Here is a 57,671-nt window from a genome sequence, read left to right as displayed (position 1 = left end):
AAGGACGGATTTTGGTCGATCGACTCGGGGCGATCGATACTGTGGCAAAATTAGAAAACGGCAACTTAGAAGCATTGCTAGAAACCAACGGAGTTACCGTCAGCAATCTAGAACAAACCCTCAAACAAACAGGTTTGCTGACAACCAATTTACCGCCAGAAATTGCCGGAACCCTCGATGGCAAAATCAGAATTTTGGGAACTGTAGATAATTTAACCGCCAACGGCATCACAGCCAACGGCGACGGACAAATTCGACTCGCCAACGGTGGCGGAGTTGTCAACGCCAAAGCTAGCGCGCAATCGGGGAATTGGCGCGCATCAATCCAGGGCGATCAAATTGCCTTAAGTAGCTTCCAGAAAGCCTTTGAAGCCCAGCGCCAAAGCTTGCAAGGCAGCGGCTTAGTCTCCCAAGCCCAAAATCTCCCCTTACTGCGGGGACTGTTTAACGGCAATGTCGATTTATCCGGCCCGATTGGGGCGGGCACGGGGGCACCGCCCCTACAAAGTGTTCGCGCCGGCGGCAGTTTCCGCATCTCGGAATTACCGTTTTTGAAACAACCTTTGGAGGCAATATTTAATTGGGATGGGAAGCGGATAGAAGTAGAAAAAGCTGCAACTCCCGGTTTGACAGCTAGCGGATTTGTCGGCGTTGAGTTGGCTGGTAAAGGATTACCCTCGATTTCCAATCTAGATTTGGATGTAAAACTCTCCAACTTTAACCTGGAAGCCTTACCAGCAGAACAGTTGGCATTTTTGAGACCCATGGGTCTCAAAAATGATTCAGAGAAAAATCAGCCTATTCGCGGCAATGTCGATTTTACGGGCCGCCTCACCGGAACCCTTGCAGCCTTGAGTTTAGCGGGCGACGTGGAAGTGCGGAATTTAGCAGTAAATCAAGTCGCTTTCGACTCGGTACTGGCGGGGAAAGTGACGGCGAGTTCCGATAAAAGTGTTGATTTGCGTTTAGCCGGCGCCAGCGACAAAATCGAAGTCGCGTTAAATTCGTCTTTTCTGCCGACATCTTTCTTAGTCAAACGTGGGGACTCCGCAGCCAGCGGCCAAACTGAGGGCGAAACTTTGCGAGTAAATTTCAGCGATTTTCCCCTGGCTGCTTTGAATCTCTCACCAGGAAAAGAGGCTGGTTTGGGGCCGATAACTGGTACGGTTTCAGGACAAGTCAACGTGCCCGGTTGGAAGATGCCGTTAAATCCGCAGACTTTGCCAGCCAACGGACAAATTACGATCGCCCAACCAGTGATCGGCTACATTAAAGGTGACAGTTTCCAAGCCGAATTCAGCTATGCTAACGGCAGCGCCAGTCTGACCAACGGCATCTTCCGTCAAGGTACCGGTCAATACTTAATTTCCGGCAACGTCAAAGCGGGCGCCAACCCCGAATTTGCCGGGAAAGTGAACATCCAGCAAGGGAATTTGCAGCAAGTTTTAGCTGCTTTGCAATATTTCAATTTAGGCGATTTCGCCCGCGGGCTGAAACCTCCGGTTTATGCGAACGCCGCCTCCGTGCAAACTGTCGGAGTCGGAGAACCGGAAGCGCCGTTAATCGAACAGTTGCGCCGCTTGGCAGAAATTGAAGCGATTTTGCAGCAGCAGCAAGCCATCAAATCAGCGGAAAAACTGCCCGCACTATCTCAATTGCAGGGGACTTTTGGTGGAGAAATTGCGGTGGCCGGTTCTTTGCGGACGGGCGTGCAAGCTCAATTTAACGTCAAAGGCGATAATTGGCAGTGGGGCAAATATGTCGCCGAACAGTTTAGCCTTGAAGGGAGTTTTCAGGACGGGATTTTAACTATTTTACCTCTAGAAATTCGATCGGGCAAAAGTGCGATCGGCTTTTCGGGACAACTCGGACAAAAAGCTCAATCCGGGCAGTTGCGGATCGAAAATTTACCCGTGGAAGAGTTGGCAAAACTGGTAGAATTGCCCTTTGTGGACGTAACCGGAAACTTAAATTTGCGGGCGAACTTGGCCGGCAGTTTGGAAAACCCGCAAGCCACCGGCGAGTTGAGTTTGCTGGAGGGGACGCTAAACGGAGAACCGATTAAAAAAGCCGACAGCAGTTTCAGTTACAGCAACGCCCGCCTGAATTTTGGCGGCAGCGCTTTGGTAACTCAAACCGAACCGATTGAAGTGCAGGGAAGTTTGCCTTTTGGGTTGCCGTTTGCTGCTGTCAAACCTGACAGCAATCAAATTGATTTCAGGGCAAATTTGCAAAATGAAGGTTTGGCAATTATTAATGTCTTGACTCCGCAAGTTGCTTGGGTCAGCGGCAAGGGACAGGTGCAAATTCGCGTGGGAGGGACGCTGCAACAGCCTGTAGCGCAAGGAATTGCCAATTTTGAAAATGCAACCGTCCGGGCGAGAACCTTCCCAGAACCGATTACAGGGCTGACTGGGGCGGTGCGCTTTGAGGGCGATCGAATTCGGGTAGAAGGAATTCGGGGACAGTTGAGTAAGGGAGAAGTTGTGGCGCAGGGCGTGATTCCCCTATCTGTACCCTTTGCTGCGGGCGATGTCGATGCAGCGAATCCTTTGACGGTGAATCTCGACAAGTTGGCATTGAATCTAAAAGGATTGTACCGCGGCGGCGCAGTCGGTCAAGTTCAGGCAGCGGGCACGGCTTTGCGGCCGCAGTTGAGCGGTAAAATTGAACTCTATGACGGCGAAGTATTTCTACCAAGTGCCAGCGGCGGCGCAACTCGGTTAGCTTCTTCCCCAAACCCGACTCCTGCGACTGAAGCTTCCCCTAACCCGAACCCTGGGGATTCTCCTGCGACATCTTCCCCTAACCCTTCGCCTTCCTTTGAAGTGGGATTAAACGATTTGCAACTGAATTTGGGCCGGGGCGTGCGAGTAACGAGTCCACCGATATTAGATTTTAAGGCGACTGGGGCTTTAACGGTGAATGGCAGTTTAGACGATATTCGCCCTGCGGGTACGATTCGGTTGACTTCCGGCGCGGTGAATTTGTTTACCACGCAGTTTAAGTTAGATAAGGGATACCCGCAAACTGCTACCTTTGTACCAACACAAGGACTCGATCCGACATTGGATGTGAGATTGGCAACTTCGGTACAGGAAGTAACGCGCTTCCGCGCTCCGGGAACGTCTGTTGCTTCGGAAATAGCCGACGAACCGACTAATTTTGGCAGCGTGCGAAGCGTGCGGATTCAAGCGTTAGTCAGGGGTAAAGCTTCTGGGTTGGCGGAAAATCTGGAGTTGAGGAGCTCTCCAAGCCGATCGTCCACAGAGATTGTAGCGCTATTAGGGGGCAGTTTCGTACAGACTTTAGGACAGGGAGACAGTACGCTGGCGATCGCCAATTTAGCAGGTGCAGGTTTATTTAACAACCTGCAATCAGTGATTACCAATGCGACGGGATTGAGCGAATTTAGGTTATTTCCGACTCGAATTAGGGGCAATGAAGTACAAGCAGGGCGATCGGGTTCGGGGGCCGGAGGCGGTGCAGGTTCCCTCGGTATAGGTTTAGAAGTTGGTGCCGATATCACGCGCAATCTTTCAGCATCAATTATTCGAGTTTTGTCAGCAAATCAGCCCACAGAATTTAATTTGCGGTATCGTTTAAGCGACAAAATTTTGTTGAGAGGTTCGACCAATTTACAAGGAGAAAATCGCGTTACAGCCGAATATGAATTGAGGTTTTAGTCAGTTGTCAGTTGTCAGTTGTCAGTTGGTAGGGGCGGTGCCCCTGTGCCCGCCCTCTCAGTTGTCAGTTGTCAGTTGTCAGTTGTCAGTTGTCAGTTGTCATTCGTTTGTAGATGTGCACTGTGCTTAGTGTTGAGTTTTACACCCAATTCCCTGTTTGGCCAATTCCCTGTTTAGCCAATGCCCAATTCCCTGTTTAGCCAATGCCCAATTCCCAATTCCCAATTCCCAATTCCCAATTAATTTGCTATAATATAAATAGCACAACCAAAACGGTAGTGCTAGCCCCCCACACAAGGTAATAGGAGTTAAGTCAAATGGCAAACAAACTCCAAGTCAAAACACAGTCGATCGGCTACAGCGATTTATACTGGAACCGATTTAGTCCGAGAGTTGCGACTATCAGCAGCATCCGCAACGCCAACCACTGGGACGGCGGATTCATCACCTACATTGCATATCCGACAAAAGTAGAAGCCACAGCAGCAATGAAACATTTGCTCCTGCATCAAAAAGCTGCCGATGTCGATATGCGAAAAGCCAAGCGGATGAAAGCTAAAGGCATTCGGTGGGAGCTAAAAATTCGGGGTTTAGCTTTTAATGAAGTGTTGAAACTGGCAACAATGGACATATCTGGAAAGCTAGTTATGTCACCTGTAACAACTACTCAAGCCACAGGCTGATCGCGCATCTATCTAGGTTAAATTTGGCAGAAAGATGTGCCGGACACGGCATTGCCGTGTCCTAAAAATATCGCGTACAATCTATATTGCAATACGGTTCACTTAACGTTTTTTGTCATTGCGAGCTTAAGAGCGAAGCAATCGCAGAGACTATGACACTTCTCGGTTAAGTCAGGTGCGCGCCGAGCAATTATCTTCTTAAGTGAACCGTATTGATCTATATTGAATAACGTCGCAATTTATGCGTTAGCGATTTGCGGTTGCGCCCGCCAGCAAAACTTGCAGCAACGCCAGCTTAATTATCTGCGGCCACTTCTTTCTGTACGAGCATCCAACCTAACAGTGCTAACATCAAACCGAGTGCGAGAAATCCTAAATCCCAAGCTAACTCGTTAATACCTGGTTTGACGTGGTGAATTCCCAAAAGTTGATGGTCAATAATCCCTTCTACAAAGTCAAACAATCCCGCACCAATTAATATTGAACCTAAAAAAGTTTGAGTTGACAGAGGAACATCTTTCTGTTTGACAGCACGCCACAAACAGAAGATTCCCGCGATTGTTACCAACCAATCAGCAGCGTGAAACAATCCATCTCCGAGGGTGTTCAATTCTAAACCGATCACGGTAGTATCGGTTTAGACGCTGCTAAACATATGGTGCCACTGAAGTAGTTGGTGCAGCACAATTCCATCAAAAAACCCGGATTGACCGATACCGAGGAGAATTCCTGCGATAATTAGAGGTCGGCGGTTGTTAGCTGCGGTGGTTGGTTGGTTTGTACGATCGCTCAATGGGACACCTCAGATGTTTGAACTGCCAATCGTGGGGCTGTGAAGGGATTTGCCCGTACATTTTTTAGTTTGGCTGGAGACGAAGGGCGATCGCATCATCCGCGAGAGAGATTTATGGATGCTGTTAATTATTAATTCCAACTACCAACCTAGTTAATAATGTAATTTACTGCTTACCCCTTACTCAAAGCCGCGAGTGAACGATTGTTGAGTCTGAGTCAGGTAAAAATGCAGGTAATTGCTGGCTGAATGAGAAAAATAATGTACTTGGCTTTTGAGATTTAAAAAATCCCAAAAGCCTTTCCACGTAATTATTTGAATGAGCGCCACTCACAGGTTGCGATTAACCTTGCAAAACCTCAATTAAAGCATCACTCATTGCCCGACAACCAACGAGTTTCATGCCTTCCGACATGATATCACCAGTGCGATAACCTCGATTCAAAACTTCCACAACTGCTTGCTCAATTTTATTAGCAGCTTCCGGCTGATTGAAGGCGTAGCGCAACATCATTGCCGCGCTTAAAACTTGGGCGATGGGATTAGCTTTATCTTGTCCGGCGATGTCCGGCGCCGAACCGTGTACTGGTTCAAAAACTCCTGGGCCACTAGCACCCAAACTTGCAGAAGGCAGCATCCCGATACTACCAGTTAGCATCGCCGCCGCATCAGAAAGAATATCGCCGAATAAATTGCCCGTCACAATTGTATCGAACTGTTTCGGCCAGCGAATTAACTGCATGGCCGCGTTGTCAACATAAAGGTGAGAAAGTTCTACATCAGGGTATTCTGAAGAAAGCGCAATAATGCGATCGCGCCACAGTTGCGAAACATCCAAAACATTAGCCTTATCAACCGAACACAGCTTTTTTCCGCGCTTCCGGGCCGTCTCAAAAGCCACGCGCCCGATGCGGTCAATTTCCGACTCGGTGTAAGCCATCGTATTCACACCGCGTTTTTCGCCAGTTTCCGTCTCAAAAATCCCTTTCGGTTTGCCGAAATAAATGCCGCCAGTGAGTTCGCGAATCACCATAATATCCACACCTTCGACAACTTCTCGTTTCAAACTAGAAGCATCGACTAATTGCGGTAAAATAGTTGCAGGACGCAAATTTGCAAACAATCCCAATCCGGCGCGCAGTCCTAATAAACCAGTTTCTGGGCGCTGTTCGCGGGGCAAATTATCCCACTTGTAACCACCGATAGCTGCTAACAATATAGCATCGCTGTTGCGACATTTTTCGAGAGTTTCTTCTGGCAGCGGATTGCCTGTAGCGTCAATAGCAGCGCCGCCCATTAAAGCTTCTTGAAATTCAAAGCCAATGTCCAATTGTTTGCCAACAAGTTTCAGGACATCTACCGCCACAGCGATAATTTCAGGGCCGATGCCGTCTCCCGGTAAAAGAGTGATGCGGTAGTTTTGAGTCATATCGATTTAGCAGTTTTGATTTGAGATTGGTGATGGGGAATTTTTTGTGCAAAGTAGGTAGAAGTATATTGTCGGTCGCCCTACGTATTAGTGGCGTTTACTTACGTCAATCAGCGTTAACTTAAGCTCAAACTGATTTTAAATCAAATTCATCTTTGAGTTGAGACTGATGATTTACGCCCATCTACTAAGCTGAGAAATTCTTGCCAGCCTACAATTGTATCAGCACAAGCAAACTAATAACTCAAGATCGTACCCTCAAAGTATGTGTTTAGTTTCATTCCTCAACCCAACCTACGACGACATCTTCTTCTTCTCTTCCTTCGCGTCCTTAGCGTCTTCGCGGTTCAATCATTTCCGATTCAGAAAGCCAGTTTCTCAGTGTGATATTATTTTAGATCGCACTGGGGCGCTGAGATTGAAATAAGATAACAAAAGTTCGATCGCACGCACGTACAAAAAATCGGCAAGGAGTCGCACCAGTGACAGACGGCGAAGGGATACCAACACCAGCACAGATTGACAATCGCGACTATTCATGGGCTTTTTGGCCCGTAGTCCCAATCTATCCATACAGCAGGCGGCGCACCATCCGCAAGGAAATAGTCAAAGACAAAATCTGGACTTTTGACCAACTGCAAGGCATTTTTTACGTAATCGTGCCGGTGCGGATGACAGTAATCAAACTCGAACCCGCAGGCCTTCTCGTCTACGCCCCCGTCGCGCCAACTCCCGAGTGCATCCGCTTGGTAAACGAGTTAGTCGCAGAACACGGCGAAGTTAAGTATATCTTGCTGACAACGGTTTCCGGCATCGAGCACAAGGTTTTTGTTGGCCCGTTTGCGAGGTGTTTTCCCGAAGCGCAGGTATTTGTCGCCCCCAAACAGTGGAGTTTCCCGCTCAATTTGCCGCTGAGTTGGCTGGGTTTACCTGCCAAACGCACGTCTGTACTGCCCTCTGATAGCAGCAACACGCCCTTAGCAGATGAATTTGACTGGGCAATTCTCGGCCCGATCGACCTCGGTTTAGGCCACTTCGCGGAAGTTGCGTTATTTCACAGGGAATCGCGCACGCTCATGCTAACAGATTCCATAGTTTCCATTCCCGAAAACCCGCCCGCGATCGTCCAACTCGACTCGTACCCGCTGCTGTTTCACGCCAAAGACAGCGCCTCGGAGGTAGTTGCAGACACCCACGAAAATCGGCGCAAGGGGTGGCAGAGAATCGCCTTATTTGCCATGTACTTTAGCCCTAGTGTGCTGGAAGTGCCGCCGTGGTCGGGGGTGTTCTCTAGCGCTATCAGAGCGCCAGAACGCTCTAGAAAAGCTTATTTTGGGTTGTATCCGTTCCAGTGGAAAATTGATTGGGTGCGATCGTTCGAGGCTTTGCGCGGAGGAGGGCGGTTGTTGGTGGCGCCGGTGTTGCAGGCTTTGATTCTCAACCGCGCGCCCCGGGAGACTCTCGATTGGGCGGATCGAGTCGCGAGTTGGGATTTTGACAGGATTGTACCTTGTCATTTCGAGAGTGCGATCGACTGCAAGCCGCATGAATTTCGGCAAGCATTCTCGTTTCTGGAAAAACAATCGGCTGTTAATTCTTTACCCGAAGATGATTTTAAATTGCTGAGGCAGATTGATGCAGGTTTGAATAAAACTGGTTTGGTTCCGCCTGCAAAAGAGAAAGTTTAATCCATCCTGGACGCACTCCGTTAAAGAACCCGGGTTTTTGCACCGAATCTTTGGGTAACAATGAAGTATTTTCGTAAAAAACTAGGTTTCTGGGTCTCAATGCGTCAGGACTGTTAATCTGAAATCTTGCACCATTCTCAACACAGCAGATGCCGCTTTTATACAGTACGAACGATCGCTCTCGTGTCAGTTTAGGAAGTAAAAAAATAAGAAAAATAGATAATAAAATTGCTTTCCTTCGGATCGCTTCGCTAACGTTCTTCGCCATGACATTGTACTGAACCGTATTGAATTATGGACAGCCCGGACGATCGCAGCGAACTCACAAAAAACCCGGGGGAAATTTCCTCATCCCCCGCCGCTAGATGCGGCTGGTTATGCGTGAATACGCGATTGCTCAGATTGTCAAGAGCGATCGAACAGATGTCAAAAATAGACTCTGCAATTGCTTTCATAAAAAATGGCTGAGGAAGAGCGTTCCTCTCTTGCCACCAAAAGACACGAACCCAAGCATATTGGGTTATGTTAGTCAACTTTATTTTTAAGTGTTTCGCACAGGCTAGCATCTCAAACACAACAATATCAGTACCTCTTTGGAAAGATGCAATTGCGCTGCTGCCTGCTTAGGATTGTAAGAGTTGAAAGCTTATACTCCACAGATTTTCTGGTAGAAAGTTAAACAGGAGTTTGGAGGTTGTCAGTAACTCAGCCCTTTAGGGACTGAGCTTGTAAGAGAAATCGAGCAAGCTGTACTGACCAGACCCCTCGATCGCGAGGAGCCGTTATTTAGGTCACGACACCGGAAAATGCGACGCCAGTTTTTCGCTCTGTCATCTGCAATTAAACAGTTTTAAAGTCACTGAAACAGTGTTGCAGGTGTAACAAGCTTTTATAACCAGGTCGAGGCAAACATTACCCCGCAAGGGAGAAAGGAGACCACAATATCTCCATTGGAGGGGCAACCATACCCCTCCAACCCCGCAAGGGGGTTCACGGGGACTAAAGTCCCCCGGGTCGTTTCCCTAGGAAGGACTAAAGTCGCCGAGTTTCCCACTTACCGTATTTCTTTTTATGAACAGTTCGCTAACCCGGCCCTTGGCTGTCGTGACTGGTGCCTCTAACGGCATCGGCTACGAACTCGCCAAACAGTTCGCCCAAAACAATTTTGACCTGCTAGTCACGGCGACCGGCCCGAGCATCAACGAAGCCGCTCAAGCCTTTGAAAAGCTGGGCGCACGGGTGGAGACGGTGCAGGCAGACCTTGCTACCTACGAAGGTGTAGAGACTCTCTACGACAAGATTAAGGCGACTGGCCGATCGGTAGATGCGATCGCGATTAACGCTGGTGTCGGTGTCGGCGGGGACTTTGCAAGCGAAACAGACTTGAAGGATGAACTCAATCTGATCAACCTCAACGTCGTTTCCTCCGTCCATCTTGCCAAACGCGTAGTCAAGGATATGGTCGATCGCGATCGGGGCAGAATCCTGTTCACCTCGTCGATTGCAGCCTTGATGCCGGGGACGTTTGAGGCTGTCTACGCAGCATCGAAGGCGTTTATCCAATCCTTCTCCGAGGCGCTGCGTAACGAGTTGAAGGACACGGGGGTTACTGTCACCGCGCTGATGCCGGGGCCAACTGACACCAACTTCTTCCACCGGGCCCAAATGGACGATACCAAGGTGGGCGCTGACGAGAAAGACGATGCGGCCCAAGTTGCGAAGCAGGGCTTTGAAGCTTTGATGGCAGGTAAAGACCACGTTATTGCAGGTTCGCTCAAAACTAAGATTATGGGCGCAGCCAGCAAAATTTTGCCCGATACTCTCAAGGCACAATTGCACCGCCAACTGACTGAACCGGGTTCGGCTCAGAAATAGATATTTCTCATAATTCTTGTGGTGCAGGTATTCGGCTTGCTCCCATAACTACGCTTGGGTTAACGCTTTTTTTGTCCTAGAGCGTTTTGTCTCCCTGACTCTTTTATCCCTAGCGTATTGACTTATATCTTGTTTGCTCGATCGACTGCAATCAAGAGATTTCTTGCAAAAATAGCTGGGAACGGGCCGAAGATCCCGTTCCACAAAAATTATTTTTTCTTCTGTGGAACGGGATCTTCGGCCCGTTCCAAAAGAGCGAAAGGACTTTTTTTGCAAGAGATATTTGGTAGCGAGTGCGATCGGCTTTGGGAAATTTTGCGGACTAAAGTCCTCACTACAAGCCTGAAATTTTGCGGACTAAAGTCCTCACTACAAGCCTGAAATTTTGCGGACTAAAGTCCTCACTACAAGCCTGACGTTTTGCGGACTAAAGTCCTCACTACAAACCTGAAATTTTGCGGACTAAAGTCCTCACTACAAACCTGTTTTGTGGTGGTAGTTTGCAAAAATGATCTAACTGATTTGTAAAGACAACAACACCATCTTACTACCCAAAAAATTATGACTGACCATACTCCCGTTAACGACCAAAGCAAACAAAACGATCTCGATGGGGATCGTAAAGAAGCAGGCGAAACTCTTACCACAAATCAAGGTGTGGGTGTCACAAATACCAATGATTCCCTACACGCTGGTTCCCGCGGCCCGACTTTGCTCGAAGACTTTCACCTGCGCGAAAAAATGGCGCACTTCGATCGCGAACGCATTCCCGAACGTGTCGTGCACGCGCGCGGTTCTGGGGCCCACGGCTATTTTCAACCCTATGAATCCCTGGCAGAATTAACCAAAGCCAAATTCCTGCAAGATCCGGCGGTGAAAACTCCGGTATTTGTCCGATTTTCCACTGTGACAGGGTTTCGCGGTTCTGCCGATACAGTCCGCGACGCGCGCGGCTTTTCCGTCAAGTTCTACACCCAAGAAGGTAACTATGACTTGGTAGGAAATAATATTCCTGTCTTCTTTATTCAAGACGGAATTAAGTTTCCCGATCTCGTTCATGCGATCAAGCCGGAACCTCACAATGAAATGCCCCAAGCTGCGGCCGCCCATGACAACTTCTGGGATTTTATTTCATTGATGCCAGAATCGATGCACATGATTATGTGGGTATTGAGCGATCGCGCTGTACCGAGAAGCTTCCGCATGATGGAAGGCTTTGGCGTGCATACTTTCCGCTTTGTCAACGCCGAAGGCAAATCTCGCTTTGTCAAGTTCCACTGGAAGCCGATTTTGGGCGTGCATTCTCTGGTGTGGGATGAAGCACAAAAACTCGCCGGCAAAGATCCAGATTTTAGCCGCCGCGATTTGTGGGAGGCGATCGAAAAGGGCGATTATCCAGAGTTTGAGTTGGGCGTGCAGATTGTTGAGGAAGAAGACGAATTTAAGTTTGACTTTGACTTGCTCGATCCCACTAAGCTGATTCCTGAAGAAGAAGTTCCCGTGCGGGCGATCGGCAAAATGGTACTCAATCGCAACCCCGACAACTTCTTCGCAGAAACCGAGCAAGTTGCTTTCCAACCCAGCAACGTAGTTTCTGGTATTGACTTTACCAACGATCCAGTCTTGCAAAGTCGATTGTTTTCCTATCCCGACACGCAAATGCACCGTTTGGGAAGTCCCAACTTTACGGAATTGCCGATTAACCGTCCCGTCTGTCCCGTGAACAACAATCAGCGCGACGGCGTAATGCAATCGAACATTTACACCTCGAAAGTCAACTATGCTCCCAATTCGCTGGGCGGCGGTTGTCCGATGATGTCGCCGGAAACAATGGGTGGATTCGTGCATTATGCAGAACGAGTCGAAGGCCACAAAATTCGCGAGCGCAGCAACAGTTTTCAAGACCATTTCAGTCAAGCAACGCTGTTTCTCAACAGTATGTCTGAGGTAGAAAGAGAGCATATTGTCAAAGCAGCTCACTTTGAATTAGGCAAAGTTCAAAGTAAGGAAGTCAAAGAGCGAGTTTTGGGATTGTTCAACCACATCGACCACGAATTTGCCAAGCAAGTTGCGGCCGGATTGGGACTACCTGAACCGGAAAAAGAAGTGATTCCCAATCACGGCAAAAGTTCGCCGGCTCTTAGCATCGACAAGATGCCCAAAACATCCATTAAATCCCGTCAAGTTGCAATTTTAGCAGCCGATGGCGTCAACGGCGACGAGGTAATGGCGGTGAAGGAAGCGCTAGCCGCATCTGGCGCCCACGCGAAAATTGTCTCGAAGCACGGCGGCAAAGTTAAAACAGCTAACGGTCAAGAAATTGATGCTGAAATGACGTTTCTGACTGGTGCTTCGGTGATGTTTGATGCGATTTACGTTCCCGGCGGCAAGCAAAGCATTAATACCTTGAAAGAAGAAGGCTCGGCGATTAATTTCGTCACGGAAGCCTTTAAGCACTGCAAGGCGATCGCTGCTTCTGGTGAAGGCATCCATCTGTTGTCAAGTGCCGATTTAAAGGGAGTTAATCTCTCGGTAAATGGCAAGGTGGCAGCCGATCGAGGCGTGGTAATTTGTCCTAGCGGTGGCGATTTAGGGCAGTTTTCTCAGGCTTTTATTGATGCGATCATGCAGCACCGTCACTGGATGCGGACTGAGAAGGAAATGGTTCCTGCGTAAGGAATCATGTCCGAATAGAAAAACCTGAAATCATCAGATAGGTTCGTAGTGAGGACTTTAGTCCTATTCTTGGAGGCGGACTAAAGTCCTCACTACGAACCTTGAATTAGATAGGTTGGTAGTGAGGACTTTAGTCCTATTCTTGGAGGCGGACTAAAGTCCTCACTACCAACCTTTTTTATTGCTAATTGAGGTGAAATAATGCAAAAGAATGGTTGTTTTGAGTGAGACGCAATTCTTGAATTTGCGTAATACCTTAGGCAAATTCGTTAAAGAGAACTTTGGGTATTTTTTTCTCTAATACTTAGTGGATTATAGTGTTTTCAAACAAGGAGAGATGATTTGTGGGTATCAGCAGGCGCGAGTTTTTAAAGGTAACTTCTGCTTCGGGTTTAGTTGCAGCAGGATTGGCGGCTTCCGAAGGCTTTTTGAAACCGGTGTTAGCTGAAAGTGAAGTTGCTCAAGCTCCGACTGCGATCGGCAATTTCTCGGCGCACGGCGGATATTCGCTCTAAATCGTTGAGAAAGCTGCTAGTTTGTACTTTGAGGTTCGTGGTTGTTTCTGATGGTTTACTTTGGCTGCAAAAACAAGTAATTCGCTCAGGATTTATGCAAAAAGTTGTTGTTTCCAATATTTATAGCTATCTGGTGCGGGCTGTGCGTCTTAGATATAGCAGTTAGAGCGAAATATGAGGTATGTTTGGGGTAATCGGTAATCACCCAAAAGCTTGGTTCGTTGGGCTTCTGATGTCGTGCCAGTTACCAATTACCAATTACCAATTACCAGCCTTCGGCTTCGCTCTTCGGCTGAAATTACCAATTACCAGACATACCTCATATTTCTGAGATATTACAATAACTTACAGTTTTATCAACAAATCACTCTTCTTCTAAAAATATTTTGTAAGCAATCAAAGCAATCCCTCCCACTATCAACGCTGTTCCCAGCCAATATGCGAAGCGAACTAGAACTATAACAGCAATAATAATGCCGAAAAATTGAGCTGCGCCTAATATTTTTCGGCGCCACTGTAGGAGTTTGTTGTTAGTTTGAATGTCGGCTGTACTGTCCTGGCTGATTAGCTCTGCTGGCACTGAACGTTCGATTTCTGCTGCTAGTTCCGCCAGCAGAATTTCTTGTTGATGCTTCCGCAGTTCTTGTTTTTTGTGCCGCACTTCTCGGGCGTTTTTGTCAGGAAAATCCATAAATCTTACCCTGTTTTCCAGGGAAAAAGTCTCTGATTTATTGTCAATGTTCTGCCGGGATAATTTTTCTATAACTTTAACTCACATTTTCAGCGGTGTCGAGAGGTGTTAAGAAAAGTTAAAAAGGGCGATTCACGAGTAGGGATAGCTAGGCTTCACGAGGTTTTAAGCCGATCGCCCTCTTGGTGAGTAGCTAGCTACAAATAACCGTTACTGTGTCGCGCAGTCTCAAGTTGCGATCGCCCTCTTGGATTGTTTAACTTGACTGCGTTGTATTCTTTGCGGACATACCGATCTATGTTTCAGTGGATATACTGAGAGGATCGCTTGCCCGGAAGTATCAGTATCCTTCTGGGCCGATGGTAGTGCGATCGCACTCAGCCTCCGACAAATCAACCAAGCGCGATCGAAATAAGTTGCAGCCAGCTAACTGAGCTTTGGTTAACTTTGCTTTCTCCAAATTAGTCCGGCTCAAATCAGCATATCTCAAATCGGCATTCGTCAAATCGGCATTGTACAAATCCGCACCTTGTAAATTCGCTTTCTGCAAATTAGCACCTTGCAAATTGGCATGGCGCAAATTAGCTCTTGATAAATTGGCTTTCTCCAAGTTAGCTTCCGACAAATTGGCTTGATAAAGTTGAATATCGCCCAACTCAGCATCCTGCAACTGAGTTTTGTAAAGATTGGCTTGAGTTAGATTTCCGTAGGGCAAATAAGTTCGCCTCATCACGCTACCAGAAAGGTTTATTTCTGCCAAATCTGCTTGAAATAAATTATTTTCACTTAAGTCAACTGCCTCAAAATTTCGCTCACCATCAGAATACTGAGCGAGCAATTGCTCAGCGCTTAGCTTTTGCATTTTCATCTTTTTCTTACGTCAGCTATTGCAGTCAATTTATAACGATAATTAATGCTTATTATTTTGCGTATTTATACTTAGGCTTCCTAGTATGTTAAGCTTGTGTAACAACGATCGCATTTTTTCTAAGATTTTTTTTATATTTGTAAATTTCTGCCTTGCTCGACCAGTAAGCCGTCAGGAATGTCAAGATCGATAAACAAACCAAAGCCGAGCCTCTACTCAAATATGCCAGAACTTCCCATCTCCATTGCCGAACACTACCACGAACGGACGAAATACGATCCCGAAACCCTTGCTGCCAAAAGCAGACAGCTAGATTGGACAGAGCAACCCGTTCCGTTCAAAGAATATAAAATTGGCGCGTATTTTGACCTCAAGCCTTATCTAAAAGACCCCTCTGACGATCCAAATGCCTCGGATGATGCGGCTTGGTGGCACCGCTTGTCTAGCTTGTTGCTGTGCAGCTACGGCTTGACGGCGAAAGTGCAGACGGTAGACGACAGCTACCTGTATTTGCGATCGGCACCCTCGGCGGGCGGGCTCTACCCAGCAGAGGTTTATTTAATCTCTCGCGGTACGCCCTATTTGCCTGCCGGACTCTACAACTATCAGTGCCGAACTCATTCGCTGGTTCATTTTTGGGATAGCGAGGTTTGGGCTGCGTTGCAAACCGCTTGTTTCGGCTCGCCAGTGCTAGAAAATACCCAATTGGCGATCGCCGTTACTACTGTTTTCTTCCGTTCTTCTTGGCGTTACGAAGACCGAGCTTACCGGCGAATTTTTCTCGACACGGGTCATTTATTGAGCAACATCGAGTTAGCTTGCGCCATCAACGATTACCGACCTCACCTGATTGGAGGATTCGCAGACGCAGCGATCAATCAATTACTATACATCGACTCGGAGCAAGAAGGAGCGATTTGTGTAATTGCTTTAGCCGACTTGCTAGATATCGACCAAAACTTGCCAAAATTTAAAACAGCTCTGCCCGGAAACACCACCACAGATTATCCGCGAATTTCCGAAGGTGAACTCTTAGGCTATCTCCACAAAGCGACCCAGTTACAATCAGACCCTACCGGAGTAGATGGCTGGAAGCTTGATGAAAGTGAAGGCGATTTAGAGGATAAATATAACTTTCCATTTTGTACTAAAGTTTCGACGGTCACACCTTCGATTCCTTGGGGAGTAAACCTGGAGACTTTAGAAGATACCATGCTCAAAAGACGTTCTACTCGTGCTTATACAGGTGCTTCTTTGAGCTTGGGCGAACTGCTAGCTGTGCTAGATTTTACTTACCAAACGCAGCACTATATCGACCAAGGATTAGACAGTTCTCCCGACTATTTCGATCTAAGTTTGATTGAGACTTTTATTGCTGTTTCGGGAGTGAATGGGTTAGAAGAAGGTTGTTATTATTACGCTCCAAAAGCTCAAGAATTGCGGCAAATTCGGTTTAAAAATTTCCGCAGGGAGCTGCACTATTTGTGTTTGGGGCAAGATTTGGGTAGAGATGCGGGGGTGTTGTTGTTTCACACGGCGGATTTGAGAAGAGCTGTAGTAAAATATGGCGATCGCGCTTATAGATATTTGCACATGGACGCGGGTCATTTGGGCCAGCGGTTGAACTTAGCAGCGATTCAACTGCGTTTGGGTGTCAGCGGTATTGCGGGCTTTTTTGACGATCGCGTGAATGACGTTCTCGGTATTCCTGCGGGGGAAGCTGTGCTTTATATTACAACGCTGGGAAGACCGCGAGCGTGAATTTTAGTGCGATCGTTTCAGCAGCAGAAGTTATCCTAAACAAACCAACTCTGCTCGTGAAGTCGCTGCCACGCTTTGCGAATGTGTTGAGGCTTAAATAGTTCGCTTTTGCGAATGTTCCATTCGCGTACAAGTTCGATCGCTCTTTCGGAATCCTCAGCAGTCTCCCGATTTTCCGAAACAACCCAGTGAACAGTTGCCAACAATTCCATCCCATAAGGAGTTTCAAAACCATTAATTAAAGCGCTAACACGCTCTAGTCTAACACTAGCATCAGCAGCATTATCTAAAAATTCCCGTGCAGCTATCTTACCTTCAGACAATACATAAAGTTGTGCCTCTCGGCTTCGATCTCCGTAACCTCTAATATAATGTCCTTCCAGCTTCTGCAAAACATGATTGAGATTATTTGCATAGGGCCCGTACTTTTCTTTTACATAATGTAATCTTAGCGGTTCACCTGCTACCTGAAGAAAATAAGCTAACTTTTGAATTTCCAGCATCGTCAACCGATAGCCAGGAATTCCGTACAATTCCAGCAAACTAATAAATAAGGCACGAGCGCGAGTGATTTGGGGTTTTTCGGTAGAAACCAACATCGAATCGGCTTGGGGAGCAGCCTGCGGTTCAAACAGCAAAACTTGCACATTTGGTATTTCCGCAAAAGCTGATTCAATTAGCGGTTTGACTGTCTTCCAAGACAAACCACCATTCCCACAACCCAGCGGAGGAACGGCAATAGAAGTAATACCTAATTCCTTGACTTCGTGAATCAAAGCTGTTAGTCCAGTTTGAATATCTTCGATTTTTGATTTGCCTCTCCAGTGGCGTTTCGTCGGAAAATTAATAATATATCGAGGATTAAATAAATTGCCCGAAGATACTACAAACATTCGGCCCGGCTGCACTTCACCAGCGCGGCAAGCCTTGGAATATTGGCGGAAGTTTTCCGGATATGCCTGCTTGAACTGCAAGGCAATTCCTTTGCCCATAACTCCCACACAATTAACTGTGTTGACTAGGGCTTCTGCATCTGCTTCTAAAAGGTTGCCTTCTTTGATTTTAATCACTTTTTTGCTACTTTTTATTTTAATAATACCAATTATTACGCACTATTACGGGTGGTTTGTGTGTAAAATTTTGTAAAACATTCTCTACTTGTGCTTTGATTGTCGAATCGATCACCCCAATTTCTTCGATTAACTCCCATTCCAGAAAGTTGTGAACTAAAAACTCGGCTTGACGCCTGCGCTTTCTATCGTTGTCTTCGTTTGTGTCTTGCCAGTAACGGTCTTTCATAATATGCCAGTCGAGCTGCTCTAAATCGTGGATATCGTCAAAAAACTCGGTGAATGTCATGATTGCATGACCGTCAGTGAAAACAAAATCTAAACCCCTAAACTCTATTTCAATTGCATCAGAAACGAGGTGAATAATTGCTGCTTGACCTTGAGTGTAGCTGGTTACATTGCCTTTATTAATCGTATATAACATCGGAGAACGCGGTGCAAAATAAAATGGAATATAATCGTGTAGTACGCCGCCTCTACCGCAGGGAACGCGGATTCTAGCACGACGATCTTGGATGTTCTCGTAGGCGATATTAGTGTACTGAGTGCCTGCCATACGCATTGCGTTGTATGCTAACAATCCACCTTCAGAAATAATAGATTCTAGATTGTGAATGTGAGTGATGTGGTAGATTGGTAATTGCACTGATCTATTTGTTGTTGTTTTTCAGGTTGAACTCATAATTGTAATATCCCTTTGGCAGTTAAGGAGACATAATTTTTTACCATCCCTATTTCCCAATGCAAAATCTGCTAAATATTCGATCTAGGACTGATTCTGTTACTTCTTCGCCCGTAACTTCTCCTAATGCTTGAATGGCGCCGCGCAAATCTATTGTCCAAAAATCTAAAGGCAATTTATTGCTAATAGTTTCTTGGCACTCTTCCAGGGAAATTTTAGCTCTGGTTAAGGCTGCTGCTTGCCGCTGGTTGATTGCTAAGTCTGAGTTTGCTGCTTGCAAATTTCCGCCGCTGACGGTATCTAAGATGGCAGTTTCTAAGTCTTCTATGCCTCGTTCTAGGGCTGCTGCTGCGGTAAGAGTCGGGTGAATTGCCGACGAAAAAGGTAATTCGGGGATGGTGTTTACTAGGTCGATTTTGTTGATGATTACAATCAGCGGGCGGTGTTTTACTTGCTCGTAAATTTCGGAATCTCCCTCTGTCCAGCCAGAGGCTGCGTCAATTGTCAATAATACTAAATCGGCTTGTTTTGCTGCGGCGCGCGATCGCTCCACGCCGATTTTTTCCACCTTGTCTTCGGTTTCCCGAATCCCCGCAGTATCGAGCACCTGCACCGGAATGCCGCCCACAACTAGCTGCGACTCTACCACATCTCGCGTCGTTCCCGGCAAATCTGTGACGATCGCCCGATCGCTCTTACTCCACGCATTCAACAAACTCGACTTTCCCACATTCGGGCGCCCGACAATCGCCACTTTCAAACCGCTTCGCAACAATTCACCGCGATCAGCCGTTGCCAAAATCCTTGACAATTCGTTCAAAATATGCTTTATTTCCAAACAAGTTTGAGCTTCATCTAAAGGCGGCAAATCTTCCTCAAAATCAATTCTCGCCTCAATTTCTGCCAGCACGTCCAAACAAGTTGCTCTCAATTGGCGAATGGGCTGGGCTAATTTTCCCTGCAAACCGGCCAAAGCACTTTGTGCAGCAGCGGGCGATTGAGCTCCGACTAAATCAGAAATACTTTCAGCTTGAGTTAAATCGAGCCTTCCATTCAAAAAAGCCCTGAGCGAAAACTCTCCCGGCTGGGCTAATCTCGCGCCGTTTTCCAAACACAACTGCAACACTTGCTGCACCACCACAATCCCGCCGTGACAGTGAAATTCCACCACATCTTCGCGGGTGAAAGAACGCGGCGCTTTCATGATTAACAGCAAAGCTTCATCGACCATTTCTTGAGTTTTGGGGTGGCGGATGTTACCGTAAAGAATGCGGTGAGACTCCCAAATTTGCCGTCCTGGGGCGCGAAACAGGGTGGCGGCAATTTTTAAGGCGGCATCGCCGGAAAGTCGCACAATGCCGACGCTGCCTTGTTGCGGAACTATGGCGGTGGCGATCGCTGCGATCGTTCCTCCTTTGGTTAGTGATTCAGACATTTTTCTTGTTCACACATTTAATATTGACCTCAATCTCCTGTTTTTGAAGATATGGAAATTGCCGATCGCTCTTCTCGGGTATAAATCTCTGGTTTGTGATTAAAAACATCAAATATTCCCGCTTTTTTGGTCTAACTTCCCGAGTTGCTGAGTCGAAGGGCAAGAGATATTTTATAATAATTTTCCTACCTTGGCTGATGGCTCGTCGGCTGCCAGAGACAAGATGATTTGAATTAAGGATGCAATTAGTTATACGTTGGTTTGACTCACCTGTGACCTGGTTGTTAAATTATACATATCTCATTGACAGGATAAACAAGTGGAGCAATTTTTTTCTCAAATTTTATGAAAGCGCGATCGCCCCGGGAGCTGCGATCGCCAATCCGTTAGGGAAGCTTGCAGCATGGGTAGGCCCCGAAAACCCGAGTCAGTTGATTTGAGATTAAAGACTTGAACAAACAGAAATTTAGTTGCGACGCCGTGAATCTCGGGCTGGAAGGAGATGCTAAAATTTTTGGCGGATGGCGGCGAGCCTCCCACAGCAAGTATCCGTTTTGGGCGGGAGTCACAACTTGGGGGAACTTAAATTGCTCAGCCAAAGGTGAGAGCCTGTCCAGATTTTATGCGATAATCGAACATTAACAGGGTAGAGGGCAGAGTATGATTGGTCAACTTCTAGACAGACGTTACCGCATCATTAAAGTCACAGACTCGAGTGAGGTGGGAAAAACTTATATAGCAGCAGATACTCACCGTCCCGGGTATCCGCAATGCACGGTTAGAGAAATGCGACTACCCGGCACAAGTTCGCAAACTCCCGAATTAGTCAAAATTATATTTCAAAGAAATGCAGAAATAATAGAAAAATTGGGAAAACACGACAAAATACCCGAATTATTGGCGTATTTTGAGGAAAATCAAAGTTTATACTTAATTGAAGAATTTATTGTCGGTCAACCTTTAAGCGAAGAACTGATACCCGGTGAACCTTGGGCAGAAGACCAAGTAATTGCTCTGCTATCATCCATACTAGAAGTTTTGGTGTTCATCCACTCCAACGGCTTCATTCACCGCAGAATTCAACCAGATAGAGTGATCCGGCGAGAGTCAGACGGCAAATTTGTGTTGGTTGACTTTAGCTTAGATAAAGAAATTAACCCGGAACTCGTTAACAGTCATTTGTTAGCGCCAACCTCACCGAACTCTGTTACATCGCCTTTGGGAAAAAAACAGGAGTTGGCGGGCCAGGAATTATACCTGCCGATCGAGCAATCGCAAGGCAACCCTTGTTACAATAGCGACATCTACGCTCTAGGTAAGATAGCCCAGCTAGCCGTGACGGGACTCTCGCCCCAGGAACTGAGTGCGTTAAATAACAAAGGCGAAATTCCGTGGCGAACTCGGGCGACTTGTTCGGCGGCCCTAGCAGATACGATCGCTCGCATGGTGTACTCCGACAGCGAGGAACGCTATCAGGAAGCCGCCGAAGTTTTGGCAGACCTCGAACAAATCGCCATAAAATGGGAGGCTGGGCGAACGCCAGCCACTATCATCAGGAAGCCTGCGAGTCAAAGGCCCAAACAGCGCCCAGCGAGACTGTGGCTGTTCGCTGCAATACCCGCCGCTGGGATCTTGACAGCAATCATAATTTACTTTTGGCACAGTCAAAGTCCTGCCAGGGCAAAAGAATTGCTCGCCCAAGGCTCGGCGAAAGCGCAGCAAGGTGATAAAACAGGCGCGATCGCCGATTATACCCAAGCGATCGCCCTGAATGCTAGCGATGCCGAAACTTTCTACAAGCGAGCTAACGTTCGCTACGACACCGGCGCGATCGAGCCAGCAATACAAGATTACACCGAAGCAATAAAAGTCAATCCCAGCCACACCAAAGCCATCTACAACCGAGGTTTGGCCCACCGCGAACTCGGCGACAAGCGGGGTGCTGTGGAAGATTTTACCCAAGTATTGCGGCTGAATCCTAGTGACGGTGAAGCATATTACCAGCGGGGTTTAGCCTATTACGATTTGGGAGACTTTCGCACCGCAATTGAAGACTACACTCAAGCAATTCGGCTCAATCCCAACGATGCTACAGCCTACAGCAATCGCGGTTTAGCTCGATCGGCCTCGGGGGACAAAACCGGAGCCATGGCAGATTTTACCCAAGCAATTCAAATTAGCCCCAAACAAGCTGGCGTATACTACAGTCGCGGTCGATCGCGCTTTAATCTGGCAGATTATCAAGGAGCGATGGAAGATTACAGTAGGGCGATCGAATTGGAACCAAACCAAGCTGATGCTTATACCAATCGGTGCAGCGCTTACTTAAATTTGGCAAGCTACGACAAAGCCATCGAAGATTGCACCAAAGCAATTAGCCTCGCTCCCAAAGATGAAGCAGCTTACAACAACCGCTGCATTGCTCATCTAAATTTAAAACAATTTCAAAAGGCCAGCGAAGATTGCAGCGTGACGATCGGACTCAACAGCAACAATCCCAAAGCATACAGCAATCGAGGATTAGCTCGCGAGGCTTCGGGAGACAAACTCGGGGCTGTGGAAGATTTTACGCAAGCAATTAGGCTCAATCCCAGCGATGCGGTAGCTTACAGCAATCGCGGTACTATTTATTCAGAAATGAAAAATTACCCTTTAGCAGTTGAGGATTTCGCTCAGTCGCTGCGGCTCAACCCCAACAATGCTACCGCTTTTTACAGCCGAGGTCTCGTCCGCCGCCAACTCAAAGATCGGGCTGGCGCGATCGAAGATTTTCAGAAATCTGCAACCCTGTTTCTAGAACAAGGAAGAGCCGATGGCTTCCAAAACGCACAAGCACAAATTAATCAGCTTAAATAAACGATCACCCATCAGTCATCAGTCACTATAAAAAATGCCAAATCAAGACGGAAAAAGGAAACAGCCAAAATCAGCAATTTCCAACTTACAATTTCCAATTTCAATTACAAATTACAAATTCCCAATTATCGATATGAACATGGTTGGTCAACTTTTAGACAGGCGTTATCGCGTAGTGCAAATTCTCAGTTCGGGAGCTTTCGGACAAACTTATTTAGCTGTAGATACTCGTCGGCCAGGCCACCCTCAATGTGTAGTAAAACAACTCCGCCCTCCCAGCAACACTTCCACAGTTCTCAAAACAGCTTACCGCTTATTTAAACAAGAAGCAGAAATATTAGAAAAATTAGGAAAACACGATCAAATTCCATTTTTACTCGCTTATTTTGAAGAAAACAATCAATTCTACCTCGTCGAAGAGTTTGTTCCCGGACACGCCCTCAATAGGGAAATTGTGGCCGGTCAACCTTGGCGGGAAGAACGAGTGCTGGATTTGTTAGAAGAAGTGTTAAAACTTCTCGCCTTCGTACACTCTCAGGGAGTCATTCACCGCGATGTTAATCCCTCCAACTTAATCCGCCGCAAACCAGACGGCAAATTAGTTTTAATTGACTTCGGCTCAGTTAAAGAAGTTGCCAATCACGTCAGCGACTACGATACAGAGTTTCCGCGCACGATCGCAACTGGCACTCCGGCTTATATGCCGATCGAACAATTTCAAGGGAACCCGCAATTTAGCAGCGATATCTATGCGGTGGGAATGATGGCCATCCAAGCAATCACGGGTTTACCCGGAACCGATTTACCAAAATTGCAAGATCCCAGTCCTTCTCATACCGGGGAAATTGTTTGGCGCAACCGAACTCAATGTTCTCCGGTACTGGCAAATATAATTGACAAAATGGTGTGTCACCAATTTGGCAAACGCTATCAATCTGCTGATGAAGTTTTGGCCGCTCTCAGCAAGCTGAGGCATCGGCTAGAGCCGGGGAATACGGCTCAAAAGAAAAGTAGTTCTGCGAGCTTATTGTCTGCTGATAGTTATTTGTCACGTTTGGGAACGCGCTTTTGGTGGCTGATTTTGGCTAGCTGCGGCGCCATCGCCCTGGTATTTCTGTTTACCTATTGCAGCCGCCCGAATCCGATTAAAGCTCAGGAATATTACGAACAAGGACTAGCAAAGTCTCGCAATAAAGATGCGGCGGCAGCTTTGCAGGCTTTTAATAAGTCTATTCAATTAAATCCTAACAATGCTGAAAGTTTTTATCAACGGGGTAATGCTAATTATGATTTACAAAAATATCAAGAAGCAATTGCCGATTATTCTCAGACGATAGCTCTGAATCCTAACTATTTTAAGGCTTATTTTAACCGGGGGCTAGCCCGTCATGACTTTAACGACAAGCGCGGAGCGATTGAGGATTTTAGTCAGGTTTTGAAGCTCCAGCCCAACGATGTTGATGCCTATTATGAAAGAGGAGTTTCTTATTTAGAAATCCAAGATTACAAGGCGGCAATTGGGGATTTTACCGAAGTAATTCGGTTGCAGCCAAACCTGGGTAAAGCTTATAGTTCGCGGGGGTTGGCTCGGGCTGGGAGCAGCGATTTGCAGGGCGCGATTGGAGATTATACTGAGGCAATTAAGCTCGATGCTAAGGATGCTAAAGCTTTCTACAGTCGGGGGAGAGCGCGCTTTCACCTAGGAGATTATCAGGGAGCTTTGGCAGATTATTCTCAAGTAATTGCGATCGACCCCAAGAGTGGAGATGCTTACGCTAATCGTTGCAGCACGCAGTTGAATTTGGCAGCGTATCAAGCGGCAATTGACGATTGCAGTCAGGCAATTTCGCTGAGCGATCGAGATGCGGTTGCTTACAACAATCGCTGCATAGCTTATTTAAACTTAAAGGATTATCCAAAAGCAATTGCCGATTGTACTCAAGCGGTGACAATAAATCCCAATGATTATAATGCTTTGAGCAATCGTGGTTTGGCTCGCAACGCAGCGGGAGACAACCAAGGGGCGATCGCAGATTTTACCGCAGCAATCGCGCTCAATCCCAACGATGCGGAAGCCTACGCCAATCGGGCGAAGGTTTACCAGCAGTTAAATAATTCCAATAGTGCGATCGCCGATTACGTGCAAGCCATTCGGATCAATCCAAATTATGCTGCTGCTTACTACGGTAGAGCAATGGTGCGCCGCTCCTTGGGAGACAAAGCAGGAGCAATTAGCGACTTAGAAAAAGCGGGCAAAATCTTTCTCGATCAAGGACTTACTGGCGGTTACAAAGACGCACAATTTGAAATTGACAAACTCAAATAATCATCACCCTGGTTCGTAGTGAGGACTTTAGTCCGCTCTTTCCAGAGGACTAAAGTCCTCACTACAAACCTTTTTCATAGGCTCGTAGTGAGGACTTTAGTCCGCTCTTTCCAGAGGACTAAAGTCCTCACTACAAACCTTTTTCATAGGCTCGTAGTGAGGACTTTAGTCCGCTCTTTCCAGAGGACTAAAGTCCTCACTACAAACCTTTTTCATAGGCTTTCATAGGCTCGTAGTGAGGACTTTAGTCCGCTCTTTCCAGAGGACTAAAGTCCTCACTACAAACCTTTTTCATAGGCTCGTAGTGAGGACTTTAGTCCGCTCTTTCCAGAGGACTAAAGTCCTCACTACAAACCTTTTTGATTAGTGTATATCAACCCTCTGGATTTTGAATTCGCTCAACCAAATCATAAAAAGGTTGCCAATTATCCTCAAGAGCAATGGGTTCCCAAACAGCCTCAATCGTCGGCCTCAACAGCGATTGTTCAGGATTATGCTTGCACAATATCTGAGTCATCTTGTCCATATCATCCGCCGACAAAGTTTGCAAAACGTGACAATAAAACTGCGCCCAAGGTGCTAGCAATTCCGTTGATTCCGCTTCGCTAAAAATTTGATTGACATCATCTCGCCAACTGCGATGGAACTGTCTCCGCAACTCCCAAAAGAAATCGTGATAACCAACTTGAGACTCCGCCAGCATCTTAATTGTCAGCTTCAAAAGCTCATCACCATCCGCCTCAGGCAAATCCTCAAAGCCCAATCTACGCAGCATCAACTGGCGGTAAGCAGCATTATAATACTCACCAAACTTAGCCAAAGCAGCATCCATATCAGCTTGAGGAATAGCGGCTGCTAGCGGTTGCTGAAGCTTCTCCAAATTCCCGTGACAAATAAACGGTTGATTCCCGTAACAATAAAGACCGTAATAGTCAAAATAAGCCGCTGTAAATTTCGGGTCATAAGTTGGAATAAACGCAAAAGGCCCGTAATCAAAACTTTCACCAGTAATCGACATATTATCAGTATTCAGCACAGCGTGGCAAAAACCTGCCGCCATCCACTGAGCGACCAATTCAGCTACACGCTTGACTAAATCCGCATAAAAAAGCGCATACTTTTCCGCAGGCGAAACACCAGAATTGCTAGATTCTAAATGAATCTCAGGATAATAATATTCAATTACAAAATCTAAAAGTTTTTTAATTAAATCCGGGCGGCGGATATAATTTAGTCTTTCAAAAGTGCCAAATCGGATGTGAGAGTGGCTAAAACGCACCATCACAGACGATCGCGTCGGAGAAGGTTCATCGCCTCGCCACAAAGCATCCCCAGTTTCAACTAAACTAAAACAGCGAGATGTCCGAACTCCCAATCGGTGCAAAGCTTCGGCGGCCAAAACTTCGCGAACTCCCCCTTTGAGAGTGAGTCTACCATCAGCGCTGCGCGAGTAGGGAGTGCGACCGGAACCTTTAGTACCGAAATCGTAAAGTCTGCCATCAGTACCGCGAACTTGACCGTACAAAAAGCCTCTACCGTCGCCTAAATTCGGGTTATATTCGTTGAATTGATAGCCGTGATAGCGGAGTGCGAGAAAGGGACGCACGCAGTGAAATTTGCCGAATGCTTGGATGAAATCTTCGTCGGTTACTTGTGCGGGATCTAAACCCAAGGTGGGCAATAATTGGTCGTTGCGGAAGCGGAGGATGTGCTGCGGAAAGTCGGCCGCCGGGACTTCATCGAAGTAGTCGCCGCCGAGGGATTCGAGGGCGGGCTCGTAGTTGAGGGAAAGTAAAGGATTGGACATTTGTCTATTTTATGTTGAAATTGTTGAAATGGGCGATTATTGTAGTTATTGTAGGGTGCGTCAGTTGGAAAATATGTTGACGATAGACAGATAATCTTCACCTGACGCACCCTACGGTTAGTTATTGTAGTTATAGTAGGGTGCGTCAGTTGTAAAAATTTTTAACGATAGACAGATAATCTCCGTCTGACCCACCCTACGGTTAGTTATTGTAGTTATGGTAGGGTGCGTCAGTTGTAAAATATCTTGACGAGAGACAGATAATCTGCGTCTGACGCACCCTACGGTTAGTTATAGTAGGGTGCGTCAGTTGTAAAAATTTTTAACGATAGACAGATAATCTCCGTCTGACGCACCCGAGGGTAAGTTATTGTAGGGTGCGTCAGTTGTAAAAATTTTTAACGATAGACAGAGAATCTTCGGCTGACGCACCCTACAGACTACTCGTGACCGATATGTGCCGGAATATCTGGGATGTCATTTGCTCCCCAATCTTCAGGATAAATGCTTTCGGCAACAAATCGATGGAAACTAGAATATTGCCAATCTTTGGGCGAATGACATAAACCATGTTTGACTGGATTGTAATGAATATAATTGCAATGATTAGCATAGTCTGCTTCATCTCTAATTAAATGTTCCCAAAATCTTCGTTGCCAAAGATTTCTTTCTTTACGTTTTTGTCGAGATTGGCTGATTTCGGCTTTTATTCCTAATTGGTTAGCGCATTCATGAGTGACAAAGGTTTTAATGAATCGCCAACGAGTTGCATAGTTGTTATCACGGGCTGGTAGCGTCCAAATACAATGTATGTGATTTGGCAATAGAACAATTGCATCAATTGAAAAAGGGTAAAGTCGCTGGACTCGGAGGAGGGATTTTCGTAAAGATTCGCGAGCAATATCGCGACATAACCAAGGAATTCTTTGATAAGTGACTTGGGTGAAAAAGTAGGTTGCTCCTGGTATGTTGGTTCTTCGGTAGTTCGACATAAGATTGAGTTAGTTATTGTCGTTATTGTCGGGTGCGTCAGGGCTGTATCTTTTCTCACATTTCTGATTTTTTTGCCTGACGCACCCTACGGTTGGTTATTGTCTGGTGCGTCAGGAGTGAATTTTTTCTCACTTTCTTGATTTTTTCGCTTGACGCACCCTACGGTTTATTATTGTCGTTATTGTTGGGTGCGTCAGGGCTGTATCTTTTCTTACATTCTTGATTTTTTGCCTGACGCACCCTACGGTTTGTTATTGTCGGGTGCGTCAGGGCTGTATCTTTTCTCACATTCTTGATTTTTTTGCCTGACGCACCCTACGGTTTGTTATTGTAGGGTGCGTCAGGAGTGAATGTTGTGACGACAGACAGATGATCTTCGGCTGACGCACCCTACGGTTGGTTATTGTCGTTATTGTCGGGTGCGTCAGGGCTGCATTTTTTCTCACTTTCTTGATTTTTTCGCTTGACGCACCCTATGGTTGGTTATTGTCGTTATTGTCGGGTGCGTCAGGGCTGCTACGGTTGGTTATTGTCGTTATTGTCGGGTGCGTCAGGGCTGCATTTTTTCTCACTTTCCTGATTTTTTCCCCTGACGCACCCTACGGTTGGTTATTGTCGTTATTGTCGGGTGCGTCAGGACTAAATTTTTTCTCACTTTCTTGATTTTTTCGCTTGACGCACCCTACGGTTGGTTATTGTCGTTATTGTCGGGTGCGTCAGGGCTGCATTTTTTCTCACTTTCCTGATTTTTTCCCCTGACGCACCTTACAGTTGCTCTGGCTGGTATTTAAACTGTAACCAAAGTCGGCTCTAAAGTTGCGACTAATTTGAGATTGTATTCATCCTCAAAACACGGCTTTTTATAATCCAAACTCCACATTTCTAAAGCGCAATCGTCCCCAGGAGTGAGAGGCTCCAGCCGCAAGTGAAATTCTCGAACTTCCGGGCGGTGTTCGCATTTAAAATCAGCAATCGCGCCAATTTGCCGCCTGTCCAACGCTACGGCTAACCGCAGAAAAGGATGCAATTTACTAACAACTTCCCGGTATTTTTTCGGAAGAATTACAAAATTATCGTGCTTCTTTTTAGGAGGATTTTTGCGGTGATAGCGAGCTATATTGGCAATTACTTCAATCTCGGTTTCAGTGTAGCCCAATAATTCACCATTGCGAATTAAATAGTAAGAATGCTTGTGGTGTGCCGAATGACTGACGTACAAACCGCTGTTGTGCAGAATCGATGCCGCCCACAGCAACTCGCGTTCTTCGCTGCCCCAATTGTGCAGAATTCCTTGGGTTTGGTCGAACAAATTCAGCGCAAATTCTGCGGTTCTTTGGCTTTGTTCTAAGTTAACTTGATATTTTTCGGCCATGTGCATAACGCTGCGCTGGCGGATTGAACCTTGATAGCGCAAGCGGTTTTCTATCAAACCGCGGCTTAGCATCCAGTCAACAATGACGCCTTCTCTCAAAGATCGATCGCACACCGTGAGCGATTCCATGTCTAAGAGTATCATCGCTTCCTGCAAAATCAAAGCGCCCGCCAGAATAATTTCCGCCCGCTTGTCCGACATTCCCGGAATGGCCAGCCTTTCGGAGTAGGAAAGTTTGCGGAAACGATTGACTAAATCGCGCAAATCCTTTAAACTTAACTGATATCCAGCTAGCGGGCTGGGCACTGTTCCCAACTTTTCGCGAGCGTTAATTGCAGCCAAAGTTTCGATCGTTCCCGCAGTACCGATCAAGCGCAACTCTTCGCCTATCTTGAACTGCGATCGCAATTCGTCGATCGGTCTTTCCAGCGAAATCCGAATATAAGCTTGCAAATAGGCAAACTCCTCCCGGCTAATCGGGTCAGTTTTGACAAATTCTCCTGTTAAGCGCACAGCACCAATTTTGGTACTCGTGAGACAGCGCGGTTCCGAACTATCTCCTAAAATCAACTCGGTAGAACCGCCACCAATATCAATAATTACCTGGGATTGATTGTTAAATTCCATCCCAGAAAGCACGCCGAGATAAATTCTCCGGGCTTCTTCTTGTCCTGAAATCAAGCTCACATTCAAGTCTAATTCGTCAGTAACTTGTTTGAGGAAATCGCGCCCGTTAGGGGCTTCTCGAACCGCACTCGTAGCTACAGCGATGACTTGTTCAGCATTAAAAGTTTTAGCAATATCTTGAAAACGGCGCAAAGTGGCGATCGCCCTTTCCATAACCTCAGACTTCAAACACCCTGTTTTAGCCTCACAGTCGCCCAACCGAACCGTATCTTTTTCTCTAGCAATAATCGCAAACGCAGGCAATTTCGGATCGATGCGCGCCACCACCATGTGAAACGAGTTAGTACCCATATCAATAGCGGCAATAATACGATTTGACTCCGCAGCAGCAAGTGAATTAACCATAGGAGTGTATCAGGGTTGACAGATATTTATGATTATTTCACGAATCCAGTTAAGCATCATATTAAATCAACAAAAATCGGGAACTGCTGAGTGGATAAGACTTTTACCTAGTTCTTCAGGTAAGTAAAGTACAAAAAAATCGGTTTGCAGTAGGGGCGGTGCCCCCGTGCCCGCCCTCCGGGTTTTTGATGTGTACTCGATCGACCTGAAATCTCCTGTATGAGGTAATTCTGCCTAAAATTTGATAAGATTTAAAGTTAAAAACCTAAAATCTAGAGATTAAAATGCTTCAAGAGTCCGATCGCCCAACCGAATCCACATTGCTAACAGTCGCAAAGCTTTTGAGGTGGGACAAACCAGCAGGAAGGCTAATTTTAATGATACCAGCCCTGTGGGCCGTCTTTTTAGCAGCACACGGGAGACCGCCTGCTGCATTAGTCGGTGTGATCGTATTGGGCACCCTAGCCACAAGTGCCGCCGGATGCGTGATTAACGACTTGTGGGATCGCGATATCGATCCAGAAGTAGAAAGAACGCGATCGCGCCCGCTAGCATCCCGCGCCCTCACCGTGCAAACTGGAATAGGAGTTGCCTTAATCTCCTTTGCTTGCGCGGCGATTCTTGCACTTTATCTCAATCCTTTAAGTTTCTGGTTGTGCGTTGCGGCTGTACCGATAATTATCTGCTATCCCCTAGCAAAAAGATTTTTTCCAGTGCCGCAATTAGTATTATCAATAGCCTGGGGATTTGCAGTTTTAATTAGTTGGAGTGCCGCCGTCAACAAATTAGAATTAGCAACTTGGCTGTTATGGGGAGCCGTCGTGTTTTGGACAATGGGATTTGATACAGTTTACGCGATGAGCGACAGAGAAGATGACCTGCGTTTAGGCGTGAATTCCAGCGCCATATTTTTCGGAAAAAATGTAACTAACGCTGTGGGTTTTTTCTTTGTTGGTACCGTCGGTTTGTTAGCAGCAATGGGAATCAATCTGCACTTGCACGTCGGTTTTTGGATAGCAATTTGTGCGGCGGCAGTTCTGTGGTTTTTGCAGTACAGTCAACTGCGAAAAACGGATATTCCTAAGCCTGTTTACGGTCAAATATTTCGCCAAAATGTTTGGGTTGGGTTTGTAATATTGGCGGGGATGATTGTTGGTGAGATTTTTTGATTTTTTGTACAGGAATCACCCTTACACTTTGATGTTTTTTAGCTGATAAAGTGCCGTTTACCTAGATTCTGGTTGAGTGAGTGCGGGCGGGTTTACCTAGATTCTGGTTGAGAAGCCAAGTATTCGTAGGGTGCGTCGCCTCGAAGAGTCTTGCATAAAGAGCGACAATCTCACAGCGACGCACCGTGCCATCCCAGATTAGAAACAACCCTGTTTGTCAGGTGCGTCGCTATCAGATTGTCGATTTTTATTGAGGGATTATCTATGGCGACGCACCCTACGGCTGCTGTTGCTGGGCAATTAAGCTAATTGGCCTAGAGTTTTACTACATATTGCGGATGCGCTGGCTTATGCAAACCAGATAATATTCTTGTATCCCAGACGCAATCAACTTAAACAAATAAGTATAAAAAAATACGTAAAGTTTACTACGTGTGTAAAAGTGGCTACAGATAAAATTTTTATACGAAAAAAATAAATGTCGAACAGTCTACTCTCCTTAGTCGGTAGTGTTGAATTGTTAGGCGATCGAGGTTTTTTGTAAAGTTTTATTACAACCCGCATAAAAAATCCGGGTCACGACTGATAGGTAAATAGCAGACGAAAATCCAGCGAGTTTAAGGACTTTGTAAACTTTTGCTCGTTCAGTTGCATTCGCCCGCTGTTGTGCTGTTGCTTGGCAATTTCTTTGCTATGCCCGCTGATTTAATCCATAAAAAATTATCAATCCAGGTGCACCATGTCTACTACTTCTATCGGGAATCTCAACGACAACTATTTCTCGATCGACTTTGCGGGCAAAACTGACCCCATCGATACCCCATACCTCTGGGTTAAGGAAATTAGCCCGGGCGATCGCGCTTCGAGGCAAGCAAGTATTTTAGGAGATTGAATTCTTCAATTCTGTGCTTAACCGAGAGGTATTGGAATCTGCTGTATCTCATGTTGCTGAAACCGCTATAGATTACAGCAAATAGCTTTTCTGCCAAAGTCTGTTACCAAATTTTCGTTATTAATGTAGGAGTCAAATTGTTATGGACCAAAATTTTAGATCGGATCGTTTAATAGTCAAACGGAAGCCTACCGCCAATGCCAGTGCTATTACCAACTTGCAGGCAGACATCGGAGTCACCAAAGTCACACAAGCCGAAAAACTTGGGATCGAAATTTGGCAGATTCCTTCAGGAAAAGTTGAACAAACAATAGCCGCCTACAAAAATAATCCACAGTTTGAATACATAGAGCCGGATTACCTCATCACCCTTGAAGATGTCCAAAAAACGAATCCTGCTCAAAAAGATTTAGGGACAATTACCCCCCAAGCCACAACTCCCAATGACCCTGGTTATTCCCAATTATGGGGACTCAACAACACAGGCCAAAGTGGGGGAACCCCCGATGCAGACATCGACGCCCCGGAAGCATGGGATATTCAAAAGGGAAATCCCAACTTAGTTATCGGCGTTATTGATACAGGCGTTGATTACAACCACCCCGATTTAGTGGGAAATATCTGGCAAAATCCAGGGGAAATCGCCGGAGATGGCATCGATAACGACAATAACGGATATATAGATGATATTCGTGGCTGGGACTTTGCCGATAACGACAATAACCCGATGGATGCGAATGGACATGGAACCCATGTTTCGGGAACCATTGCCGGAAAAGGCAATAACGGCGTTGGGGTGACAGGGGTTGCCTGGAATGCCAAGATTATGCCACTTAAGTTTTTCAGCGATAGTGGTCCAGGCTATATCTCTGGTGCAATTCTCGCTATTAACTATGCAACAGCCAAGGGAGTCAAACTTACTAATAACTCTTGGGGAGGTGGCGGCTACAGTCAAGCCCTATCCGATGCCATCAATACCGCCGGACAACAGGGAGCTTTATTCGTTGCGGCGGCGGGTAATAGTTCACTGAACACTGACATAACTCCTGAGTATCCAGCCAACTACGACCTAGCCAATATTATCTCTGTTGCCTCAACCACTCGCACCGATGGACTATCCTCTTTCTCCAACTATGGAGCCACCACAGTAGATTTAGGCGCCCCCGGTTCAGATATTTATAGCACCTGGCCTAACTCAACCTACAATACCATCTCTGGCACATCGATGGCTGCTCCCCATGTCACCGGGGCGGCGGCCTTGGTGTGGTCTCAAAATCCCACTTGGACAGCACAGCAAGTTAAAAACACGCTGATGCAAAAAACTGACCCTATTTCCGCTTTAGCTGGTAAGACGGTTTCAGGAGGTCGCTTAAACATTAACAATGCTTTGAGTGTTACGAATGATAATTTGGCTAATCGGATTGTCCTAAATGGCGTACCTGTGAGTACAACCGGCTCAAATATTGGAGCCACCGGAGAAGTAGGCGAACCTATCCAAAATGGGACGACTAACTCGGTGTGGTGGTCTTGGACAGCACCCAGTAGCAATACTTTTGTGGTAGACACCAAGGGCAGTAATTTTGATACTTACTTGTCACTTTTCACGGGATCGGCGGTTAATAACCTGACTTTGATTGATGCCAATGATGATGGAGGGGGTAATGCAACTAGCCTCATCAACCTTAATGCGACAGCCGGGACAACCTATCAAATAGCTGTTGATGGTTATCAGAGTGCTACAGGTTCGATTCGATTGAATATTGCTCCGGCTGCCGACATCACACCACCGACAGCCAGCAGTTTCACCCCGGCAGATAATGCTATAGCAGTAGCAGTTGGTGCTAATTTAGTTGTCAACTTCAGCGAAGCTATCCAAAAAGGCACTGGCAATGTTGTCATCAAGAAACTGTCTGATAACTCTGTGGTAGAAACCATTGCGGTAACTGCTGCTAATATTTCATTGAGTGGGAGTCAACTGACGATTAACCCTACGGCAGATTTAGCGGCAAACACCGATTACTACGTGGAAGTAGCCAACGGTGCAATTAAGGATATTGCTGGCAACAATTATGCTGGTATTACCGGAAATAGCACCTGGAATTTCCAAACCGCAGCAGCAGCAGACATCACACCACCGACAGCCAGCAGTTTCACCCCGGCAGATAATGCTATAGCAGTAGCAGTTGGTGCTAATTTAGTTGTCAACTTCAGCGAAGCTATCCAAAAAGGCACTGGCAATGTTGTGCTCAAGAAACTGTCTGATAACTCTGTGGTAGAAACCATCGCTGTCACTGCTGCTAATATCTCATTGAGTGGTAGTCAACTGACGATTAACCCAACGGCGGATTTAGTGCAAGGCACAGATTACTACGTGGAAGTAGCCAACGGTGCGATTAAAGATTTAGCTGGCAACAATTATGCTGGTATTACCGGAAATAGCACCTGGAATTTCCAAACCGCAGCAATCGCCGACATCACACCACCGACAGCCAACAGTTTCACCCCGGCAGATAATGCTATAGCAGTAGCAGTTGGTGCTAATTTAGTTGTCAACTTCAGCGAAGCTATCCAAAAAGGCACTGGCAATGTTGTCATCAAAAAACTGTCTGATAACTCTGTGGTAGAAACCATCGCTGTCACTGCTGCTAATATCTCATTGAGTGGTAGTCAACTGACGATTAACCCAACGGCAGATTTAGCACAAGGCACAGATTACTACGTGGAAGTAGCCAACGGTGCGATTAAAGATTTAGCTGGCAACAATTATGCTGGTATTACCGGAAATAGCACCTGGAATTTCCAAACTGCTACCGCTGGTGGGCTACTACAGACAATTACACCTGACTTTGATAGTGCTACCGCCGGAAATCAAACCACCAAAGGCTTCAGGCCCAATAACTCCGTCGGAGTCGATGTCAAATATTCCACATCCGATAACAATAGCAGCCTAGCATCCTCCTTTGGATTTAAACTGCACTACAACTCCTCACAACTAACCTTTGTCAATTTTGCTAATCCTGGGGTGTTGTCAACTCCCGTAGCAGCCACCATCGGAACTCCAGATACGGATACCCAGAATGAAGATAACGACCCAGCCACGGATAAAGTAATTAACGTAGCTTGGCTGAATTTCGGGGGTGTGGCTTGGCCGAATACTCCTCTACCGGCCACCCTATACAAAGCCAACTTTACCGCATCATCAACCTATACAGGGACAAACATCAACTTTAGCAGTAATAACACTTCTCCCGGATACAGCCTTTCACCCACATCCGCCGTCTTGACTTTAGCGCCACCGGTCAGTTTGGATGCTGATGGTAACGGTGCAGCACAGGGAGCCACCGATGGCATTTTGATGGCTCGCAATCTGTTTGGCTTTACTGGTAACACCCTGACTAATGGGGCCATTGGTACTGGGGCCACCCGCACCACTGCTACAGACATACAGGCTTACCTAGAAAATGGTCGCACGACGATGCTAGATGCCGATGGTAACGGTGTCGCTCAGGGAGCTACCGACGGCATTTTGATTGCTCGATATCTGTTTGGTTTTACTGGTACTACCCTAACAAATGGAGCCATTGGTACTGGGGCTACTCGCACCACTGCGACTCAGATTCAGCAATTCTTAAGCTCCTATCTGCCTACAGCCCCGGCATCCAGTAATAGCACAATTGCCAATGCTAGTGGCGTAATTACCAATAGTGGTGCTACGCAAAGTATTAGCGCGAATGCTAGCACTCAGAAAGTAGCTCCGGGTAGTTCAGTTTCAATTGATGCCAAGTATTCCACATCAGATAACAACAGCACTCTGCCATCCTCCTTCGGATTTAAACTCCACTACGATTCTTCTAAGCTTAACTTTGTCGATTTTGCTAATCCTGGGGTATTGTCAACTCCTGTAGCACCGACTATCGGCACTCCAGAGACGGACACCCAAGATGAAGATAATGATTCCTCCACTGATAAAGTGATTAATGTGGCTTGGCTGAATTTCGGGGGTGTGGCTTGGCCAAATGTTGCTTCACCTACAACCCTATACAAAGCCAACTTCACAGCGTTACCTACTTTTACTACAGGCAACGCCAAGGTCAACTTTAGTAGTAAAAATGCTTCCCCTGGTTATACATTCCAAGGAACAGGAGCAGTTATCAATGCCGATACAACTCCACCGATAGCTAGCACTTTCACTCCGGCAGATAATGCTACAGGGGTAGCAGTTGGTGCTAATTTAGTTGTCAACTTCAGCGAAGCTATCAAAAAAGGCACTGGCAATGTTGTCATCAAGAAACTGTCTGACAATTCGGTTGTAGAAACTATTGCGGTAACTGCTGCTAATATCTCATTGAGTGGGAGTCAACTGACGATTAACCCAACGGCAGATTTAGCGGCAAACACCGATTACTACGTGGAAGTAGCCAACGGTGCGATTAAGGATATTGCTGGCAACAACTACGCGGGAATTACCGGAAATAGCACCTGGAATTTCAAAACCCTAGCACCGGCCGATACAACTCCACCGATAGCTAGCACTTTCACTCCGGCTGATAATGCGACAGCGGTAGCAGTTGGTGCTAATTTAGTTGTCAACTTCAGCGAAGCCATCCAAAAAGGCACTGGCAATGTTGTCATCAAGAAACTGTCTGATAACTCTGTGGTAGAAACCATTGCGGTAACTGCTGCTAATATTTCATTGAGTGGGAGTCAACTGACGATTAACCCAACGGCAGATTTAGCGCCAAACACCGATTACTACGTTGAAATAGCCAACGGTGCAATTAAGGATGTTGCTGGCAATAATTATGCTGGTATTACTGGAAATAGTACCTGGAACTTCAAAACCCTAGTACCGGGTCCCATTAATGGCACTGCTGGCGCTGATAACTTAACGGGAACTGCGAATGCAGATGTCATCAATGGATTAGCTGGCAACGACACCCTCAATGGATTAGCTGGAAACGACACCCTCGATGGAGGGCTGGGAAACGACCAACTCCAAGGCGGATTGGGGAACGATACATACATTGTCGATAGCGCCGGAGATATCATCACTGAACTCGCCGCCCAAGGAACGGACGAGGTTCTATCTTCTGTGACTTACACCTTGCCAGTAGAAGTCGAAAACCTTACCTTAACCGGCACTGTGGCCATCAACGGGACGGGGAACGGTTTAGCCAACACTATCACGGGCAACACGGCTAATAATACCCTTAATGGTGGTGCAGGTAACGACACCCTGATCGGTAGTGCAGGTAACGACATTTATGTGGTAGACAGCGCCGGCGATGTAGTGACTGAAGCTGCTAATGCTGGCACTGATACGGTGCAATCTTCGGTGACTTATACCTTACCAGTGAATGTAGAAAATCTCACCCTGACGGGCACTGCGGCTATCAACGGGACTGGGAATGGTTTAGCCAACACTATTACGGGCAACACGGCTAATAATACGATCGACGGTGATGCTGGTCAAGATACTCTAACTGGTAGTGCGGGTGTTGATACTTTCATCTTCCGGTTTGGACAATCCTCTGTATCCGCCAGCGATCGCATTACTGACTTTGCGATCGGCAGTGATAAAATAGACCTGCTGACCCAAGGCGGAGCAGCGATGAATGCCCCTAGTAGCTTTAGCCGTGCTGCCAATAGCACTGCCACCACCTTACAAGATATGGTAGCCCAAGTGTTTACCGATGCTAATGGAGCATTAGCCGGAAACCAAGCTTTCGGAACTAATAGCGCTAGTTTAGTTGTAGCTACAAATGCCTCTATAGCTGGCACCTATCTTGTGATTAATGATGGTATCGCTGGTTTTCAGGCGAGTAACGATTTGATTGTCAACTTAACCGGATATAGCGGTACGTTACCCCCTTTGGGTACTATTACCGTTACCAGTTTCTTTGTATAATTTTAACCTCAAACATGGATATCAAGTTCGGTGGTACTGGACTTGATATACGTTAAAATTCCCAGAGAACAATGACTCAAACTCTCAACATCCAACACTTGCCACCATCCGCTATTCATTCGCTGATTACTCATTTGCCTGACTATGTGAAAGTCGCTCTGATGGAAAAAGCTACGCAGCTAGAATGATCTCTGGAAGCTGCGATCGAAATGGCGATCGCTAGTTTTCTAGACTCAGAAGCTTTCAGCTTTGAAGATTGCCTATTATCGCAACGTCTTCAGGAATCAGAAGTGGTAGAATCTCCGCAAAGGAAATAGGATGCGATCTCCCTTTTGGAACTATCGGAAACGCGCTCTTTTATGAAAGCAATCTCCGTGTCTGTTGTGGATAAGGTTCGATCGACTATAATCTCCGATTCCCAGCGTATTGTCCTAGATTCGAGCCGTGCTTCCTACTTCTTGCTGGGCCCAATCTTTTCAATCGAAATCAGCGCCTCCATCACCGACTCCACAATCGGCGCCGCCACCGTTCCCCCCGTACCGCCCTTAGGCTCGTCAATCACCGCCAGCACGACATAGCGAGGAGCATCCGCAGGCATAATCCCCACAAAGCTAGTAATAATTGCTTTATTAGAATAACCCCCACTAGCATTAGCTTTTTGAGCTGTGCCGGTTTTCCCAGCAATTCGATACCCGGGAATTTGTGCAGCTTTCCCCGTACCGCCATCCACCACGCCTTCCATCATCTCGATCACTTTCTTTGTAGTTTCTGGGGAAAAAACTTGCTTGGGAACAGCCCTCGGAAGCTTCCAAAAAGCTTGACCTTCGCGATCGAAAAGTCCGCGCACAACGTGAGGAGTTACTAACTTGCCGCCGTTGGCTAAAGCCCCGTTAAGCTGCACCAACTGCATGGGAGTAATTGAAAAACCCTGACCAAAAGCGGTAGTAGCAGATTCCACCGGAGAATTAATAAATTGGTCTCGATTTTTAAGCTGACTGCTTACTTCAAAAGGCAAATCTGTTCCCGCAGTTTGTCCGAGCCCGAGTTTTTGTAAAGCTTGATAGTAAAGAGAAGATTTCATGGTTTTCATTACGTGCACCATGCCCACATTGCTAGAATGTTTCAAAATCTCGCTCACTGTCGAAGGGCCGCGCGCCCCTGCTGATTGGTAATCGGAATTTTGGATCGTCCAGACATCCATGTAAATCCGACCTTCGTCGTTAAACACGGTGTTAGGTTTGACCGTACCTGCTTCTAGGGCGATCGCCACATTAATCGCTTTAAAAGTCGAACCTGGCTCGTAAACATCTGTCACAGCCCAATTTTTATAGCGCGATAAATCGAAGTTAAAATATTGATTCGGGTCATAAGAAGGTTCGGCTACGACTGACAGCAACTCTCCGTTGTTGGCATCCATCACGATCACCGCGCCCCGCTTTGCCTCGTGTTTCTGCATTTTTTCCTTGAGAGCAACCCGGGCCGCCCGCTGCAAGCGGCTGTCGATCGTCAGTTGCAATTTTAAGTCGTCAAGCTGCACAAATCCCGCCGTCAGCCGATCGGGAACCCAATTTCCATCGATCGACCTGCTAAATTGAATCGATGGCATCGATCGTTCCAGCAAATTCTGCTGGCTGTATTCCACCCCTGCTTGTCCCTTGCGTTCCCCATCCACATAACCGAGGACATCGGCCGCCAACTCCTGCTGCGGGTAAAAACGCTGCTGCTGGCGCAGCAACTCCAAGCCTTCTACCGGAGAGTTTTTAATTTGCATCCGGTTGATGCGATCGGCAACTTCTTGCGCCAGGGAATCGGCAATTGTAATACCGCTTTCGCCCAGATTAAACCGGCGCAGCAGTTCAGTTTCCGGCGTATTCCCCGGAGTTAGCTCGATCGGCAGCATCGGAGCCAAGGAGGCTGCTATTTGGGCCTTCGACTGCTTGAAGAGCTTCGGGTGAGCGTAGAGGGTGTATACCTGTCGGTCGATCGCCAAAACATTGCCTGTGCGGTCAACTATCGGGCGTCTGGGTACAAACGGCTTGGTTTTGAGAGTTTGCTGTTGTTCGGCTTGTTTCCGCAGCGCCGGAGATCGAGTCACCTGCAAATAAAACAAATTCACCGCCAGCCCGATCCCCCCCAGAATCAACACCGCCCACACCGCCCACAAGCGGAACTTGCTGGGCTTTGAACGCACAAGCGGCGGCCGAGGCCAAGGCCCAGCGGCCTGTTGTGGCGTCGCGCCGCTCGTGCTGGAAACTTTGGGTTTGCTTTGTTTTCCCCACCCACTGCGGGAGCCCGACTGTTTTGGGCGTTTGAAGTTTGGCGATCTGTAGCGGTCAAAACGGGGGTCGTAGCTCATATAATTAAAAATTAAAAATTAAAAATTCAACAGCAAGTTACTTATTTTTAACTTTTAATCTCGGCGATGGAGGCCCAAATCGATCGGGACTTGCACAAAAGTCAAACACGAAGCAACAGAAAGCCTCTGAAATAGAATCGGAAGTTACACCCTGCGAGCTCTGGGAGTCTGGGACACTCGGCCCCAGAACAGCCTCACCGGGAAATTGCCTCAATAGCCGAGTGGCGTTTCCACACCAGCAGTCTTCTTGAGAGCCGGTTCTGAGTTTTGTACCGCTTGGGGCGATCGCTGCTCCTGTGCCGGCTTTAAAAAAATCGTGTCAGCAGGATTCTGCGGAGCCAAACCGGTGTCTGGATTTTGGGCTTCTTTAGCAAGTTGGTGTTTCAAGACTTCGCTGGCGGCACTCAACTGCTGCTCCCGGAGGCGCAGAGTTTCCAGCTTTTGATACTCCTGACTCCAGCGCTGTTCGCTGTAAACAGTCAAGCCGTAGAGACTCAGAGCACCGCCCAAAAGCAGAAGGGCTAGGGCACAAGAAGCTCGCTGCACTTGCAGGAGCGATCGCAGCCATACCGGCTGCCACTGACGATCGGGCAGAACTTTGAGCACCGAGCCTGAGGGGCGAGTCTGAGGCTGAGCCTCAGGCTCGGTTGCCGAGTAGTTAGGCAATTCGGGCCCTATCTTGGCTCGCCTAGCTCTGGCAATAGAAGTAACTTTGCTCTTGGCCGGCTCGGCAGCGGGCTTGCGGGCAGCGGGCCCGCGGCGAGAATCCGGGGATCTGATAGCAGCGGTCATAGAGTTCACCAATACGTAAAGTGGGGCAGCTTCAGCTTGATTGAGCTTAGGACTTATTTCTCTGGGCGATCGCCAATTTACGACAATCTGCGGTCGATCGGTTATCCTTACCAAAGATACCTCACAAACCAACCAACCCATCCTACCACTGGTCACTTTTACTTCAGGATTTGCCAAAAAAAATGAAATTTTTGCCGGTTCGCCAGAATCAGTGTGAAATTTATTAATAAATGCAGTATTGTAATCAACGAGCGAATCGTCGATCTATTCGTGCCAGCATTGTTTCTCAAGTACACTATTCCCTTCCTTGCGATGGGTTTTGAATGTTAAGGAGTGTTTATGAACAAGGGATTAATTCGTTTGACTTTGGTATTGGGCATTGCAGCAGCCCTGGGCGCTTGTGGCGGTGAAGGAGGCAGTGGCGGCGGCGCTAGCCCCACTCCTGCTGGCGGCGGCACTACTCCTCCTCCTGTTTCTGCTCCGGCACCGAAGGAGACTACAAAGGCTACTCCTGGGGCTGACAAGCCTGCTGGCGACAAGCCTGCTGGCGCTGCTTCCCCTACTCCTAAAAAGTCTCCCTAACTAGGGCTATCCCGGAATCTTTGCCCAACGAGCCTAGCCTGCGGGTGAAAAATGGTTCGCTCTTCGCATTTTTTCATCTCCTCGGTCTAGGCTTCAAGTTGGGTGTTAATTGTTGTCTGATGCTTTTACTACAGTTCAGTACGTCCCCTTACTGCCGCAAAGTCCGCTTAGCGTTGGGTTACAAGGGCATCCCCTTTCAAGTTGAAAATTTGACTCCCGGCTTGCACGTTTTGAAACTCAAGCCTCTGACGGGGGGTTTGAGAACGGTGCCAGTCCTGCTGCCTCAACTCGACGGTGAACCGGAGGCGATCGCTGACTCGACGCAAATCTTGCACTCGATCGAGTCTCGCTTTCCTTCGCCGTCGCTGTTGCCGGCAGGCGAGAGCTTGCAAGCTGAGGTTTGGACGATCGAAGACTGGCTCGATGAAAGCATCGGCATTGCCACTCGATTTGTTTACTACGAGTTTCGCGCCGGTGCGGGCAAGCAAATCGACCCCTCTGTCTTGAGTCAGTTAGTGATTCAATTAGCCCGCCGCCAATTCGGCATCAACTCAGCATCGGCAACACTCGCCCAGTTGCGCCTGAGAGCTGCTTTAAATTGGTTGCAGCACCGTCGCTGGGGCCAGGGTGACTTTTTGCTAGGCGATTCCTTAACCGTGGCAGATATTACTGCTGCCGCGCTGCTGAGTCCTTTAGCTTTGATTCCTCAATACCGCCTTGAATATCCTTGGTTGTTTGAGCGGATTTCCCAAATTCACGCAATTTGCGGGGAAACGCTGCCTCCGGGATTTGAAACTGCCCCCCCTGAGCCGATCGCCCCTGCTTGAAAATGTTTGAGCGATCGCTCATGATTCAGTTTTGGGTAAAACTCACTCTCGTGGATGTTTTTGAGTTGGCAAACCCATCAAAATTTGAAAAAATCCATACCACAAAAGTAAAAAAAGTCAAGATAATTAGGGAAAAAATATAAATTTTTCAATTTGTTTTAATATTTCTATACTTAGATGTTAGCCCTTAGCAGTAAAATCACAGCTTGGTCGCCAGCAAGGCAGGATCGCGCGCGCTCTGGCAGCAAGCGCCGTAGGATGAGCGCTCGCTCATGTATCAAAATGTAAAGTGCATCGCAGCTCTAGGTTTAGAAAGCCATTTAGTCAAAAGATTGAGGTAAGTAGTTTTATGCCAGCGACCGTCCCCTTTGAACAGATTGACCGGATTGTGTGGAATCAGCACCACGATCCCTTTGAAGTCCTAGGCCCCCACGCGATCGAAGAAAATGGCAAAAAAGTCTGGGCCGTCCGAGCTTACCTGCCAAATGCCGATGCGGTATCGGTAGTTTTGCCGGAGGCCAGGGCCGAATATTCGATGAAATCAGAGCATCACCCTCACTTTTTTGAATGTACGATCGACACCCCAGAACTAGCAAACTATCAACTGCGGGTCAAAGAAGGGGAACACGAACGCTTTATCTACGACCCCTACGCCTTTCGATCGCCCAAACTCACAGAATTTGACCTGCACCTATTCTCAGAAGGCAACCACCACCGCATTTACGAAAAACTAGGCGCCCACTTCACCGAAGTAGACGGCATTACAGGAGTATATTTTGCAGTTTGGGCTCCGAATGCCCGCAACGTATCAGTATTAGGCGATTTCAACTATTGGGACGGCCGCAAACATCAAATGCGGAAATCCCAAAACGGCATCTGGGAATTATTTATTCCGGGACTATCCTACGGAACTCACTACAAATACGAAGTGAAAAACCAAGACGGACATCCTTACGAAAAGTCCGATCCCTACGGTTTCCAGCAAGAGGTACGACCCAAAACAGCCTCAATTGTCACCGACTTAGATAGCTACACTTGGCACGACAGCGCTTGGATCGAACAGCGGCGACACACAGACCAACTAACGCAGCCGGTTTCGGTTTACGAATGCCACATCGGTTCTTGGCTGCACGGCGCTACTAGCGAACCTGCGGTACTGCCAAACGGTGAAATAGAACCAGCAGTACAGGTTTCAGAACTGAAGCCGGGCGCGCGGTTTTTGACTTATCGCGAATTGGCCGATCGGCTAATTCCCTACGTCAAAGACTTAGGATTCACTCACATCGAAATTTTGCCGATCGCCGAACATCCCTTCGACGGTTCCTGGGGCTATCAAGTAGCAGGCTATTTCGCCCCAACATCCCGCTACGGCAAACCTGAAGATTTCATGTATTTTGTTGACCAGTGCCACGCCAACGGCATTGGCGTACTGGTAGACTGGGTGCCCGGGCATTTCCCTAAAGACGGCCACGGTTTAGCCTTCTTTGACGGAACTCACTTGTACGAACACGCCGACCCCCGCAAGGGCGAGCACAAAGGGTGGGGAACCCTAGTCTTTAACTACGGCCGCAACGAAGTGCGGAATTTCCTAGTATCAAACGCTCTGTTCTGGTTTGACAAGTATCACATCGATGGGATTCGGGTAGATGCCGTAGCCTCGATGCTGTATTTGGACTACTGCCGCGAACCCGGAGAATGGCTGACAAACCAGTACGGCGGCCGCGAAAATATCGAGGCGGCAGATTTCCTGCGCCAGACAAATCACGTCATTTTTAGCTATTTCCCAGGGGCACTGTCGATCGCCGAAGAATCTACCTCTTGGCCGATGGTATCTTGGCCGACTTATGTAGGCGGCTTAGGCTTCAACCTCAAGTGGAACATGGGTTGGATGCACGATATGCTCGACTACTACCACATGGATCCGTGGTTCCGGCAGTTCCACCAAAACAACATCACTTTCAGTATGTGGTACAACCACAGCGAGAATTTCATGCTGGCGTTGTCCCACGATGAAGTAGTCCACGGCAAAGCCCACATCATCGGCAAAATGCCAGGGGACGAATGGCAAAAGTTTGCAAACGTGCGCTGTTTGTTTACCTTTATGTTTGCTCATCCCGGCAAGAAAACCATTTTTATGGGGATGGAGTTCGGCCAGTGGCAAGAGTGGAACGTTTGGGGGGATTTGCAGTGGGATTTGCTGCAATTTGAGCCGCACCAAAAGTTGAAGCTATTTTTCAAGGATTTGAACCATTTGTACCGCAGCGAAACTGCACTTTACAGTCAAGATTTTGCTGAGGATGGATTTGAGTGGATTGATTGCAGCGACAATCGGCACAGCGTGGTTGCCTTTGTGCGTCGCGAGAAGGATGGCGATGAGTTTGTGGTGACGGTGTGCAATTTTACGCCGCAGCCGCACTCTCACTATCGCGTCGGAGTGCCGGAACCGGGTTTCTATACGGAGTTGTTTAACAGCGACGCGCGGGAATACGGCGGCAGCAATATGGGCAATTTGGGGGGTAAGTGGACTGATGAGTGGTGGTTCCACAACAGCGCTTATTCGATCGACTTGTGTTTGCCGCCTTTGGGTGTGTTGATCTTAAAGATCGATCGGGCAAAAACAGCAGCCAAATCTCAAGCATTTTAAGTTGTGAGATTTTTAAGTTAACAATCAAAACTTGATTCAACCTCAAACTTTCAGGCTATTTAGAAACCCGATTTCTCCAAGAAATCGGGTTTTTTCTGTAACTCCACAGAGCAAACTTTATTATTAGAAGTATAGAACCCATTTGAAATCTATTCTGCGTAAATCTCAGAAACCGGGTTTCTCTCGGTATTTCTCGTGACCAACCCAAAAACTCGTAGAAACCCGGTTTCTTGCCCCGCGCGTAAATCTCAGAAACCGGGTTAATCTCGGTATTTCTCGTCACTCAACCCAAAAACTCAAAGATGTCAAATGGGTTCTACATAGCCGAGTCTCAAAAAGGTGAGGTAGGTTTAAATATTATACCATTTAGAAAAAAGCTTGCTACAAGAGAATTGTTAGGTTTGTTTCGTTCACCTAATGTGTAATACCATTTTTCTAAAGATGCAATAGAGATAAACGACCGTTGGACATTGTAATTATCTCCTTGACCTTTTCATAAAACTCTATCATAACTTTAAAAAAATGGTATAAGGTTCGTAGTGTGGACTTTAGTCCGCAGTAAGAGCGGACTAAAGTCCACACTACGAACCATTTTTGTTATGGTTATACCATTTTTTAAAGATCTAATAGAGATACAGGACAATTGGGCTTTGTAATTATTTCCTTTACCTTCTCATGAAAGTTTCTCATAACTTTAAAAAAATGGTATAAGGTGCCTCGCTACTTGCTAAAAGAGAATTGTTAGGTTTGTTTCATTCACCTAATTTGTAAGGTGCGTCGCTATTAGATTTTCGGTCTTTTTTAGAGATTGTCGATGGCGACACACCCTACAGATATGGCTAATGACTAATGACCAATGCCCAATGCCCAATGCCCAATGCCCAATGCCCAATGCCCAATGACTAATTTTCAACTACGAGTATCGGAAGCGCCAAGATTATAAGAAACTTTAGACTGCTCAACTTTTGCAACTTCTGAAATAGACTGTTCATCCACTGCGTCTAAACTTGGCAGTGGCATATGCTTCATTTCCCAAACTTTCAGCAAAATTAGATATTCATAAAAAGCTTGTAGCGTGCACCAAGCCAATCCAGCTTGACCGTCAAGAAATCCGCCAAGCAAAATATACATATAGAAAAAGCGTACCACGGGCCGCAAAGGCAAACGCAAAGAAAAATCTTTCAAAGCGCGCCGCCTTTCCACCTCCGATGCGCCAAACAATAAATCCCACCAATTTACTTGACCTGCTGCTAATTGGCGGAGAGTTTCAGCCGCCTCGTCAGTCGAGTAGCGGTTGTGCTTTTCAATCCAGCGAGAAAGACCTTTGCTGCAAGTATAGTGAGGGTAGGTTTCTTTCAAAAAGTGAGTGGGCCCGTTGCAGACTTCCCGTTCAGTGTGACCGTAGTCACTAAACCAAACTTGGTCTTTGCGAAACAGGCGCATTTGATAGCGCGGATATTGAGTGCTGCGGCGAATCCAGCGCTCCATAAATATTACTTTTTCAGCTACGTAATAGCCGATATATTCTTGACTTTCGATCGCCTTTAAGCATTCAGCAAACAATGCAGGCGTCATGCGCTCGTCAGCTTCGAGGATGTAAACCCATTCGTACTTGCATTCTACTTCTTGGAGCATCCAAGTCCGCTGGCGTCCGTGAGTTTCAAAGCCGTGCTGCACTGTTTGCACGGGATAGTTCTGAACAATCTCTAGGGTGCGATCGCTGCTGAAAGAATCAACTACAATGATATCGTCACAAAGCAGTGCCGATTCTATGCAAGCGGCGATATCAATCTCTTCGTTGTAAGTCAGAATATAAATTGAGAACATTCCCAGCTTTCAGTAAGGGCAAACTATCCGGCAAATCAAGTATTTATTTCTCAGGGATGTCTCGACTTGCACGCTTAGAGCGATCGCGTAGGTCAGTCGATTTTAGATTTTAGATTTTAGATTTTAGATTTTAGATTTACTCCACAGATTAGTCTGGGAGCAGGAACTTGGGTCTAAAATGTTCGATCTCTGTACGACGGTCGATTTTCCATTTTTCGATTTTCCATTTTTCGATTTACAAGGGCAGATTAATCTGGGAGCAGGAACTTGGGTCTAAAATGTTCGATCTCTGTACGACGATTGTTGAGGGCTGGTATCCGTTTTTTGGTGGGTTAATTTTTGCGGTGGCCGAACCGTAGAATTCCCATACTTCTGAGACCAGTCCAACCAACAGTAATGTAGCCAATCGCCAACAACAAACTGCTGATACCCGTCTGCAAACTCGAATTTCTCGATCGAGTTCTCAACTCTTTCTCTTTTTGTTGCTTGCGGGTGCGAATCTCGTTGCGAGCTTGATTGGGCAGTTCTTGGGCTTGCTGTTCGAGGAACTTGTCGAGCGCTTTCGGGTCACTTTTCGACTCTTGAAGTACAGCTTTCAATTCCTTGGGAACATCTGGACTCTTGAGTGCTTGTTGCAGTTTCGCGTCGTCTTGCAGCAGTGCGCCTATTTGGCTGCGGCGCTGGCTTTTGAGCTGTTCTACCTGAGCTTTAAACTGCTCGCTTTTAATTTGGGCTTCAAGTTGACCTTCGGCTTGTCCAGCTTCTTTATCGACTTGAGCCAGAGCATCCTTGAGTTCCAAACGAGTATTGTTGAGGTGAACAGGAACCAGCAACAGGTAAATTAGCCCTAACAAGCTGGAAATCAACAGCGCCCAGAATCGCAAATCAACCCAAACATTGCGTCGGTCAATAGAGACTCCACTGCTGCTGTCTACCCAAAAGCCTGTCATCAACAAGGCGATACCCATCAAAGGAATAATCCCCCGGTCAACTATCTGAGTCGCAGCGGCAAGCTGCCAGCCTCGATTGAGAATATCGGAGGTTTCTCCCGGCAGCGACAGAACGATACAATCAAGCAGAGCAGAGAGAATCAAGATAATCCCGACTACTTTTAGAGTGCGAGCAGCGACTGAAGAAAATTGACGGCTATTAGTTGCTTTCATAATTCCTGTGAGATAATTCTACACCGTTAGATTCAGCGAAATTCTGTTTAATCAGTTCACTGGTGGGAGCGCTCAATTGCCCTTCTTCGTTGGTGGCGAAAGCCTTCCGAAGGCGAGTGGTGGGCCCGGCAACACCATGGTTTGAGTTTCAGTCCCTGGCTGTGTGAAAACAGGAATCCTGAAGGTGAAAACGGCTGTTGAGGCGCGTCTGCTGGGCCGACTAATCAAAGCCTGCCCGATTGTATGAGTTTGGAAGCCCCAAAAACAGGCTTGCCGAGGTTAGGTACTTCAGGTTATTTTCCACCAAAATAGCTCGATCGGGTACTCGCCTAAATTTTCTCCCGGCTTTTCACAAGCTGGGGTGGTGACATTAGTTGGGCCGACGTTGCTACAAGCTCTGCTAGATGCAGAGTTTGGCACAGGAGGCCCAGCGCAGGTGCTGACCCTCAAAGCCAGCGGCTGCCCCCGTGAGGGCCCGAGGCTGCCCCCAGAGTAGTTCTGCACGCTTGCAGCAGCTTTTAACTGGCTTTCGCTTGCCTGGGGTGTCAGAAATCATCGACACTGAGGGTAACTTTTAGGTGGGTTTCGCCCCCTACATCTCCCGCTGCTAGTGGCAGTGGCACAAAATCCCCTGTCTTATAGTAATTGATATCACAGAAAGCTGAAATAAATAAGTATTGGGCCACCTTTTTAACCTTCAAGTACCAATTACCTTTATTCGCGACACCAAAGTCACAGATACACCGATATAGCATTCCTCGGATCAATTGTAAACTCTTTATATTGTCTTCTTTTCCTTGGTGACAATAACTCCGCTTCGCGTCGGTCAGAACGATGAGTATTCTAACGGTTCGCCAACAAAGCAGGTACTTTATCAAATATTGTTCCTTAATAATTCGTTTATTTGGAGTGATTCTTAGTGTCAATTCTTGAAGTTGATTCTGGGAATTATTAAGTCAAATTTACTGCATAAACTTTTTTAAATCTCTTAGCCAATCCGTTGCTTTATTTGGCGCTCGGGAGTTGGTTATGTTTGGGGGTTCATTTAAATTGTAGATTTGTTAAGGCGAAGGTGCTTTTGTCGCGCATTTCTTGCTAGGATGATTCATCCCCGTTCAAATTTGCTGGTGGTGAATGCAATGATTTCTGGTGTTTACACGTTGAGAGAAATTGAAAGCTCGATCGCCAACGATCCGGATAATTGGCGTCCGATCGTGTTTACTAACGGGTGCTTCGATCTCCTGCACGCAGGCCACGTCCGCTATTTGCAGGCGGCAAAAGCTTTGGGGCGATCGCTCGTGGTGGGCTTGAATAGCGACGCCAGCGTGCAAGCGCTCAAACCGCAGCAGCCGGGATTGCCGCCCCGCCCGATCGTACCGGAAAATCAGCGAGCCGAAGTTTTGGCGGCCCTGAAACCAGTAGACGCCGTAGTAATTTTTTCGGAAATTACCGCCACTAAACTGATCGGTATCCTGAAGCCTGATATATACGTTAAAGGAGGCGACTATCAACTGGAAACTCTGCCGGAAGCACCGGCAGTTATCGCCGGAGGTGGCAAAATTTGCTTGATCGAAATAGAAGTTCCGAGTTCCACCAGTGCGATCGTCAAACGCATTTTACAGTTAGGCGCCCGGCCCCCGATCGCAAATAGGAAATAGTGAGTTAAACTCAGAAGTTGCCCCATCCAAAATACGAAGAGTGCGATCGATCGTACAACTTCATCCCAATTGCTCAGCAGGAGATAATTTTAATGGAACTCACAAGCAATAACACGATCGCGGCAATCCTCGAACAAAACAAAGCTGAGCTGCTAGCAGACTGGCTCAAAGAACTGCAAAACACCGGGCTGCGGCGGGACGACTTGATGAGAGCCAAAGAATTGCGATCCGAGTGTCAAGAGTTCCTGCAATTGCTGCAAATAGCAGCGCAGCACGGCAACTTTAGCGACATCCAGACACCCGAGTGGGAAAATATGAGGCTGCTGTTGGCAGAAGTTTCGCGATCGCGCGTTCAGAGGGGCTTTACGCCCTCTGAGATCGCGAGTTTTATTTTATGCTTCAAAAAGCCATTGTTCGATCGGCTTTGTCGCGAATTGACACAAAACCGCGATGCACTCGTCGAACAACTATGGCTGTCTACCAGCTTATTAGACCAGCTCGGTCTTTGGGTAACAGAAATCTTTCTCAAAGCTCGCGAAGAAGTCATCGAACGCCAGCAGCAAGAAATGCTCGAATTGTCAACACCCGTAGTCAAACTTTGGCAAGGCATTCTCGCTTTACCCATGATCGGAACTCTTGACAGCGCCCGCACTCAAATAGTCATGGAAACTCTGTTACAAGAAATTATGGAAACAGGCTCAGAATTTGCGATTTTAGACATTACAGGGGTGCCGACTGTTGACACTTTAGTTGCTCAACATTTATTAAAAACTGTAGCCGCCGCCCGTTTGATGGGTACTGAGTGCATCATCAGCGGCATTCGCCCGCAAATCGCTCAAACCATTGTTCATTTGGGAGTTGACTTGCAGGATATTCTGACAAAAGCGACTTTAGCCGATGCTTTTAAAGTCGCTTTGCAGCGCCAAGGTTTAACTATAAAAAATATTAAAGAGGAAAAATAAAAATTTATATAGTGCGTTTTGGTAATTGGTAATTGGTAATTGGTAATTGGTAATTGGTAATTGGTAATTGCTCGTCGGCTTACCTTATTGATAACCGCTATATTGTGTTTAGGCGTAAATATTTATCTAACTCAAGGCTAAAAAAAAGGTGAATTAATGGAAAGAATTCCGATCCTGCAAATGGGAGAATTTCTGCTAGTGACAATCCAAGTTGATATGCACGATCGCTTGGCAATAACGCTGCAAGACGACCTGACAAACCGCATCGTCAAGACAGGGGTTAAAGGTGTTTTAATTGAAATTTCTTCCCTGGAAATAGTAGATTCTTTCATCGGACGCATTCTCAACAATATCGCTACTATGTCGCGTTTTTTAGATGCGGAAACAGTGGTGGTGGGAATGCAGCCAGCCGTGGCAATTACGCTGGTTGAATTGGGGCTTTCTTTGACGGGTGTTCGGACAGCTTTAAACGTGGAAAAAGGCATGAATTTGTTGCGAAAATCCTTGGGTTTGTCTGCTGATTCAGAAGTGTAAACAGTCAGTCAATATTTCATTTTTCGATTGGAGATTAAAATTACACTGCCTAAGGCTTGGGAGTTGCCAATGTTGCATTTTTTTTGACTGTAAAGAAACCTGGTTTATTTCTAGATACCTTGTTGACAAACTCCAGATTTATTACGGGAAACTTGGTTGATGAGGATAAGTCTTCTATTTTGTGGAGAAGTTCTATTGTAGTAGATTAGCAGCCATGTCAAAACGTGAGACACTAGAAATTCGATCGTCCTCCGATATAGTCCACGTCCGACAGCAAGTGCGCGGTTGGGCTGTAGCAATGGGATTCGGCTTAGTAGACCAAACAAAAATTGTTACCGCAGCCAGCGAACTCGCCCGCAATACAGTAGACTACGGTAAAGGGGGAACTGTAACTCTCGAAACGCTGCAATTAGGTAGTCGCAAGGGACTGCGGCTGATATTTGAAGATAAGGGCCCGGGAATTCCAGACATTGAATTGGCAATGACTGACGGTTATACTTCCGATCGTGGTTTGGGTTTGGGTCTCAGCGGTTCTAAGCGGTTGATGCACGAATTTGAGATTGTTTCCAAAGTGGGTAAGGGGACTAAAATTGCGATCGTCCGTTGGAGATGAGATGGGGAGATGGGGCTAGAAACCGGGTTTCTACGAGTTTTGGGTTTGGTAAGGAGAAATCTAGGAAGAAACCGGGTTTATACTGCTGACTCATTAGGGGAGAAACCGGGTTTGTGAGGTGTCACCGATTACTAATTACTGCTGACTCGTTAGGGGGGAGAAACCGGGTTTCTACGAGTTGTAGGTTTGGTGACGAGAAATATTCTAAGAAACCCGGTTTCTGAGGTCACGACAAATGACAAATGACAAGTGACCAATGACAAATGACCAATGACCAATGACAACTGACTTTTGAAATGCGCGCTAGCTTAATATTAGAAATACAAGATAATGATCGATGCCCTAGCTATACCAGTAACAGAAGAAAGTCAAGTTGGAGAAGCCCGACGAATTGCTGTCGCCTTGGCGACGGAAGTCGGATTTAACGAGACCGATCGCGCTAAAGTGGCAATTGTGATTACCGAAGCAGCAAAAAACCTCGTCAAACACGCCCGCGAAGGAGAAATTTTGCTGCAAACTGTAAAAACAGCGACAGGAGATAGCATTGAAATAGTAGCGCTAGACCGAGGGCCGGGAATGGCAAATGTTGGTCAGTGTTTGCGCGATGGTTTTTCGACGGCGGGAACTCCGGGAACCGGACTCGGCGCCATCAAACGGCTCTCTAGTTTTTTTGATATTCATTCTGTACCGAAACTGGGGACAGCTTTGTTAATGCGGCTGGAACAGGCACAAATTAGCCGGGAAGCCTGCCAAAACAGCAATTACTTGGAATTTGGGGTCGTCCACTTGCCGAAAGTTGGAGAGCAAATTTGTGGCGATTCCTGGGCTGTTGAAAATGACGCGGACAAAAATCTGATTTTAGTTGCTGACGGGCTCGGCTACGGGGTTTTGGCCGAGGAAGCGTCGCAGGAAGCGGTGCGGGTATTTGGGGAAAACGCTAAACTGGGGCCGAAAGCTATTTTAGAGAAGGCTCACGCTGCTTTAAAAAATACCAGAGGAGCGGCTGCTGCGATCGCCCTGATCGATCGTACCCAAAAAACAATTTGTTTTGCCGGAGTTGGTAACATCACTGGTGTAGTGTTCACAGATAACCAAAGCCGCAGCATGGTTTCCTACAACGGCACAGTTGGACATCGGATGCAAAAAGTAGCAGAATTTGTCTATCCTTGGTCGTCGCATTCCCTGCTAATCCTGCACTCCGATGGTTTGGCGGCGCAGTGGGATTTAAACCGCTACCCGGGTTTGGCGGCGAAACATCCGGCTTTAATCGCAGCCGTACTCTACCGAGACTTCAAACGGACTCGGGATGACATGACAGTTGTAGTAGCCAAGGTAAAACAACCAGCTTGATATTAGTTCCCCAAGAATGAAACTGCTTTGTGAGTTCTAAACCATGAGAGTCATCAGCGATTCCCCGATCGAAAATCGAACATCAAAAATCAAAAATATACCTGTTACCAAAATAGCTAGAATGGGCAAGATGCCCATTGAACCCGAAAAAATGATGTTTTTGGGACGGGTAATTCCCGTCCGAAATGTTGATTACAAGGACTTTTGCAAGAGGTCTAATGGCATGATTTACCCAATCCTGACGACGGAAGTTCGCTTTGAACAAGACATCGTACAAGTCCGCCAAAGAGCTCGCCAAATCGGCGCGTTGTTGGGATTCGACTCCCAATCACAAACCCGAATCGCAACAGCAGTTTCCGAGATTGCCCGCAATGCTTTCAAATATGCAGGCGGTGGCAAAGTAGAATTTATTGTGGAAGGGGAATCGCCGCAAGTTTTTCGGACTCGGATTTCTGACAGCGGGCCGGGAATTGCGGATTTACAGACTGTGTTGGGCCAGAATTTTCGATCGCAAACTGGTGCGGGAATGGGTTTAGCAGCAGCAAAACGGTTGATGGACGAGGTGCAAATCGACTCCGCGCCCGATCGCGGAACGGCCGTACAATTGATTAAGCAGTTTTCTAAGCAGATGCCTGCGCTAAGTGCGATCGAACTAAATCAATTAGTTGACAAACTAGCGCGCCAAATTCCCGAAGATCCCTATGCGGAAATTCAGCAGCAAAATCAAGAATTGCTTCGCACTTTAGACGAACTCCGCCAGCGTCAAGAAGAACTCGTACAATTAAATCAAGAACTAGAAGACAGGAATCGCGGAGTCGTCGCACTTTACGCGGAATTGAACGAAAAAGCCGAATCTCTCCAGCGAGAGGGCGAACTCAAAACCAGCTTTCTCTCCAACATGAGTCACGAGTTTCGCACTCCACTAACCACAATTCTCAGCATTTCTGAAATCTTGTTAAATCGCCTCGACGGAGAACTTTCACCCGAACAAGACAAACAAATAAATTTTATTCGCAAATCCGCCGAATCTCTCGCAGAACTTGTCAACGATTCCTTAGATTTAGCCAAAGTTGAAGCCGGAAAAGTAACTGTGCGCGTGGCTGAGTTTGAAGTCGAAGATTTGTTCAGCGCGCTGCGGGGAATGATGCGCCCCCTGCTACCGCAAAAATCGCCCGTAAGTCTAATTTTTGAAGCGCCTCTGGAACTTCCAACCCTTACCACCGACGAGGGAAAAGTTGCTCAGATTTTGCGGAATCTGATTTCTAATGCGCTGAAATTTACCGAAGCCGGAGAAGTCCGAGTTGCGGCCGAAATGGGAGAGGGGGGAATGGTTGCTTTTTCTGTGGCTGATACGGGTATTGGCATTTCGTCAGCCGACCAAACGCGGATTTTTGAAGAATTTGTTCAAGTGGAAAATCACTTGCAGAAGGGCGTGAAAGGCACGGGATTGGGATTGTCTCTGTGTAAAAAAATGGCGGAATTTTTGGGAGGAAGTATTGAAATAGAAAGTTCGCCCGGGGTGGGTGCGACTTTTTTGGTCAATTTGCCGATCGCCTATGCAGGAGATTCAGCAGTAGGTACGGAAATTTCGGCAGCTCAACCAGAGGAAACAGGGCGGGCGATCGCCAATTCTCAACCTCCGGCGCGCGATCGGACACCAAAAGTTGCGGTAGTCAAAGAGCAAAAGAGTTTTTCGGTATTTGCTGAAAGACTTGCTACCAGAAATTCATTGTACTGCGACGGGCGGCGCCAACGGTGGTGAAGTCCTAACCGTAGGGTGCGTCGCCATCCAACATCTCTCAAAAAAATCGACAATTTTATAGCGACGCACCAGCGCGATCGCTCACGCTGGTGCAAAGAAACCCAATAATTATGTTTTAGCAAAAGTTTTTAGCAAGAGCTAAGGTGCGTCGCTACTCGAAAAATCAATTTTTATGCAAGGGCTTGTCGAGGGCGACGCACCCTACGAATACAGATGCTATAAAGACAAAGTTTATTGAATTTGCAACAGCATTTAACCTTTGTGCTGTAAAATGTAGCAGTTCTCAGTCCTAACCGCAGGGTGCCTCGCCATGCAACATCTCTCAAAAAAATCGACAATTTCATAGCGACGCACCAGCGCGATCGCTCGCGGAGTGCAAACAAACCCAATAATTATGTAGTAGCAAAGTTTTTAGCAAGGGCTAAGGTGCGTCGCTACTGGAAAAGTCAATTTTTATGCAAGGGCTTGTCGAAGGCGACGCACCCTACAAATACTGCAATCGAAAATCTAAAATCGGATGACTTTTGTAAAATCTTAAATCTTAAATCTAAAATCCCATGAGTTTTGTAACATCTAAAATCTAAAATCTAAAATCTAAAATCCAAAATTGCATGACTTTCATCTCCCTTCAATATGCCCTGTTTCTATTAGTTTTGTTTGCGGCTTACTGGTTGGTTCCCCTGCGGTGGTGGCGGCTATTTGTCATGCTGGCGGGAAGTCTGATTTTTTATGCTTCGCTGCAAATTTGGTACATTCCTCTGCTGTTAGTAGGTGTAGTGTTTAATTATTGCTTGGCGATGGCGATCGGGGAACCTCTGGATTGGCGGATTGCTAATGAATCTTGGAATCGGCGCCGTTGGTTGCTGCTGTGGCTGGGAATTGGGCTGAATGTGTTGCTGCTGCTGGGTTTTAAATATGTGCCTTTTTTCTTGAATTCGATCGGCACTTTGTTAAATTGGCCAGTTGCTCTCGACAGCGCTAACTGGGTGAAAACTCACGTAGTTGCACCCTTGGGATTGAGTTTCTTTTGCTTTGAGTGCATTGCTTATTTGATTGACGTGTACCGAGGGGCGCCGGCGGCTACTTCGCTGCTGCACTTTGCTGCTTACAAGTTGTTTTTTGCGAAACTGATTTCTGGCCCGATTACTCGCTATCACAACTTGATTTATCAACTCAAATCCCAGAATTTTCCGACGCCCGATCGCATTTCTGAGGCACTTTGGACGATCGCCTTCGGTGCAGTAAAAAAAGGTCTTTTCGCCGACAACTTGGGAATTTATGTCGATTTAAGCTTTACCAACTTGCAGCGCGCGGGAAGCGAGGATTTGTGGCTGGCGATTTTTGCTTACGGGCTGCAACTTTATCTCGATTTTAGCGGCTACGTTGACATGGCGCGCGGTACTGCTTTACTGCTGGGTTGGTATTTGCCACCAAATTTTGATTTTCCTTATTTTAGTACCAGCATCGCTGATTTTTGGCGGCGCTGGCACATGACTTTGGGGGATTGGCTGCGAAATTATTTGTATTTTCCGCTGGGAGGTTCGCGCGTCGGTTTGTGGCGCACTTGTCTTAATTTGTCTGTTGTCATGTTAATTGCCGGAATTTGGCACGGGGCGGCTTGGGGATTTGTAGTGTGGGGAGGTTTGCACGGTTTGGCTTTGGCGGTGCACCGGGTGACGGATGTGACTTTTAAGAAGTTGCGGATCGAGTTTTTGTGGGAAAATCCGATCGGAATGGCGATCGGTTGGCTGTTAACTCAAACGATGGTTTTTGGTAGTTGGATATTTTTCCGGCTTCCTGATTTAAAGAATTCGGGATGGGCGATTTCGCATTTGTGGGGATACCCTGCTGACGCACAGTTTGCAAATAAAGTTTATGTGGAAGCTTTGGGTTTGGAAAGAGTGCATTTAACTTGGATGTTGGCGGCTGTGGCTGTCGCAATGCTGGGGAATTATGCGCTGAGTCGGGGTTTGAAGTTGGAGTTAAATTGGCCTGTAAAATTGGTATTAGTGCCGATTTGTTTGTATGCAGTTTGGGTGTTGGCTCCCGATGGCGGTTTACCTTATATTTATTTCGATTTTTAGGAAACGGGGCGGTTGAAACCGCGTCTGTACATACAAAATTCACCGGGTGTGGGTTGAAAAAAATGTTGTATAAATGTGGTTTCAACCGCCAAATCTTATATCGTTTCCGGTTGTATCGGAATGATTTAACCGCAGAGAGCGCAGAGGGCGCAGAGAGAGAAGATAGAGATGAATACAAGACGATGCAATGGGATTTGATATTATTGGTGCTTTGGTACGCACCCTACAATTGATAGGAACACCAATCACTCCAGCTACCGACATAGAGTTTAGCATCGGGAATTCCGGCGATTTCTAAGGAGAGTAAATT

41 protein-coding genes and 1 pseudogene (2 of these 42 cut by a window edge) are annotated in these 57,671 nt (G+C 46.9%); 24 read left to right on the top strand and 18 right to left on the bottom strand.

The features are described 5' to 3' along the window. Positions 1–3,686: the 3' portion of a translocation/assembly module TamB gene (locus QZW47_RS20060; protein ID WP_293130330.1), read on the top strand. The gene continues 3,262 nt to the left of window position 1, outside the view; only the last 3,686 of its 6,948 coding nucleotides appear in the window; its start codon lies off the left edge, out of view; it ends in the stop codon at positions 3,684–3,686. A gap of 126 nt (positions 3,687–3,812) precedes the next feature. Here QZW47_RS20060 and QZW47_RS20055 read toward each other — a convergent pair whose 3' ends face one another. Beyond that, a complete protein-coding gene (locus QZW47_RS20055; RefSeq protein ID WP_293130327.1) occupies positions 3,813–4,010 on the bottom strand; it encodes a hypothetical protein in 198 nt (65 codons plus the stop codon). Between QZW47_RS20055 and QZW47_RS20050 the strand changes: the two genes are divergently transcribed. Further along, positions 4,004–4,369: a hypothetical protein gene (locus QZW47_RS20050; RefSeq protein ID WP_293130324.1), complete on the top strand. Its 366-nt coding sequence runs from the start codon at positions 4,004–4,006 to the stop codon at positions 4,367–4,369. The two genes, QZW47_RS20055 and QZW47_RS20050, sit on opposite strands and share 7 nt — an antisense overlap. A 295-nt stretch (positions 4,370–4,664) precedes the next feature. Here the strand turns inward: QZW47_RS20050 and QZW47_RS20045 are convergent. Then, positions 4,665–5,162, bottom strand: a pseudogene (locus QZW47_RS20045) (DUF2243 domain-containing protein). Between the two features lie 343 nt (positions 5,163–5,505). Next, on the bottom strand, positions 5,506–6,591 hold the full coding sequence (gene leuB / locus QZW47_RS20040; protein WP_293130321.1) for a 3-isopropylmalate dehydrogenase: 1,086 nt from the start codon (positions 6,589–6,591) through the stop codon (positions 5,506–5,508). A gap of 482 nt (positions 6,592–7,073) precedes the next feature. Here leuB and QZW47_RS20035 point away from each other — a divergent pair, with 482 nt between their 5' ends. Next, positions 7,074–8,279 (top strand): DUF4336 domain-containing protein, encoded by a 1,206-nt coding sequence (locus QZW47_RS20035; RefSeq protein ID WP_293130318.1) that lies wholly within the window; start codon positions 7,074–7,076, stop codon positions 8,277–8,279. 251 nt (positions 8,280–8,530) lie between these two features. Here the strand turns inward: QZW47_RS20035 and QZW47_RS20030 are convergent, their stop codons facing one another. Beyond that, positions 8,531–8,734 carry a hypothetical protein gene (locus QZW47_RS20030; RefSeq protein ID WP_293130315.1) on the bottom strand — a complete coding sequence of 68 codons (204 nt, stop codon included), beginning with the start codon at positions 8,732–8,734 and terminating at the stop codon, positions 8,531–8,533. Positions 8,735–9,350: 616 nt separating this feature from the next. Between QZW47_RS20030 and QZW47_RS20025 the strand changes: the two genes are divergently transcribed. The 3 genes from QZW47_RS20025 (at position 9,351) to QZW47_RS20015 (ending at position 13,345) form a co-directional block, all read left to right on the top strand. Beyond that, on the top strand, positions 9,351–10,154 hold the full coding sequence (locus QZW47_RS20025) for an SDR family NAD(P)-dependent oxidoreductase (RefSeq protein ID WP_293130312.1): 804 nt from the start codon (positions 9,351–9,353) through the stop codon (positions 10,152–10,154). 561 nt (positions 10,155–10,715) lie between these two features. Further along, the gene (locus QZW47_RS20020) at positions 10,716–12,830 is read left to right on the top strand and encodes a catalase (protein WP_293130309.1); all 2,115 of its coding nucleotides are present in this window, start codon (positions 10,716–10,718) and stop codon (positions 12,828–12,830) included. Between the two features lie 344 nt (positions 12,831–13,174). After that, on the top strand, positions 13,175–13,345 hold the full coding sequence (locus QZW47_RS20015; protein WP_293130306.1) for a twin-arginine translocation signal domain-containing protein: 171 nt from the start codon (positions 13,175–13,177) through the stop codon (positions 13,343–13,345). 364 nt (positions 13,346–13,709) lie between these two features. Here QZW47_RS20015 and QZW47_RS20010 read toward each other — a convergent pair whose 3' ends face one another. Beyond that, a complete protein-coding gene (locus QZW47_RS20010) occupies positions 13,710–14,036 on the bottom strand; it encodes a hypothetical protein (protein WP_293130303.1) in 327 nt (108 codons plus the stop codon). A gap of 340 nt (positions 14,037–14,376) precedes the next feature. Continuing rightward, entirely contained in the window at positions 14,377–14,898 is a 522-nt protein-coding gene (locus tag QZW47_RS20005) for a pentapeptide repeat-containing protein (protein WP_293130300.1), read from the bottom strand. 228 nt (positions 14,899–15,126) lie between these two features. Between QZW47_RS20005 and QZW47_RS20000 the strand changes: the two genes are divergently transcribed. Then, positions 15,127–16,665 carry a SagB/ThcOx family dehydrogenase gene (locus QZW47_RS20000; RefSeq protein ID WP_293130374.1) on the top strand — a complete coding sequence of 513 codons (1,539 nt, stop codon included), beginning with the start codon at positions 15,127–15,129 and terminating at the stop codon, positions 16,663–16,665. A 35-nt stretch (positions 16,666–16,700) separates the two neighbouring features. Here the strand turns inward: QZW47_RS20000 and QZW47_RS19995 are convergent, their stop codons facing one another. The 3 genes from QZW47_RS19995 to mnmE form a co-directional block, all read right to left on the bottom strand. Continuing rightward, positions 16,701–17,735 carry a macro domain-containing protein gene (locus QZW47_RS19995; protein WP_293130297.1) on the bottom strand — a complete coding sequence of 345 codons (1,035 nt, stop codon included), beginning with the start codon at positions 17,733–17,735 and terminating at the stop codon, positions 16,701–16,703. Between the two features lie 19 nt (positions 17,736–17,754). After that, positions 17,755–18,381, bottom strand: coding sequence for a DUF4433 domain-containing protein (locus QZW47_RS19990; RefSeq protein WP_293130294.1), 627 nt, complete (start codon positions 18,379–18,381; stop codon positions 17,755–17,757). An 85-nt stretch (positions 18,382–18,466) separates the two neighbouring features. Next, entirely contained in the window at positions 18,467–19,852 is a 1,386-nt protein-coding gene (gene mnmE / locus QZW47_RS19985; protein ID WP_293130291.1) for a tRNA uridine-5-carboxymethylaminomethyl(34) synthesis GTPase MnmE, read from the bottom strand. A 239-nt stretch (positions 19,853–20,091) separates the two neighbouring features. Here mnmE and QZW47_RS19980 point away from each other — a divergent pair, with 239 nt between their 5' ends. From QZW47_RS19980 to QZW47_RS19965, 4 genes are all read left to right on the top strand, one after another. Then, positions 20,092–20,292: a hypothetical protein gene (locus QZW47_RS19980; protein ID WP_293130288.1), complete on the top strand. Its 201-nt coding sequence runs from the start codon at positions 20,092–20,094 to the stop codon at positions 20,290–20,292. 10 nt (positions 20,293–20,302) lie between these two features. Then, positions 20,303–20,494 carry a hypothetical protein gene (locus QZW47_RS19975; RefSeq protein WP_293130285.1) on the top strand — a complete coding sequence of 64 codons (192 nt, stop codon included), beginning with the start codon at positions 20,303–20,305 and terminating at the stop codon, positions 20,492–20,494. A gap of 18 nt (positions 20,495–20,512) precedes the next feature. Next, positions 20,513–22,708, top strand: coding sequence for a tetratricopeptide repeat protein (locus QZW47_RS19970; RefSeq protein ID WP_293130282.1), 2,196 nt, complete (start codon positions 20,513–20,515; stop codon positions 22,706–22,708). 133 nt (positions 22,709–22,841) lie between these two features. After that, complete coding sequence (locus QZW47_RS19965) at positions 22,842–25,034, top strand: serine/threonine-protein kinase (RefSeq protein WP_293130279.1); 2,193 nt, start codon at positions 22,842–22,844, stop codon at positions 25,032–25,034. Between the two features lie 373 nt (positions 25,035–25,407). Here QZW47_RS19965 and QZW47_RS19960 read toward each other — a convergent pair whose 3' ends face one another. From QZW47_RS19960 to QZW47_RS19950, 3 genes are all read right to left on the bottom strand, one after another. Next, positions 25,408–26,841 (bottom strand): YdiU family protein, encoded by a 1,434-nt coding sequence (locus QZW47_RS19960; protein WP_293130276.1) that lies wholly within the window; start codon positions 26,839–26,841, stop codon positions 25,408–25,410. A gap of 440 nt (positions 26,842–27,281) precedes the next feature. Beyond that, positions 27,282–27,833 (bottom strand): transposase, encoded by a 552-nt coding sequence (locus QZW47_RS19955; protein ID WP_293130273.1) that lies wholly within the window; start codon positions 27,831–27,833, stop codon positions 27,282–27,284. Positions 27,834–28,621: 788 nt separating this feature from the next. Beyond that, entirely contained in the window at positions 28,622–30,238 is a 1,617-nt protein-coding gene (locus tag QZW47_RS19950) for a Ppx/GppA phosphatase family protein (protein ID WP_293130270.1), read from the bottom strand. 284 nt (positions 30,239–30,522) lie between these two features. On the opposite strand from QZW47_RS19950, the gene QZW47_RS19945 reads away from it, so the two are divergent. The 3 genes from QZW47_RS19945 to QZW47_RS19935 all read left to right on the top strand — a co-directional run bounded on the left by QZW47_RS19945 (position 30,523) and on the right by QZW47_RS19935 (position 38,207). Continuing rightward, the gene (locus QZW47_RS19945; protein WP_293130267.1) at positions 30,523–31,407 is read left to right on the top strand and encodes a 4-hydroxybenzoate solanesyltransferase; all 885 of its coding nucleotides are present in this window, start codon (positions 30,523–30,525) and stop codon (positions 31,405–31,407) included. Between the two features lie 739 nt (positions 31,408–32,146). Further along, on the top strand, positions 32,147–32,299 hold the full coding sequence (locus QZW47_RS19940) for a hypothetical protein (protein ID WP_293130264.1): 153 nt from the start codon (positions 32,147–32,149) through the stop codon (positions 32,297–32,299). A gap of 142 nt (positions 32,300–32,441) precedes the next feature. Then, positions 32,442–38,207, top strand: a complete 5,766-nt coding sequence (locus QZW47_RS19935) for an Ig-like domain-containing protein (protein ID WP_293130261.1) — start codon at positions 32,442–32,444, stop codon at positions 38,205–38,207. A 451-nt stretch (positions 38,208–38,658) separates the two neighbouring features. Here QZW47_RS19935 and QZW47_RS19930 read toward each other — a convergent pair whose 3' ends face one another. Continuing rightward, the gene (locus QZW47_RS19930) at positions 38,659–40,563 is read right to left on the bottom strand and encodes a penicillin-binding protein 2 (protein WP_293130258.1); all 1,905 of its coding nucleotides are present in this window, start codon (positions 40,561–40,563) and stop codon (positions 38,659–38,661) included. A gap of 210 nt (positions 40,564–40,773) precedes the next feature. Next, positions 40,774–41,511, bottom strand: a complete 738-nt coding sequence (locus QZW47_RS19925) for a hypothetical protein (protein ID WP_293130255.1) — start codon at positions 41,509–41,511, stop codon at positions 40,774–40,776. Between the two features lie 183 nt (positions 41,512–41,694). Here QZW47_RS19925 and QZW47_RS19920 point away from each other — a divergent pair, with 183 nt between their 5' ends. From QZW47_RS19920 to glgB, 3 genes are all read left to right on the top strand, one after another. Continuing rightward, the gene (locus QZW47_RS19920; protein ID WP_293130252.1) at positions 41,695–41,937 is read left to right on the top strand and encodes a serine protease; all 243 of its coding nucleotides are present in this window, start codon (positions 41,695–41,697) and stop codon (positions 41,935–41,937) included. A gap of 119 nt (positions 41,938–42,056) precedes the next feature. Further along, positions 42,057–42,764, top strand: coding sequence for a glutathione S-transferase family protein (locus tag QZW47_RS19915; RefSeq protein ID WP_293130249.1), 708 nt, complete (start codon positions 42,057–42,059; stop codon positions 42,762–42,764). 349 nt (positions 42,765–43,113) lie between these two features. Beyond that, the gene (gene glgB / locus QZW47_RS19910; RefSeq protein WP_293130246.1) at positions 43,114–45,408 is read left to right on the top strand and encodes a 1,4-alpha-glucan branching enzyme; all 2,295 of its coding nucleotides are present in this window, start codon (positions 43,114–43,116) and stop codon (positions 45,406–45,408) included. A 909-nt stretch (positions 45,409–46,317) separates the two neighbouring features. Here glgB and QZW47_RS19905 read toward each other — a convergent pair. From QZW47_RS19905 to QZW47_RS19895, 3 genes are all read right to left on the bottom strand, one after another. Continuing rightward, positions 46,318–47,235, bottom strand: a complete 918-nt coding sequence (locus QZW47_RS19905; protein ID WP_293130243.1) for a glycosyltransferase family 2 protein — start codon at positions 47,233–47,235, stop codon at positions 46,318–46,320. Positions 47,236–47,567: 332 nt separating this feature from the next. Next, positions 47,568–48,398, bottom strand: coding sequence for an HpsJ family protein (locus QZW47_RS19900; protein WP_293130240.1), 831 nt, complete (start codon positions 48,396–48,398; stop codon positions 47,568–47,570). 288 nt (positions 48,399–48,686) lie between these two features. After that, complete coding sequence (locus QZW47_RS19895) at positions 48,687–48,902, bottom strand: hypothetical protein (RefSeq protein WP_293130237.1); 216 nt, start codon at positions 48,900–48,902, stop codon at positions 48,687–48,689. A gap of 635 nt (positions 48,903–49,537) precedes the next feature. On the opposite strand from QZW47_RS19895, the gene rfaE2 reads away from it, so the two are divergent. From rfaE2 to QZW47_RS19860, 7 genes are all read left to right on the top strand, one after another. Next, a complete protein-coding gene (gene rfaE2, locus QZW47_RS19890) occupies positions 49,538–50,056 on the top strand; it encodes a D-glycero-beta-D-manno-heptose 1-phosphate adenylyltransferase (protein WP_293130371.1) in 519 nt (172 codons plus the stop codon). 17 nt (positions 50,057–50,073) lie between these two features. Beyond that, the gene (locus tag QZW47_RS19885) at positions 50,074–51,018 is read left to right on the top strand and encodes an STAS domain-containing protein (RefSeq protein ID WP_293130234.1); all 945 of its coding nucleotides are present in this window, start codon (positions 50,074–50,076) and stop codon (positions 51,016–51,018) included. 156 nt (positions 51,019–51,174) lie between these two features. Next, the gene (locus QZW47_RS19880; RefSeq protein WP_293130231.1) at positions 51,175–51,552 is read left to right on the top strand and encodes an STAS domain-containing protein; all 378 of its coding nucleotides are present in this window, start codon (positions 51,175–51,177) and stop codon (positions 51,550–51,552) included. Between the two features lie 214 nt (positions 51,553–51,766). Further along, complete coding sequence (locus QZW47_RS19875; RefSeq protein WP_293130228.1) at positions 51,767–52,165, top strand: anti-sigma regulatory factor; 399 nt, start codon at positions 51,767–51,769, stop codon at positions 52,163–52,165. A gap of 330 nt (positions 52,166–52,495) precedes the next feature. Beyond that, positions 52,496–53,515: an ATP-binding SpoIIE family protein phosphatase gene (locus QZW47_RS19870; RefSeq protein ID WP_293130225.1), complete on the top strand. Its 1,020-nt coding sequence runs from the start codon at positions 52,496–52,498 to the stop codon at positions 53,513–53,515. 43 nt (positions 53,516–53,558) lie between these two features. Further along, a complete protein-coding gene (locus QZW47_RS19865; RefSeq protein WP_293130222.1) occupies positions 53,559–55,277 on the top strand; it encodes an ATP-binding protein in 1,719 nt (572 codons plus the stop codon). A 611-nt stretch (positions 55,278–55,888) separates the two neighbouring features. Next, positions 55,889–57,361, top strand: coding sequence for an MBOAT family protein (locus tag QZW47_RS19860; protein ID WP_293130219.1), 1,473 nt, complete (start codon positions 55,889–55,891; stop codon positions 57,359–57,361). A gap of 223 nt (positions 57,362–57,584) precedes the next feature. Here the strand turns inward: QZW47_RS19860 and QZW47_RS19855 are convergent, their stop codons facing one another. After that, positions 57,585–57,671, bottom strand: the end of a protein-coding gene (locus tag QZW47_RS19855; protein ID WP_293130216.1) for a sulfurtransferase. Its footprint extends 738 nt past the window's final position; only the last 87 of its 825 coding nucleotides appear in the window; its start codon lies beyond the right edge, outside the window — the gene reads right to left on this strand; its stop codon occupies positions 57,585–57,587.

This window comes from Microcoleus sp. bin38.metabat.b11b12b14.051 (assembly GCF_013299165.1).
GTDB lineage: Bacteria > Cyanobacteriota > Cyanobacteriia > Cyanobacteriales > Microcoleaceae > Microcoleus.
This window is presented reverse-complemented; position numbering and strand designations above follow the sequence as displayed.

Bases quoted from the DNA above. Each gene is read 5' to 3' on its own strand.
- QZW47_RS20020 (WP_293130309.1), top strand. From the start codon at position 10,716: ATGACTGACCATACTCCCGTTAACGACCAAAGCAAACAAAACGATCTC.
- QZW47_RS20000 (WP_293130374.1), top strand. From the start codon at position 15,127: ATGCCAGAACTTCCCATCTCCATTGCCGAACACTACCACGAACGGACG.
- rfaE2 (WP_293130371.1), top strand. From the start codon at position 49,538: ATGATTTCTGGTGTTTACACGTTGAGAGAAATTGAAAGCTCGATCGCC.
- mnmE (WP_293130291.1), bottom strand. From the start codon at position 19,852: ATGTCTGAATCACTAACCAAAGGAGGAACGATCGCAGCGATCGCCACC.
- QZW47_RS19930 (WP_293130258.1), bottom strand. From the start codon at position 40,563: ATGAGCTACGACCCCCGTTTTGACCGCTACAGATCGCCAAACTTCAAA.
- QZW47_RS19950 (WP_293130270.1), bottom strand. From the start codon at position 30,238: ATGGTTAATTCACTTGCTGCTGCGGAGTCAAATCGTATTATTGCCGCT.
- QZW47_RS19940 (WP_293130264.1), top strand. From the start codon at position 32,147: ATGTCTACTACTTCTATCGGGAATCTCAACGACAACTATTTCTCGATC.
- QZW47_RS19915 (WP_293130249.1), top strand. From the start codon at position 42,057: ATGCTTTTACTACAGTTCAGTACGTCCCCTTACTGCCGCAAAGTCCGC.
- QZW47_RS19860 (WP_293130219.1), top strand. From the start codon at position 55,889: ATGACTTTCATCTCCCTTCAATATGCCCTGTTTCTATTAGTTTTGTTT.
- QZW47_RS19965 (WP_293130279.1), top strand. From the start codon at position 22,842: ATGAACATGGTTGGTCAACTTTTAGACAGGCGTTATCGCGTAGTGCAA.
- QZW47_RS19980 (WP_293130288.1), top strand. From the start codon at position 20,092: ATGCAATTAGTTATACGTTGGTTTGACTCACCTGTGACCTGGTTGTTA.
- QZW47_RS19935 (WP_293130261.1), top strand. From the start codon at position 32,442: ATGGACCAAAATTTTAGATCGGATCGTTTAATAGTCAAACGGAAGCCT.
- QZW47_RS20025 (WP_293130312.1), top strand. From the start codon at position 9,351: ATGAACAGTTCGCTAACCCGGCCCTTGGCTGTCGTGACTGGTGCCTCT.
- QZW47_RS19905 (WP_293130243.1), bottom strand. From the start codon at position 47,235: ATGTTCTCAATTTATATTCTGACTTACAACGAAGAGATTGATATCGCC.
- QZW47_RS19970 (WP_293130282.1), top strand. From the start codon at position 20,513: ATGATTGGTCAACTTCTAGACAGACGTTACCGCATCATTAAAGTCACA.
- glgB (WP_293130246.1), top strand. From the start codon at position 43,114: ATGCCAGCGACCGTCCCCTTTGAACAGATTGACCGGATTGTGTGGAAT.
- QZW47_RS20030 (WP_293130315.1), bottom strand. From the start codon at position 8,734: ATGAAAGCAATTGCAGAGTCTATTTTTGACATCTGTTCGATCGCTCTT.
- QZW47_RS19920 (WP_293130252.1), top strand. From the start codon at position 41,695: ATGAACAAGGGATTAATTCGTTTGACTTTGGTATTGGGCATTGCAGCA.
- QZW47_RS20010 (WP_293130303.1), bottom strand. From the start codon at position 14,036: ATGGATTTTCCTGACAAAAACGCCCGAGAAGTGCGGCACAAAAAACAA.
- QZW47_RS19875 (WP_293130228.1), top strand. From the start codon at position 51,767: ATGTCAAAACGTGAGACACTAGAAATTCGATCGTCCTCCGATATAGTC.
- QZW47_RS19960 (WP_293130276.1), bottom strand. From the start codon at position 26,841: ATGTCCAATCCTTTACTTTCCCTCAACTACGAGCCCGCCCTCGAATCC.
- leuB (WP_293130321.1), bottom strand. From the start codon at position 6,591: ATGACTCAAAACTACCGCATCACTCTTTTACCGGGAGACGGCATCGGC.
- QZW47_RS20050 (WP_293130324.1), top strand. From the start codon at position 4,004: ATGGCAAACAAACTCCAAGTCAAAACACAGTCGATCGGCTACAGCGAT.
- QZW47_RS19945 (WP_293130267.1), top strand. From the start codon at position 30,523: ATGCTTCAAGAGTCCGATCGCCCAACCGAATCCACATTGCTAACAGTC.
- QZW47_RS19900 (WP_293130240.1), bottom strand. From the start codon at position 48,398: ATGAAAGCAACTAATAGCCGTCAATTTTCTTCAGTCGCTGCTCGCACT.
- QZW47_RS19865 (WP_293130222.1), top strand. From the start codon at position 53,559: ATGAGAGTCATCAGCGATTCCCCGATCGAAAATCGAACATCAAAAATC.
- QZW47_RS19880 (WP_293130231.1), top strand. From the start codon at position 51,175: ATGGAAAGAATTCCGATCCTGCAAATGGGAGAATTTCTGCTAGTGACA.
- QZW47_RS20005 (WP_293130300.1), bottom strand. From the start codon at position 14,898: ATGCAAAAGCTAAGCGCTGAGCAATTGCTCGCTCAGTATTCTGATGGT.
- QZW47_RS19955 (WP_293130273.1), bottom strand. From the start codon at position 27,833: ATGTCGAACTACCGAAGAACCAACATACCAGGAGCAACCTACTTTTTC.
- QZW47_RS19870 (WP_293130225.1), top strand. From the start codon at position 52,496: ATGATCGATGCCCTAGCTATACCAGTAACAGAAGAAAGTCAAGTTGGA.